Source organism: Streptomyces monomycini, assembly GCF_022271435.1.
GTDB classification, from domain to species: Bacteria; Actinomycetota; Actinomycetes; order Streptomycetales; family Streptomycetaceae; genus Streptomyces; species Streptomyces monomycini.
Map to the genome: position 1 here is coordinate 1 of NZ_JAFIQY010000020.1, position 57,671 is coordinate 57,671.

Annotated in this window: 44 protein-coding genes (1 of these 44 running past the window's edge); 23 read left to right on the top strand and 21 right to left on the bottom strand. The window is 73.5% G+C overall.

Annotation, left to right across the window (positions count from 1 at the left end; genetic code table 11):
- Nucleotides 1–58: 58 nt before the first annotated feature.
- Together JXZ78_RS22130 and JXZ78_RS22135 are read right to left on the bottom strand one after the other, a co-directional pair.
- The gene (locus JXZ78_RS22130; protein WP_030019471.1) at nucleotides 59–1,081 is read right to left on the bottom strand and encodes a phosphatase PAP2 family protein; all 1,023 of its coding nucleotides are present in this window, start codon (nucleotides 1,079–1,081) and stop codon (nucleotides 59–61) included.
- A gap of 265 nt (nucleotides 1,082–1,346) precedes the next feature.
- Nucleotides 1,347–2,594, bottom strand: coding sequence for a putative hexosyltransferase (locus tag JXZ78_RS22135; protein WP_030019472.1), 1,248 nt, complete (start codon nucleotides 2,592–2,594; stop codon nucleotides 1,347–1,349).
- A gap of 212 nt (nucleotides 2,595–2,806) precedes the next feature.
- On the opposite strand from JXZ78_RS22135, the gene JXZ78_RS22140 reads away from it, so the two are divergent.
- Complete coding sequence (locus JXZ78_RS22140) at nucleotides 2,807–4,426, top strand: MFS transporter (protein WP_030019473.1); 1,620 nt, start codon at nucleotides 2,807–2,809, stop codon at nucleotides 4,424–4,426.
- Nucleotides 4,427–4,634: 208 nt separating this feature from the next.
- Nucleotides 4,635–5,831 (top strand): acyl-CoA dehydrogenase family protein, encoded by a 1,197-nt coding sequence (locus JXZ78_RS22145; protein ID WP_030019474.1) that lies wholly within the window; start codon nucleotides 4,635–4,637, stop codon nucleotides 5,829–5,831.
- Between the two features lie 72 nt (nucleotides 5,832–5,903).
- Here JXZ78_RS22145 and JXZ78_RS22150 read toward each other — a convergent pair whose 3' ends face one another.
- Nucleotides 5,904–6,356, bottom strand: a complete 453-nt coding sequence (locus tag JXZ78_RS22150; protein ID WP_030019475.1) for a cell division protein SepF — start codon at nucleotides 6,354–6,356, stop codon at nucleotides 5,904–5,906.
- Nucleotides 6,357–7,208: 852 nt separating this feature from the next.
- On the opposite strand from JXZ78_RS22150, the gene JXZ78_RS22155 reads away from it, so the two are divergent.
- From JXZ78_RS22155 to JXZ78_RS22185, 7 genes are all read left to right on the top strand, one after another.
- Nucleotides 7,209–9,146: an FAD/NAD(P)-binding protein gene (locus JXZ78_RS22155; RefSeq protein WP_078624147.1), complete on the top strand. Its 1,938-nt coding sequence runs from the start codon at nucleotides 7,209–7,211 to the stop codon at nucleotides 9,144–9,146.
- A 52-nt stretch (nucleotides 9,147–9,198) separates the two neighbouring features.
- On the top strand, nucleotides 9,199–10,239 hold the full coding sequence (locus JXZ78_RS22160) for an LLM class flavin-dependent oxidoreductase (RefSeq protein WP_030019477.1): 1,041 nt from the start codon (nucleotides 9,199–9,201) through the stop codon (nucleotides 10,237–10,239).
- Between the two features lie 77 nt (nucleotides 10,240–10,316).
- Entirely contained in the window at nucleotides 10,317–11,648 is a 1,332-nt protein-coding gene (locus JXZ78_RS22165) for an NtaA/DmoA family FMN-dependent monooxygenase (RefSeq protein WP_030019478.1), read from the top strand.
- A gap of 4 nt (nucleotides 11,649–11,652) precedes the next feature.
- Entirely contained in the window at nucleotides 11,653–12,456 is an 804-nt protein-coding gene (locus JXZ78_RS22170) for a DUF1684 domain-containing protein (RefSeq protein WP_030019479.1), read from the top strand.
- A 287-nt stretch (nucleotides 12,457–12,743) separates the two neighbouring features.
- Nucleotides 12,744–13,652: a S1 family peptidase gene (locus tag JXZ78_RS22175; protein WP_030019480.1), complete on the top strand. Its 909-nt coding sequence runs from the start codon at nucleotides 12,744–12,746 to the stop codon at nucleotides 13,650–13,652.
- 226 nt (nucleotides 13,653–13,878) lie between these two features.
- A complete protein-coding gene (locus tag JXZ78_RS22180) occupies nucleotides 13,879–14,850 on the top strand; it encodes a slipin family protein (RefSeq protein ID WP_030019481.1) in 972 nt (323 codons plus the stop codon).
- Nucleotides 14,851–15,297: 447 nt separating this feature from the next.
- On the top strand, nucleotides 15,298–16,362 hold the full coding sequence (locus JXZ78_RS22185) for a S1 family peptidase (RefSeq protein WP_030019482.1): 1,065 nt from the start codon (nucleotides 15,298–15,300) through the stop codon (nucleotides 16,360–16,362).
- A gap of 791 nt (nucleotides 16,363–17,153) precedes the next feature.
- Here the strand turns inward: JXZ78_RS22185 and JXZ78_RS22190 are convergent.
- A complete protein-coding gene (locus tag JXZ78_RS22190; RefSeq protein ID WP_030019483.1) occupies nucleotides 17,154–17,579 on the bottom strand; it encodes a subtilase-type protease inhibitor in 426 nt (141 codons plus the stop codon).
- 521 nt (nucleotides 17,580–18,100) lie between these two features.
- Between JXZ78_RS22190 and htpG the strand changes: the two genes are divergently transcribed.
- Nucleotides 18,101–20,035, top strand: a complete 1,935-nt coding sequence (gene htpG / locus JXZ78_RS22195) for a molecular chaperone HtpG (protein ID WP_030019484.1) — start codon at nucleotides 18,101–18,103, stop codon at nucleotides 20,033–20,035.
- 113 nt (nucleotides 20,036–20,148) lie between these two features.
- Here htpG and JXZ78_RS22200 read toward each other — a convergent pair whose 3' ends face one another.
- The gene (locus JXZ78_RS22200) at nucleotides 20,149–20,841 is read right to left on the bottom strand and encodes a TetR family transcriptional regulator (RefSeq protein ID WP_030019485.1); all 693 of its coding nucleotides are present in this window, start codon (nucleotides 20,839–20,841) and stop codon (nucleotides 20,149–20,151) included.
- Between the two features lie 128 nt (nucleotides 20,842–20,969).
- Between JXZ78_RS22200 and JXZ78_RS22205 the strand changes: the two genes are divergently transcribed.
- Nucleotides 20,970–21,734, top strand: a complete 765-nt coding sequence (locus JXZ78_RS22205; protein ID WP_030019486.1) for an SDR family NAD(P)-dependent oxidoreductase — start codon at nucleotides 20,970–20,972, stop codon at nucleotides 21,732–21,734.
- A 114-nt stretch (nucleotides 21,735–21,848) separates the two neighbouring features.
- Nucleotides 21,849–22,298, top strand: coding sequence for a hypothetical protein (locus JXZ78_RS22210; RefSeq protein WP_030019487.1), 450 nt, complete (start codon nucleotides 21,849–21,851; stop codon nucleotides 22,296–22,298).
- A gap of 36 nt (nucleotides 22,299–22,334) precedes the next feature.
- Here the strand turns inward: JXZ78_RS22210 and JXZ78_RS22215 are convergent, their stop codons facing one another.
- On the bottom strand, nucleotides 22,335–23,429 hold the full coding sequence (locus JXZ78_RS22215) for an ABC transporter permease (RefSeq protein WP_030019488.1): 1,095 nt from the start codon (nucleotides 23,427–23,429) through the stop codon (nucleotides 22,335–22,337).
- 263 nt (nucleotides 23,430–23,692) lie between these two features.
- Between JXZ78_RS22215 and JXZ78_RS22220 the strand changes: the two genes are divergently transcribed.
- On the top strand, nucleotides 23,693–27,493 hold the full coding sequence (locus tag JXZ78_RS22220) for a DNA polymerase III subunit alpha (protein WP_030019489.1): 3,801 nt from the start codon (nucleotides 23,693–23,695) through the stop codon (nucleotides 27,491–27,493).
- Entirely contained in the window at nucleotides 27,490–28,572 is a 1,083-nt protein-coding gene (locus JXZ78_RS22225) for a DNA polymerase Y family protein (protein ID WP_078624151.1), read from the top strand. Before JXZ78_RS22220 ends, JXZ78_RS22225 begins: the two co-directional genes overlap by 4 nt.
- On the opposite strand, the gene JXZ78_RS22230 is transcribed toward JXZ78_RS22225, so the two are convergent.
- Entirely contained in the window at nucleotides 28,536–29,201 is a 666-nt protein-coding gene (locus JXZ78_RS22230) for an MSMEG_1061 family FMN-dependent PPOX-type flavoprotein (protein WP_030019491.1), read from the bottom strand. The two genes, JXZ78_RS22225 and JXZ78_RS22230, sit on opposite strands and share 37 nt — an antisense overlap.
- An 85-nt stretch (nucleotides 29,202–29,286) precedes the next feature.
- On the bottom strand, nucleotides 29,287–29,871 hold the full coding sequence (locus tag JXZ78_RS22235) for a TetR family transcriptional regulator (protein ID WP_030019492.1): 585 nt from the start codon (nucleotides 29,869–29,871) through the stop codon (nucleotides 29,287–29,289).
- 119 nt (nucleotides 29,872–29,990) lie between these two features.
- Between JXZ78_RS22235 and JXZ78_RS22240 the strand changes: the two genes are divergently transcribed.
- Complete coding sequence (locus JXZ78_RS22240; protein ID WP_050502330.1) at nucleotides 29,991–30,533, top strand: hypothetical protein; 543 nt, start codon at nucleotides 29,991–29,993, stop codon at nucleotides 30,531–30,533.
- A gap of 264 nt (nucleotides 30,534–30,797) precedes the next feature.
- Here the strand turns inward: JXZ78_RS22240 and JXZ78_RS22245 are convergent, their stop codons facing one another.
- Nucleotides 30,798–31,820 (bottom strand): lytic polysaccharide monooxygenase, encoded by a 1,023-nt coding sequence (locus JXZ78_RS22245; protein WP_030019494.1) that lies wholly within the window; start codon nucleotides 31,818–31,820, stop codon nucleotides 30,798–30,800.
- A 354-nt stretch (nucleotides 31,821–32,174) separates the two neighbouring features.
- Here JXZ78_RS22245 and JXZ78_RS22250 point away from each other — a divergent pair, with 354 nt between their 5' ends.
- From JXZ78_RS22250 to JXZ78_RS22265, 4 genes are all read left to right on the top strand, one after another.
- Nucleotides 32,175–33,455 carry an ATP-grasp domain-containing protein gene (locus tag JXZ78_RS22250; RefSeq protein WP_208870131.1) on the top strand — a complete coding sequence of 427 codons (1,281 nt, stop codon included), beginning with the start codon at nucleotides 32,175–32,177 and terminating at the stop codon, nucleotides 33,453–33,455.
- 146 nt (nucleotides 33,456–33,601) lie between these two features.
- Entirely contained in the window at nucleotides 33,602–35,512 is a 1,911-nt protein-coding gene (locus tag JXZ78_RS22255; RefSeq protein WP_050502331.1) for an IucA/IucC family protein, read from the top strand.
- Nucleotides 35,513–35,691: 179 nt separating this feature from the next.
- A complete protein-coding gene (locus tag JXZ78_RS22260; protein ID WP_078624149.1) occupies nucleotides 35,692–37,497 on the top strand; it encodes an IucA/IucC family protein in 1,806 nt (601 codons plus the stop codon).
- Nucleotides 37,494–38,786 carry a type III PLP-dependent enzyme gene (locus JXZ78_RS22265; protein WP_030019498.1) on the top strand — a complete coding sequence of 431 codons (1,293 nt, stop codon included), beginning with the start codon at nucleotides 37,494–37,496 and terminating at the stop codon, nucleotides 38,784–38,786. Before JXZ78_RS22260 ends, JXZ78_RS22265 begins: the two co-directional genes overlap by 4 nt.
- Here the strand turns inward: JXZ78_RS22265 and JXZ78_RS22270 are convergent.
- Nucleotides 38,693–39,661, bottom strand: a complete 969-nt coding sequence (locus tag JXZ78_RS22270) for a GNAT family N-acetyltransferase (RefSeq protein WP_050502332.1) — start codon at nucleotides 39,659–39,661, stop codon at nucleotides 38,693–38,695. The two genes, JXZ78_RS22265 and JXZ78_RS22270, sit on opposite strands and share 94 nt — an antisense overlap.
- A gap of 205 nt (nucleotides 39,662–39,866) precedes the next feature.
- Here JXZ78_RS22270 and JXZ78_RS22275 point away from each other — a divergent pair, with 205 nt between their 5' ends.
- Together JXZ78_RS22275 and JXZ78_RS22280 are read left to right on the top strand one after the other, a co-directional pair.
- Nucleotides 39,867–40,265 (top strand): GntR family transcriptional regulator, encoded by a 399-nt coding sequence (locus JXZ78_RS22275; protein ID WP_050502333.1) that lies wholly within the window; start codon nucleotides 39,867–39,869, stop codon nucleotides 40,263–40,265.
- Nucleotides 40,262–40,690: a VOC family protein gene (locus JXZ78_RS22280; RefSeq protein WP_030019501.1), complete on the top strand. Its 429-nt coding sequence runs from the start codon at nucleotides 40,262–40,264 to the stop codon at nucleotides 40,688–40,690. Before JXZ78_RS22275 ends, JXZ78_RS22280 begins: the two co-directional genes overlap by 4 nt.
- A 42-nt stretch (nucleotides 40,691–40,732) precedes the next feature.
- Here the strand turns inward: JXZ78_RS22280 and JXZ78_RS22285 are convergent, their stop codons facing one another.
- Together JXZ78_RS22285 and JXZ78_RS22290 are read right to left on the bottom strand one after the other, a co-directional pair.
- Nucleotides 40,733–41,089: a hypothetical protein gene (locus JXZ78_RS22285; protein WP_063726060.1), complete on the bottom strand. Its 357-nt coding sequence runs from the start codon at nucleotides 41,087–41,089 to the stop codon at nucleotides 40,733–40,735.
- 196 nt (nucleotides 41,090–41,285) lie between these two features.
- Nucleotides 41,286–42,398 carry a DUF5925 domain-containing protein gene (locus tag JXZ78_RS22290; protein WP_033037454.1) on the bottom strand — a complete coding sequence of 371 codons (1,113 nt, stop codon included), beginning with the start codon at nucleotides 42,396–42,398 and terminating at the stop codon, nucleotides 41,286–41,288.
- A gap of 296 nt (nucleotides 42,399–42,694) precedes the next feature.
- On the opposite strand from JXZ78_RS22290, the gene JXZ78_RS22295 reads away from it, so the two are divergent.
- Nucleotides 42,695–43,993 carry a glycoside hydrolase family protein gene (locus JXZ78_RS22295; RefSeq protein ID WP_050502335.1) on the top strand — a complete coding sequence of 433 codons (1,299 nt, stop codon included), beginning with the start codon at nucleotides 42,695–42,697 and terminating at the stop codon, nucleotides 43,991–43,993.
- Between the two features lie 3 nt (nucleotides 43,994–43,996).
- On the opposite strand, the gene JXZ78_RS22300 is transcribed toward JXZ78_RS22295, so the two are convergent.
- From JXZ78_RS22300 to JXZ78_RS22325, 6 genes are all read right to left on the bottom strand, one after another.
- A complete protein-coding gene (locus JXZ78_RS22300; RefSeq protein WP_372498435.1) occupies nucleotides 43,997–47,944 on the bottom strand; it encodes a lipopolysaccharide biosynthesis protein in 3,948 nt (1,315 codons plus the stop codon).
- Nucleotides 47,937–48,749 carry a polysaccharide deacetylase family protein gene (locus JXZ78_RS22305; protein WP_030023770.1) on the bottom strand — a complete coding sequence of 271 codons (813 nt, stop codon included), beginning with the start codon at nucleotides 48,747–48,749 and terminating at the stop codon, nucleotides 47,937–47,939. The genes JXZ78_RS22300 and JXZ78_RS22305 overlap by 8 nt, the downstream gene beginning before the upstream one ends.
- A complete protein-coding gene (locus JXZ78_RS22310; protein ID WP_078624598.1) occupies nucleotides 48,746–49,885 on the bottom strand; it encodes a glycosyltransferase family 2 protein in 1,140 nt (379 codons plus the stop codon). Before JXZ78_RS22310 ends, JXZ78_RS22305 begins: the two co-directional genes overlap by 4 nt.
- Nucleotides 49,882–50,697: a glycosyltransferase family 2 protein gene (locus JXZ78_RS22315; RefSeq protein WP_030023773.1), complete on the bottom strand. Its 816-nt coding sequence runs from the start codon at nucleotides 50,695–50,697 to the stop codon at nucleotides 49,882–49,884. The genes JXZ78_RS22310 and JXZ78_RS22315 overlap by 4 nt, the downstream gene beginning before the upstream one ends.
- Nucleotides 50,698–51,084: 387 nt before the next feature.
- Complete coding sequence (locus tag JXZ78_RS22320) at nucleotides 51,085–52,182, bottom strand: GNAT family N-acetyltransferase (protein WP_030023775.1); 1,098 nt, start codon at nucleotides 52,180–52,182, stop codon at nucleotides 51,085–51,087.
- A gap of 1 nt (nucleotide 52,183) precedes the next feature.
- A complete protein-coding gene (locus tag JXZ78_RS22325; RefSeq protein WP_238783295.1) occupies nucleotides 52,184–52,702 on the bottom strand; it encodes a hypothetical protein in 519 nt (172 codons plus the stop codon).
- A gap of 363 nt (nucleotides 52,703–53,065) precedes the next feature.
- Between JXZ78_RS22325 and JXZ78_RS22330 the strand changes: the two genes are divergently transcribed.
- Complete coding sequence (locus tag JXZ78_RS22330; RefSeq protein ID WP_030023777.1) at nucleotides 53,066–53,869, top strand: SGNH/GDSL hydrolase family protein; 804 nt, start codon at nucleotides 53,066–53,068, stop codon at nucleotides 53,867–53,869.
- Nucleotides 53,870–53,950: 81 nt separating this feature from the next.
- Here JXZ78_RS22330 and JXZ78_RS22335 read toward each other — a convergent pair whose 3' ends face one another.
- The 3 genes in view from JXZ78_RS22335 to JXZ78_RS22345 are tightly spaced (at most 44 nt apart) and all read right to left on the bottom strand, a layout consistent with a single transcriptional unit that may run on beyond the window.
- Nucleotides 53,951–55,459: a serine/threonine-protein kinase gene (locus JXZ78_RS22335; RefSeq protein ID WP_238783296.1), complete on the bottom strand. Its 1,509-nt coding sequence runs from the start codon at nucleotides 55,457–55,459 to the stop codon at nucleotides 53,951–53,953.
- A gap of 44 nt (nucleotides 55,460–55,503) precedes the next feature.
- Nucleotides 55,504–57,021 (bottom strand): nickel transporter, encoded by a 1,518-nt coding sequence (locus tag JXZ78_RS22340; RefSeq protein ID WP_030023780.1) that lies wholly within the window; start codon nucleotides 57,019–57,021, stop codon nucleotides 55,504–55,506.
- A protein-coding gene (locus JXZ78_RS22345) for a tetratricopeptide repeat protein (protein ID WP_238783297.1) crosses the window boundary here: on the bottom strand, nucleotides 57,018–57,671 show its 3' portion. Its footprint extends 666 nt past the window's final position; only the last 654 of its 1,320 coding nucleotides appear in the window; its start codon lies off the right edge, out of view; it ends in the stop codon at nucleotides 57,018–57,020. Before JXZ78_RS22345 ends, JXZ78_RS22340 begins: the two co-directional genes overlap by 4 nt.

Here is a 57,671-nt window from a genome sequence, read left to right on the forward strand (position 1 = left end):
GGCCGTCGGCCACGCGGGGGAGAGGCTGTGCGTACCGTCCCCGCGAGTCCCCTGGCGGTCAGTTGCCGCCGGTGCGGCCGCGGACCGGTGCCGGGGCCAGCGGCGCGGTGCGCGGCGCGCGGTCCGCGTGCGGCGGGCGCCGGCTGCCGGTCGGGGTGACCGGGGTGCGCTCCGAGCGGACCGTGTGCGGCCGCGGCGGGTGGTGCGGGCGGCTGTCCGCGGCACGGGCGGCGGCGCCCGGCCTGGCGGCGCCCGTCGCGTCCCGGACCAGCACCTCTTCCTCGGGCGCCGGCCGCGGCGCGGACAGGCCGGTACGGGCGGGTGCCGGGGTGAGCGGCGCGGGCGCCGGCAGCCAGCGGGTGCGCAGCTGCTGCCACAGGGCCGTCAGCCGGGACTCGGCCCACTCCACCCCGGGCTCGAACCAGGGCAGCGCGAGCAGCACCAGCAGTCCGGCGGCCCAGCCCAGCAGCACATCGCTGACCCAGTGAGTACCGAGGTAGACGGTGGTCATGCCCACGCCCAGGGCGCCGAGCGCGGCGATCACCGAGAGTGCGCGGCGGCGCAGCGGAGTGGTCGCCAGGTAGGCCAGGACGCCCCAGGTGACGACGGCGTTGGCGGTGTGCCCTGAAGGAAATATATCGCCGCCCAGCCACATCTCGTTGGCGCCGATGGTGGTCGCGTAGTGCGGGCCGAGCCGGCCCATGCCGAGCTTGGCGGCGCCCGCGGTGATGTTGAGCAGCAGCAGCGAGGTGCCGAGCACCAGCAGCGGGTGGAGGTTCTTGGTCCGCCAGCAGCGCCAGCCCAGCCAGGCCGCGACGGCGACCGCGGTGGGGCCGCGCTGGCCCAGGACCACGAAGTAGTCCAGGAAGGCGTGGATCTCCGGCCACTGCTTGTACGGCCGGAAGAGCATGGCCTGCCAGTCGAAGGTGACCAGCCATGAGGTGGCGAGCACACCGGCCACGATCGCCACGTACACCGCGAGCGTGCCCCCGAACAGCCACCAGCGGGTCCGGGTCATGCGTGACGGCGGGCGGTCGGGCGGGTGCTCCTCCATCTGGTCGAGCTTGTCATCGGTACGCACTCAATCGACGTTACCGCGTGTGATGTCGGCGCTTGGTCAAACTGTGAGCTTTGTAATGACGATGTGATGTGCAATCTGTCTCAAACGCGACTTTGGCCAGGGGATTTCGGAAGGAATTCAACGGCCGTCGGATTGCATCCGGCGGGGGCGTCGAAGGGGGCCGCGAGAGGCTTCTTTCCAATTCACCGGCGAAGTTTATCGCCGATTCGCGCGGGTGTCGCGGTCCGTTTCCCCGGAGCGGCGCGCACGGAAGGGAATCCTCCGTTCACGGCGGACCCGAACCGTTCAGCCAGAACGCCCCGTACACCGCCGACCCCGCGCTGACCAGGGCCGTCACCGTCCAGGCCGCCGCCGGACGCCGCCGCGCCAGTCCGGCGGCGAGCGGCAGCAGCAGCGGATAGGCGGGCATCATCAGGCGCGGCTTGGAGCCGAAGTACCCCTTGGCCGTCAGCGCCAGCAGCAGGACGGCGCCGCCGTAGACGAGCAGTGGCAGCGGCTGCCCCCGGCGCGCGCCCAGTACATACAGCCAGACCACCAGGGCGACACCGGCCAGCAGCCCGAGGCCCGCCGGAAGGCCGAGATCCCACAGGAACGAGGCGAAGGCCACGCCGCCGTCGAAACCGTTGCCCCAGCCGCCCTGGACGTCCAGATAGGCGGTGAGTCCGCCTTCCCGGACGCCCACCCAGAGGAAATAGCCGCACCAGCCGAGCGGCGCCAGCAGCACGCCCAGCAGCATCCGCCGGTGCCGGCGCAGACGCGGCCCGCCGCCCGGCCGGGTAACCGGCCCGCCGCCCGCCGGACCGTCACCTACCGGCTCGCCACCCGCCGGACCGCCGCCCGGCGCGCGGTCCCGCCACAGCGTCACCGCCGCGGTGATCCACACCGCCGCGACCACCGCGGCCCCCACCGGCCGGGTCAGCCCCGCCAGTGAGGCCAGCACCCCCGCGGCCACCCACCGCCCGGTCAGTACGCAGTACACCCCCCACGCGGCGAGCGCCGTGAACAGTGACTCCGAGTACGCCATCGACTGCACGATCCCCACCGGCAGCGCCGCCCACAGCGCAGCCAGCGCGACACCGGCCCGCGGCCCGTGCAGTCGCTCGCCGGTCAGGTACAGCGCCCAGGCGGCGGCGAGCGACGCGAGCCAGGACACCGCCAGTCCGGCGTCGGCGGCGGACAGCGACGTCACCGCTGACAGCCCCCGCTCCAGCCACGGCAGCAGCGGGAAGAACGCCAGGTTCGAGTGCACGTCCCCGTTGGCCAGCTGGACGCTGTAGCCGTACCCCTGCTCGGCGACCCGGGTGTACCAGAGCGAGTCCCAGCGGGCGGTGAGCAGCGTGTGCCAGCTCTTGCCGTGCGCGGCGGACCAGGCCGCCAGCACGACGAGCCCCAGCGCCCGGATCGCGGCGTACACCAGCAGGGCGGGGGCGGCCCGGCGCAGCGCGGAGCGCAGCCGGCCCGCTCGGCCGGGGCCGCTCCGCTCCGGGGCGCGAAAGGGGGCAAGATCGTTCATCCGGCCGATTATCCCGTGGCCGGAGTCCGCCGCCCGTCAACGGGTATGGGAACCGCCGGGCCCTGCGACGAGCGTCTCATCATGGGGTGAGCCACGCGTCACGTCATGCGACTCGCGTAGTCTGACGTCTCAACTCGCCCGTCCGCCGGTTCCGCCGGAGCGCCTCCCGCGCCCCGGCTCGCGGCCGCGAGAGCATGACAGGAGGTACGCGAATGTCCGGGACGACCACGTCCGGCAGCGAGCGGACGGCGGGTGTTCCCCGGCATGGAGGTGGCGGCGCCAACCGCTGGACCGTTCTGGTCGTACTCTGCGTCAGCCTGCTGTTCGTCGCGCTGGACACCACCATCCTGTACGTGGCGGTGCCGTCGGTCACCGAGGACCTGCGTCCCGGGCCGGTGGAACTGCTGTGGATCGTGGACATCTATCCGCTGATCGCGGCGTCCCTGCTCATCCTCTTCGGCACGCTCGGCGACAGAGTGGGCCGCCGCCGCATCCTGCTCATGGGATACGGCCTGTTCGGCGCGGCCTCGGCTGCCGCCGCGCTGGCCCCCAACCCGCAGACGCTGATGATCGCCCGGGCCCTGCTCGGCATCGGCGGCGCGATGATCATGCCGGCCACGCTGTCGATCCTGCGCCAGGTCTTCCCCGACCGGCGCGAGCGGGCGGTCGCCATCGGGGTGTGGAGCGCGGTGGCCGCCGTCGGCGCCGCCGTCGGACCGGTCCTCGGCGGTTTCCTCGTCGAGAACTTCTGGTGGGGCTCGGTCTTCCTCATCAACATCCCGATGATGGCGGTCATGGCCCTGATAGGACGCTGGCTGCTGCCGGAGTCCCGGGGGGAGCGCAACGGGCCCTGGGACACCCTCGGCGCCGTCGTCGCGGCGCTCGGCGTGCTCGGTGTCGTCCTCGGCGTCAAGCGCATCGGCAGCGGCGAGACCCTGCTCGGCCCGACCACGCTGGGCTCCATGCTCGTCGGTGTCCTGCTGCTGATCGTCTTCGTACGGCGCCAGCGCAAGCGCGAGCATCCGCTCATCGACATGCGGCTGTTCGCCCGCCCGGCCTTCGGCACCTCGGTGGGCTGCATCGTGCTGGCGATGCTCGCCCTCGTCGGGCTCCAGCTGATAGCCGTGCAGTACCTCCAGCTGGTCCTCGGTCTGAGCCCGCTGGAGACCGGGCTGCGGATGCTGCCGCTGGTCTTCGCCGCGATGGCCGCCGGACTGACCGGTTCGAAGGTCTTGCAGGCCGTCGGGCCGCGGGTGATGGTCTCGCTGGGCTTCGTACTCACCGCGGCGGCCGTCCTCTGCTTGACCGCGATGGACGAGACGGACCGGCCCTGGCTGCTCGTCCTCGGCTTCGTGCTGCTCGGCTTCGGCTTCCAGAGCACGCTCTTCGGCGCCTACGAGTCGATGCTCAGCGAGGCCCCCGCCGACCAGGCGGGCGGCGCGGCGGCCATCGGCGAGACCTCCTACCAGCTCGGCGCCGGCATCGGCGTGGCCCTGCTCGGCAGCGTCATGAACGCCGCCTACGCACCGGGACTCGCCCACGTGGACGGCGTTCCGGAGCGGGCGTCCGCCTCGGCCGCGCACTCGCTGGGCGAGGCGTACAAGGTCGCCTCCTCGCTCGGGGGCAAGGCCCAGGGGGTGCTGCGTGACGTCGCGCAGGGCGCCTTCGTGCACGGACTGCACGTCACACTCGTCACCAGCGCCGTGCTGCTGCTGGTCGGCGCTGCGATCGCGCTGCGGCTGCCGCGGCGGGCCGCGGACTCGGGGGACCGGACCGACAGCGACGGGACGCACTGCGGCCCGGAGCCGGCGCGCGCGAACACCGGACGGTAGCGGGGACCAACCAAGGGGGGAGCGGGGACTGCGGCGGCGCGGGGAGTACGGCGCTGAGCGGGGGTTTCGCGTACGGGGCGGGACGGCCGGGCGGGAGTGACGTCCATGGCGGGGGCTCTTGCCGCCGTGCTGTGGCCGCCCGTAACGTCGGATCCGGATAACTAACACCGCTAGTTTTTGTGCGCGCGCAGCTACCGGAGGCCCCGCCATGTCCGCATCCCCGTCCCCGAAGCTCCCGCCCTTCGACGCGGAAGACCCGCTGGGCCTCGACGACCTGCTCTCCGACGAGGACCGGGCGGTACGCGCCACCGTCCGCCAGTGGGCCGGCGACCGGGTCCTGCCGCACATCGCCGAGTGGTACGAGCGGGGCGAACTGCCCGGCATCCGCGAACTGGCCCGCGAACTGGGCTCCCTCGGCGCCCTCGGCATGGCGCTGACCGGCTACGGCTGCGCGGGCGCCTCGCACGTCCAGTACGGCCTGGCCTGCCTGGAACTGGAGGCGGCCGACTCGGGCATCCGCTCGCTGGTCTCCGTCCAGGGCTCGCTCGCCATGTACGCGATCTGGCGCTTCGGCTCCGAGGAGCAGAAGCAGCGCTGGCTGCCGGACATGGCGTCCGGCGCGACCATCGGCTGCTTCGGCCTGACCGAGCCGGACCACGGCTCCGACCCCGGCGACATGCGCACGTACGCCAAGCGGGACGGCGGCGACTGGGTGCTCACCGGCCGCAAGATGTGGATCACCAACGGGTCGGTGGCCGGCGTCGCGGTGGTCTGGGCACAGACCGACGACGGCATCCGCGGCTTCCTCGTCCCGGCCGGCACCCCCGGCTTCAGCGCGCCCGAGATCCGGCACAAGTGGTCGCTGCGCGCCTCGGTCACCAGCGAACTGATCCTGGACGAGGTACGGCTGCCGGCCGACGCGGTGCTCCCCGACGCCAAGGGACTGGGCGGTCCGCTGCGCTGCCTGGGCCACGCCCGGTACGGCATCGTGTGGGGCGCGATGGGTGCCGCGCGCGCCAGTTTCGAGTCCGCGCTGGAGTACTCCCGTACCCGCGAGCAGTTCGGCAGGCCCATCGGCGGCTTCCAGCTCACCCAGGCCAAGCTGGCCGACATGGCCGTGGAGCTGCACAAGGGCATCCTGCTCGCCCACCACCTGGGGCGGCGCTTCGACGCGGGGCGGCTGCGGCCGGAACAGATCAGCTTCGGCAAGCTCAACAACGTACGGGAGGCGATCGAGATCTGCCGTACGGCCCGGACGATCCTCGGCGCGAACGGGATCTCGCTGGAGTATCCCGTCATGCGGCATGCGACGAACCTGGAATCGGTGCTCACCTACGAGGGCACCGTCGAGATGCACCAGCTCGTGCTGGGCAAGGCGCTCACCGGCCTCGACGCGTTCCGCTGAGCGGAGCCGGCCGGTGGCCGGGGGCGTCGGCCGCCCCGGCCACCGGCCGGAACGACGGACCCGCCCCCGCTCTCAGCTCTGGTTGAAGAAGCCGCCCTCGGGGCGGCGCCGGCCGGGCTCACCGCTGAGGATGCGGTAGTCGGCCGGGGTGAGCAGGAAGACGCGCGTGGCGACCCGCTCGATGGAACCGCGCAGCCCGAAGGTCAGCCCGGCCGCGAAGTCCACCACGCGCTTGGCGTCGGAGGAGTCCATCGCGGTCAGGTTGACGATGACGGGGATGCCGTCCCGGAACAGCTCCCCGATGCCGCGGGCGTCCCCGAAGCCCTCCGGGGTGACGGTGGCGATGCGGGTGCCCTGGTCCTGGGCGCTCTCGTCGGCGACCTGGACGCGCGGGTCGGTCACCCAGGGGCTGTTCCCGGTGCTGCCGGGCTCGGACCCCTCGGCGTAGTCGTCGTCGTAGTAGCGCTCGTCATCGTTGTCGTCGACGAGGCCCAGCCAGGCGCTTGCCTTGCGTACCGATCCCATTGACGCCTCCTCTCACCCGCGGTCTGTGTGTCCGCACCTCTATCGTCGTCCATGATGCGGATGCTCTGCCAAGTGGATAGCCGCCGCACGGGGGGTTCGTGACACATCTGGTGCAAAGAGGGTGGCATGGCGTCAGAACAGGGAAGAGTCGCGGGAACTGACCGTGTGAAGGCTGTCACATCGAGTGTCGGAACGTCCAGTGGCCGACCGGTACCCGATCGTTCTTGCATCCAAACCGGACGGAATACGAACCGCCCCTGTGCGGGCGGTGTCCCGTTCCACCCCGTACGGGGGGCCAGGTGAACCCGGCCGGCCGCAGGTGCGAGGCGCGGCGTTGACCCGGGGCCGTGCCGGCGGCCCGGCAGCGCGGCCGCCGAACTTTGTCGACAATGCGTTACCGGGACCGGACGGGGCAGGCGGGGAGCGAGGGTGAAGCGTGGAACGGCAGGCAAGGGCGGAGCTACGAGGGGAGGGGTGCGCCGGCGGGGCGCGGAGGTGTGAAGGCGCGGCGGACGGGAGGAGAAGCCGCGAAGGGCCCGGCCGGAACGGCGTCGGGCGGGCAGCGGGTCAGCTCAACAGGACGCCGACCACACACGACCGAAGTCGATGTGGTCGCGGGTGACCAGCCACTGCCGTGAGTCCATGCGGCCAAGTGGAACAGGCATCCGGTTTCCCGTCAACCATGACGTGCCCCGCTGCCCACAGTCCGGACAGCCTTGACAGCGGGGCGTCCCGGGCACATAGCCTCAAGGACCGGCCGTGCTGAGGGGCGCGGTCCGGTGCGGCCTCCGGGCCCGTGTGTGAAGACGCTCAACTCCCAGTGGGATCACTGCGTCCACGGAGCCTTCACGCATGTCTGCGACCGACAACGCGCCGCACCCCGCGCCGCCCCCGCGGCCCCTCCATCCTCCGTCCCGTACCCCGCCCCGTGCCCCGGACCGCCCCGCCGTCGTCCTCGTCGGCGCGGGCCCGCGCGGCACCGGGCTGATCGAGCGCATCGCCGCCAACGCCCCCGAGCTGTACGGCGACGCGCCCCTGGACCTGCATCTGGTCGACCCGTACCCGCCGGGTGGCGGGCGCGTCTGGCGCCGCGACCAGTCCCCGCTGCTGTGGATGAACTCGACGGCCGAGGACGTCACCATGTTCACCGACGCGTCCGTCGAGCTGCGGGGACCGGTACGCCCCGGGCCTTCGCTCGCCGAGTGGGCCGCCCGGGTGCGCGCGGGCGAACTCTCCGTACCCGGCGAACTGGCGGCGCCGGCCGGCGGGTTAGGGCCGCAGGACTTCGCCGGACGGCAGGTGCAAAGCGCTTACCTGGAGTGGGTGTACGAGCAGGCAGTGGCCGCGCTGCCACCGGGCGTCGCGGTGCACGAGCACCGTTGCCGCGCGGTGCGGGTCACGGGCCCGCGCGGCGGCCGGCAGCAGGTGTGGCTGGAGGACAGCCCCGCCCCGCTCGTCGCCGACCTCGTCGTCCTCGCCCTCGGCCACCTCGACAGCCGGCCGCCGCCGGACCAGCGGGACCTGGCGGCCTTCGCCGCGCGCCACCACCTGACCTACCTGCCGTCCGGCTTCACCGCCGACGCGGGCCTGGACGCCCTGGTCCCCGGCGAGCCGGTGCTCGTGCGCGGTCTCGGACTCGCCTTCGTCGATCTGATGGCGCTGCTCACCGAAGGACGCGGCGGCGCGTACGAGGCCGGGCCGGACGGGGAGCCGGTGTACCGGCCGTCGGGGAAGGAGCCGGTCCTGTACGTCGGGTCGCGGCGCGGCGTCCCGTACCACTCCAAGATCGGCTACACCTGGCAGGGCGAACGACCGCCGCTGCCGCGCTTCTTCGGGCCCGCGCAGGTGGACGACCTGCTCGCCCGGCCCGGCGGCTACGACTTCCGGCGCGACGTCTGGCCGCTCATCGCCAAGGAGCTGGGCCACGCCCACTACCACCGGCTGTTCACCGCGCACCCGGAGCGGGTCCGCGGCGACCGGGCCGCCTTCGAGGAGAAGTACGCGGCCGCCGGACCGCTCGGCCCGGAACTGCGGGCGCTGGTCGCCGCCGCCGTCCCCGACCCCGCCGACCACCTCGACCTGGACGCTCTCGACCGGCCGCTGGAAGGCGTCCGCTTCCCCGGCGCGGACGCCTTCCAGGACGGCCTGCGCGGCTATATCGAGGCCGACCTCGCCCGGCGGCACGACCCCGCCCACAGCCCTGACCTGGCCGTCTTCCTCGCCCTGCTGTCGGTGTACGGGCAGCTCGTACGGCTCGGCGACCACGGCCCGTGGTGGCACGGCTTCTTCAGCCACCTCGCCTCCGGGCCGCCCGGCCCCCGCCTGCGGCAGTTGCTCGCGCTGTCCCGCGCCGGAGTGGTGCGCTTCCTCGGCGCCGGCACCACCGTCACCGCCGACCCGGAGCGCGGTGTGTTCTCGGCCGCGAGCGAGAGCGTGCCGGGCGTACGGGTCGAGGCCCGGGCGCTGGTGGAGGCGCGGCTCCCGCAGCCCACCGTGACGGACACGAAGGACGCCCTGCTGCGGGGCCTGTACGACGACGGGGCCGCCGCCACCGGCAGCGGCCTGCTCGCCGTCGACCCGGGCGACGGCCGGGTGCTGGACCGCGCCGGGCAGCCGCACCCGCGCCGCTTCGCCCTCAGCCCGCACACCGACGCCCGTGCCTCCGGTGCCTTCGCCCGGCCCCGTACCAACGCGCCCGCCTTCCGGCAGAACGACGCCACCGCCCGCGCCCTGCTGCGGTTCCTGCGCGCGCACGCCGTACCGGAGCCGGCCCGGTGCCCGCCCGGCTGAGCAGCACCACGGCGCCCGCCACCCCACGTGCACAGCGACGAAAGGCCGCCCCATGCCCCAGCCCCCCTGCTCCCTGCGCCCCCTGCACCTCGCCTTCGCGCTCGACGGGCCGCCCCGCCGGGCCCGCCGCGCCACCGAGGTCTACGACCCCGAGCACTACGTCCGCCTGGCCCGGCTCGCCGAGCGCGGCACCCTGGACTTCGTCACCCTCGGCGACTCCTTCGCCCGGCCGGGCCCGGACGCGCTCGCCGTCCTCGCCCGGGTCGCGCCGCGCACCGGCCGCGTCGGCCTGGTCCCGGCCGTCACCACCACCCACACCGAGCCGTTCCACGTCTCGACCGCCGTGAACACCCTGGACTGGGTCAGCCGCGGCCGGGCGGGCTGGACCGTGGAGGTGTCCGGCACCCCCGCCGAGGCCCGCCTCTTCGGCCGCCGGGAGGCCGCGCCCGCCGACGCGCTGTGGCGGGAGGCCGGCGAGGTCGCCGACGTGGCCGCCCGGCTGTGGGACAGCTGGGAGGACGACGCGGAGATCCGCGACACCGCGACGGGCCGGTTCGTCGACCGCGACAAGCTCCACCACGTCGACTTCCGCGGGACCTCCTTCTCCGTACGCGGGCCGTCCATCACCCCCAGACCGCCGCAGGGCCGTCCAGTCGTCGCCGTCGACGCCACCGCCCGGCCCGCGCGGCAGGTGGCCGCGGCGCACGCGGACGTCGCGTTCGTCCGGGTGGAGGACCCCGCCACGGCGGCCGCCGCCCGCGCCGACCTGCGCGAGCGCGCCCGCGCGCTGGGCCGCGACCCGGACCGGCTGCTGGTCCTCGCTTCGCTGCCGGTCGAGCTGTACTGCTCCGGTGACGCCGTCGGGCTCGCCGACCTGCTCGGCGACTGGCACGCGGACGGCGCGGGCGACGGCTTCCACCTGCGGCCCGCCGACCCCGCGCGCGACCTCGCGCTGCTCGTCGACGGCACCGTACCGGTGCTCCAGCACCGCTGCCTGCTCCGCCGCTTCTACCCGGGCGCGACGCTGCGCGAACACCTCGGCCTGCCGCGCCCGGCGAACCGTTACGCCCCGGCCCGGAAGGTCTCCTCGTGACCAGGTCCAGCACATCGACGCGTACGGCGCCCGCACCCGCGGCGCCCGTTCCGACTGCCGCGCCCGGCCTCCGGCGCCTGCACCTGGCGGCCCACTTCCCCGGCGTCAACAACACCACGGTCTGGACCGACCCGGGGGCCGGATCGCAGATCGACTTCGCCTCCTTCGAACACCTCGCCCGTACCGCCGAGCGCGGCCGCTTCGACTTCTTCTTCCTCGCCGAGGGGCTGCGGCTGCGCGAGCACAAGGGCCGCATCCACGACCTGGACGTGCTGGGCCGCCCGGAGTCGATCACCGTACTGAACGCGCTGGCGGCCGTCACCGACCGGCTGGGCCTGGCCGCCACCGTCAACACCACCTTCAACGAGCCCTACGAACTCGCCCGGCGGCTGGCCACCCTGGACCACCTCAGCGCGGGCCGCGCCGCCTGGAACGTGGTCACCACCTCCGACGCGTTCACCGGCGAGAACTTCCGCCGCGGCGGCTACCTCGACCACGCGGACCGCTACACCCGGGCCGCCGAGTTCGTCGCCACCGCCCGCGCGCTGTGGGACTCCTGGACGGCGGGCGGTGTGCCGCGGCCGGTCAGCCACCAGGGCCCGCACTTCCGCGTCCGGGGCGCCTTCACCCTGCCGCGCAGTCCGCAGGGCCACCCCGTCGTCATCCAGGCGGGCGACTCCGCCGAGGGCCGCGCCTTCGCCGCCGCCACCGCCGACATCGTCTTCACCGGCTGGGGCTCCGGGGGTCGTACCCCGGGTAAACGCAGCACCTGGCACAGCACGCTCGCGGCAGGCCAGGAGTTCTACGCCGACGTCAAAGGCCGGCTGGCCGCCCACGGCCGGACCGCCGATTCCCTGAAGATCATGCCCGGCGTCACCTTCGTCCTCGGCGACACCGCGGCCGACGCCCAGGAACGGGCCGCCGTGATCCGCCGGCAACAGGTCTCCCCGCAGAACGCGCTGCTGGCCCTCGAACAGGTCTGGGGCGTGGACCTGTCCGGGTACGACCCGGACGGACCACTGCCGGACATCGACCCGGACCCCGGCTCCCAGCTCGCCCAGGGCCGGGTCAGGATCGCCGACCCGAAGGCGGTCGCCGACCGCTGGCGGGCACTGTCCGAGGCCAAGGGCCTGTCCATCCGGGAGACCGTGATCGAGACGACCGGACGGCAGTCCTTCGTCGGCACGCCCGCTGCCGTCGCCGAGGAGATGACCGCCTGCGTGGCGGCCCGCGCCGCGGACGGCTTCATCCTCGTACCGCACCTGACCCCCGGCGGCCTGGACGACTTCGTCGACCGGGTGGTGCCGCTGCTCCAGGAGCGCGGCGTCCTGCGGACGGAATACGCGGGCACGACCCTGCGCTCTCACTTGGGGCTGCCGGATCCGGTACGTCCCGTAGGGAAGGACTGACCGTATGAACACCACGAGCAGTACCGGCACCCAGGCCGAGCAGCACTGGCAGGCCTGGCACGAGCGGCGCGCCGCCGAGATCGCCCTCCCGTACGGCCCGCTCGCCCTGACCGCCACACACTGGCTCGCCGGCTTCCCCGACGGCCACCTCGACGGCGTACCGGGCCACTGGAGCGCGGACGGCGACGCGGTGCTCCTGCGCGCGGCCGCCGCCGACGGACTGACTGTCGACGGGGCGCCGCTGGACGGCACCGTACGGCTCGGCGCGGACGGCGCCCCCGCGACCGCCCGGGTGGCGCACGACGGCCGGCGGCTGCCGGTGCTGCGCCGCGACGGGGAGTGGGCCGTACGGATCTTCGACCCTGATTCCGCGGCCCGGCGCACCTTCGGCGGCATCGACGTCTTTCCCTACGACGAGCGCTGGGCACGGCCCGGACTGTTCCGGCCGTACGGCGCGGCACGCACGGTCCAGGTGCCCAACGCCGACGGGCGGGAGCGGGGCCTGGGCCTCGCCGGTGAACTGGCCTTCACCCTCGACGGCGACGAGCACACCCTCCAGGTCGCGGTCGAGGCCGACGGCACCCTGTGGGCCGTCCTCGCCGACGCCACCAGCGGCACGGACAGCTACCGCTTCCGCTTCCTGCGGACGCCGCCCCCCGCGGCCGACGGTACCGTGCCGGTGGACCTCAACCGCACCCTGCTGCCGCCCTGCGCCTTCGCCGACCACTTCGTCTGCCCCTTCCCGCCGCCCGGCAACACCCTGCCCTTCGCCCTGCGTGCGGGGGAGCGGAACCGCGTCGTGCGCTGAACCGTCGAACCTCCGACCGAGGGGGTCAACCACCGTCCCGGCAGTGAGAGTTGATGCTGCCGGGACGTGTGTGCGTACGGGCTCGATGCTGCTGTGGCGTGTGTGCGTACGGGCTTCGGGCGGGCGTCCGAAAGGCACCCTTGCGCGGGCGGTCCCGGCCCTCGAAACTCCCGAGCAGCGCTGTCCGGGGCACGCACCACAGGGACGTGCGGAGTCCCGCGGGCCCACCGGGCAGCGTCATGCGGACCTGCCCACCGGCAGGTCTTCCGATCCCCTCGGAGGTAGCAGTGAGGTTCGAGCGCACTACCCCCCGGAGCGGCATCGCGAGACGCGGACGGCTGATCGCCCTCGCGTCCGGGCTGGCCGCGATCGGCGCCATGACCCTGCCGACCGCCCACGCGGGCGAACCCGCCCCGCCCACCACGTTCAGCGCGTCCCAGCTCGCCGCCGTGAGCGACTCCGTACGCTCCGCGGACGTCGCGGGCACCGCCTGGGTCGTCGACCCGAAGACCGACAAGGTCGTCGTCCAGGCCGACAGCCGGGTCACCGAGGCCCAGCTCGACAAGATCAAGCAGGCCGCGGGCGCCAACGCCGGCGCGCTGAAGGTGGAGCGCATACCCGGCGTGCTGCGCAAGCTGATCTCCGGCGGCGACGCCATCTACGCGACCAGCTGGCGCTGCTCCCTCGGCTTCAACGTCAAGAAGGGCAGCACGTACTACCTGCTGACCGCCGGCCACTGCACCGACGGCAACCCGCCCTGGTACACCAACTCCTCGCACAGCACGAGCATCGGCCCGACCGCCGGTTCCAGCTTCCCGGTCAACGACTACGGCCTGGTCCGGTACAGCAACACCAGTGTTCCGCACGAGGGCACGGTCGGCGGCCAGGACATCACCAAGGCCGGCAACGCGACCGTCGGCCAGAACGTCACCCGCCGCGGCTCCACCACCGGCACCCACACCGGCAAGGTCACCGGTCTGAACGCCACCGTCAACTACGGCAACGGCGACGTCGTCTACGGCATGATCAAGACCACCGTGTGCGCCGAGCCCGGCGACAGCGGCGGCCCCCTGTACGCCGGGAGCACCGCGCTCGGCCTGACCTCCGGCGGCAGCGGCAACTGTTCCTCCGGCGGCACCACGTACTTCCAGCCGGTCACCGAAGCGATCAGCGCGTACGGGGTCAGCATCTACTGACGCCCAAGGCCGCCCGGACCTGGCGTACCGCGCCCGGACGGCCTCGCACACCGCACCGCCCACGCAGCCGGCAGCACCCGGGCCCCCGTCCGCACCCGCGGGCGGGGGCCCGTCGTCGGCGGCGCGCGGGCAAGGCCGACGCGCACCCTCGACCGTTCCCGGGGCCGGTCATACCGTGGTGAGGACGCACGAACTCGGACATGGGCGCATACGGCAGGGGGCCGTGATGGTCGAGGAACTGGTGACGGCCGGGATCGCGCTGGCCTCGGCGGGCGCGGTGTACGTGGCGGCGGCGGCGCGCGTGGTCAAACAGTACGAACGGGGCGTCGTCCTGCGGCTGGGCAGGCTGACGTCGGTCCCGCGCGAGCCGGGCTTCACCATGATCGTTCCGGGTGTCGACCGGATGCGCAAGGTCAACATGCAGATCGTCACGATGCCGGTGCCCGCCCAGGAGGGCATCACCCACGACAACGTGACGGTCCGGGTGGACGCGGTGGTCTACTTCAAGGTCGTGGACGCCGCCGACGCGGTGGTCAAGGTCGAGGACTACCGCTTCGCGGTCTCCCAGGTCGCCCAGACCTCGCTGCGCTCCATCATCGGCAAGAGCGACCTCGACGACCTGCTCTCCAACCGGGAGAAGCTCAACCAGGGGCTGGAAGTGATGATCGACAGCCCGGCGCTGGGCTGGGGCGTGCAGATCGACCGGGTGGAGATCAAGGACGTGTCGCTGCCGGAGACCATGAAGCGGTCGATGGCCCGCCAGGCGGAGGCCACCCGCGACCGGCGGGCCCGGGTCATCAACGCGGACGCCGAACTCCAGGCGTCCAAGAAGCTGGCCGAGGCGGCCCAGGCGATGTCCGACCAGCCCGCCGCGCTGCAACTGCGGCTCCTGCAGACGGTGGTGGCGGTCGCCGCCGAGAAGAACTCCACGCTCGTGCTGCCGTTCCCGGTGGAGCTGCTGCGCTTCCTGGAGCGCTCCGGGCTCCAGGCGCAGGCCCAGACGGAGGCGTACGAGCGGAGGGGGGCAGCGGCCGCGCCGCCGTCCGCGCCGCCGTCCGTGCCCCGATCGGCCCCGCCGTCCGCGCCTCAACCCGCTCCGCCGTCCGCTCCGCCGTCCGTCCCGCTGTCCGGAACCGCGCCGGATGCCGAAGCGGCTGTCGCGCTGGAGGAGTTGCCGGAGGCGGAGCAGCTCCCCTGACGCGGGAGCGGCGGTTCCCGGGGGTGGAAATACTGTCCTGGTGTGCGAAGGAAGTCCCTCGCCGGGCTGAATCTCCCGTGCGGCGTTCCGGCGCCGGTGGGTGAAGTCCGGCCTGGAACATCGGTTTTCGGACAGGTGTAGACCGCGCCGGAGGCCCGTTCCCGGCCACTCCAAAGTGTCCGTTTGGTGTCCGCACAGGGAAACGACGTGCGCGGATATCGGAACGCGGGACGAACGACCGGTCGGGTGCGTTCCGTTCTCCAGACCGGATCTCGTTCTTGTGCGCGAGACCCGTTAATCGGAATACTTGAAACCGCGCATTGGCATGGACGCGACTTCCTGCGGCAGGCTGCGCAGGCAACTCCCGTTCCGTGTCCGTATCTCAACACCCTCCGGGCCCGCGGCCCCCCACACACCGCGGCCCATCCCCCCACGGAAGGCTTTGAGTTGAAGCACCGACGGAATACTCAGCGGCGCGCAGTCCTGGCCGGCGCGGGCGCGCTGGCCCTCGCGGCCACCGCGACGCTCACCCTGGCCAACGCCAACGCGGCGGACGGACCGGCCCTCAAGCAGCTGACACCCGCCGCGGCCACCACGCTCGCGTCCCAGCTCAGCGGCCACGCGGCCGGTTCGTACTACGACGCGGCGGCGAAGAAGCTGGTCGTCAACGTCACCGACCGGGCGGCGGCCGGCGCCGTACGGGCCAAGGGCGCCGAGGCCAGAATGGTCCGGCACAGCCTCGCCCAGCTCGACGCGGCCCGGCAGACGCTCAAGCAGCGGGCCACCATCCCCGGCACGGCCTGGGCGATGGACCCGCGGACCAACAAGGTCGTCGTCACCGCCGACCGCACGGTCTCGGGCGCGAAGCTCGACAAACTGAACCAGGTCGTCAAGAGCCTGGGCAGCAAGGCCACGCTCCAGCGCAGCAAGAGCGAGTTCACCCCGTTCATCGCCGGCGGTGACGCGATCTGGGGGAGCAGCTCCCGTTGCTCGCTCGGTTTCAACGTCACCAAGGGCGGCCAGCCCTACTTCCTGACCGCCGGGCACTGCGGCAACGCCGTCAAGTCGTGGTCGGACAAGCAGGGTGGCCAGGAGATCGCGAGCACCGAGGAGTCCAAGTTCCCGGGCAGTGACTACGCCATCGCCAAGTACACCGCGGACATCGCGCACCCGAGCGAGGTGAACACCTACGGCGGCAGCCCGCAGAAGATCACCAAGGCCGCCGAGGCGACCGTCGGCCAGAAGGTCACGCGCAGCGGCAGCACCACCCAGGTGCACGACGGCACGGTCAAGGCGCTGAACGCGAGCGTCAACTACCAGGAGGGGACGGTCGAAGGGCTGATCCAGACCGACGTCTGCGCCGAGCCGGGCGACAGCGGCGGCGCGCTGTACGACGGCGAGTCCGCGGTGGGCCTGACCTCGGGCGGCAGCGGCAACTGCTCCTCGGGCGGCGAGACCTACTTCCAGCCGGTCCCGGCGGCCCTGAAGGCGGTCGGCGCGGAGATCGGCTGACACGGGCCGGCCGTGCGGCCGATGTGCTGAGCACAGCCATTCCGTAGTGGAACGTCCCCCGGCGGCAATTGCCGCCGGGGGACGTTTGCCGTTTTCCGGCGTTGCGTACGGACGGCGTGCCGCGGCGTCGGAGTCGGCAGCCCGGCGGTCGGCAAATGAATAGGAAAGGAGGCTGTGTAAATACTGCCGGGCCGGTGGATGCCGGCCGGGCGGTGTACGGCGCCCGGCGGCATACTTCCGGCGGCGACGAGCAACCACGCTGCCAGGGAATCGTTTCCATGACGTTATACGAGCCGTTGAAATGTTGACGGGAATGTCATGTGACCCGCCCTTTCGAAGGAGTGTGAGGCACCTCTCAAGAGAGTCGCTTTCTGGGAAAGCGGCCGCCAAATGTCCGGTATGGGGGTGTTTCGCTGGCGCGGTGCGCGACGACTTCCGGAAGTCGGGAGTCCTTTGCCGAATTGCCCTTCCGGCTTTTCCCGTTCGGCGGTCGGAACGGATTTGCCAAGCCCGTCGCGGCTGGCTCTAATGATGCATCAGCCCCGTGGCCGAAATGAATCCGGCGAGCAGCCGGAGAGCCGCACGCCGTGCCGTTCCGGCGGGCGGTGCGAGGGCTTCCGCGCTGCCGTCCCGTGGAGGGGGCGGGGCGGCAGCGCGGTGCGCGGGCCGCGCGCGGAGCAACGGGGGCGGCCGGCCCCCGGGCATCCGTGAAGACGCCCGGGGGCCGGCCGGTGGTGCGGCGGCGAGGAGGCGGCCGCACCGTTCAGCGGGTCACCACCCGGCTGGAGTCGTCAGAACTCGAAGACCAGGCCCTTGCCGCCCTCCATCGCGCAGGGGTTGGCGAAGGTGTGCTCGTAGGCCACGCGGCGGCCCTGCCAGACACCGTTCGCGGTGACCGTGACGGGGTTCCACTCCTTGGTGCACATACGGTCCGTCGCGGACTTGGTGATCGCGTCGAAGTCGCCGTTCGCGGTGCGCAGCTGGGCACAGGCGGCACGCGCCATCGGGTGCGTGCCGGTTCCGGACGAGCTACAGCTCAGCGACACCGCGCGCTGGATGGAGGCCGTAGCGGCGTTGTCCCCGTACCCCACGGTGAGGACCAACTCCGAGGGTGCGTACAGGCTCTTCGGCGTCGCGGGCTGCGCCTGGGCCGTGGTGGCCAGGCCGCCGAGCACGAGCGCCGCGCCGAGCGCGATCCCCCCAGTGATGTACCGCATTTTCGAACTCTCCTTCGGTTGTCGTCTCGAATGCCGGACGGTGAGGAGTCTGGCCGAGGCGCATCAGGAAAGCACATCCGTCGGTGACTTTCAGTCGTTGGTTGAAAGCGCTGTGTGCTGGCGTGAAGTGGCGCGACGGGCGTTTCGGTACGTGATGTGTGCTATGCCGCGCGGGCAGCGGGAACATCGGGGGCGCGGGGTTCCGGCCGGGTCGGGTGTGCGGCGAAAAGCAGCCAACTCCCGTTGTTCGTGGGGGTGCAGGGGGCTCGTGGGGGTTCGCCGCTAATGGCCGAACTGCGGCTGCCGACGGAGCGTGCCGGGGGAGTGGCGGGGTGTGAGAGGGCGTCGGCCCGGCGCGCGAGGGTGCGCCCGCGCCCCCCGGGGTGCACCACCGCTCGCACGGCCGTTCACGAGGCTGTCCGTACGGCTGGGCCGCGGAAGCGCGCGTACCGCCTGACCGGCTCATCTACAGTTTCTCGGGACGGTCCGCCACCTGGTGACACAAGAAGGAATTGACACATATGCCGACCGAGACGTTCGAGTTCCAGGTAGAAGCACGCCAGCTCCTGCAGATGATGATCCACTCGATCTACTCGAACAAGGACGTTTTTCTGCGCGAGCTGATCTCCAACGCCTCCGACGCGCTGGACAAGCTGCGCCTCGAAGCGCTGCGCGACGAGTCGCTCGACGCCGATGTCTCCGACCTGCACATCGCCATCGAGACCGATGGTGAGGCCCGGACGCTGACCGTCCGCGACAACGGCATCGGCATGTCGCACGACGAGGTGGTCCAGCTCATCGGGACGATCGCCAACTCCGGCACCGCGAAGTTCCTCCAGGAGCTGAAGCAGGCCAAGGACGCGGCCACCGCGGAGGGGCTGATCGGCCAGTTCGGCGTCGGCTTCTACGCCGCGTTCATGGTGGCCGACGAGGTCACGCTGGTCACCCGCCGCGCCGGACAGAGCGAGGGCACCCGCTGGTCGTCGACCGGCGAGGGCACGTACACCGTCGAGCCGGTCCAGGACGCGCCGCAGGGCACCGCGGTCACCCTGCGGCTCAAGCCGGTCGACCAGGAGGACCAGCTCTTCGACTACACCTCCCGCTGGAAGATCAGGGAGATCGTCAAGCGGTACTCCGACTTCATCACCTGGCCGGTCCGGATGGCCCCCGAGGCCCCGGCGGACGGGGAGCAGGAGGGCGGCACCGAGGACGCCGGGGACGCCGAGGCCGCCGAGCCCGAGACGCTCAACTCGATGAAGGCGCTGTGGGCGCGCTCCCGGGACGAGGTGAGCGACGAGGAGTACCACGAGCTGTACAAGCACATCAGCCACGACTGGTCCGACCCGCTCGAAACGCTCCGGATGCAGGCGGAGGGCACGTTCGAGTACCAGGCGCTGCTGTTCCTGCCGTCCCGCGCGCCGCAGGACCTCTTCGCGCGCGAACACCGGCGCGGGGTGCAGCTCTACGTCAAGCGCGTCTTCATCATGGACCACTGCGAAGCGCTGCTGCCCGAGTACCTGCGCTTCGTCAAGGGTGTCGTCGACGCCCAGGACCTCTCGCTCAACGTCTCCCGCGAGATCCTCCAGCAGGACCGCCAGATCCAGCTCATGCACCGCCGGCTGGTGAAGAAGGTGCTGTCCACCGTCAAGGAGATGATGGCGCAGCGCCCGGAGAACTACGCCACGTTCTGGGGCGAGTTCGGCCGGGTCGTCAAGGAGGGCCTGCTCAGCGACCACGAGAACCGCGACGCCATCCTGCGTATCGCCTCGTTCCCCACCACCCACGACCAGGAGAAGCCGGCCACCCTCCAGCAGTACGTCGAGCGCATGAAGGAGGGCCAGGAGCACATCTACTTCATGACCGGCGAGTCCCGTACCGCCATCGAGAACTCGCCGCACATGGAGGCCTTCCGGGACAAGGGCTACGAGGTGCTGCTGCTGACCGACCCGGTCGACGAGGTGTGGGTCGAGACCGTCCCCGAGTTCGACGGCAAGGAGCTGCGGTCGATCGCCAAGGGCGAGGCGGACCTCGCGAAGGAGGAGTCCGAGGAGGACAAGGCCGAGCGCGAGAAGCGGCAGGAGGACTTCGCCGGGCTGCTGTCCTGGATGACGGAGCGGCTCGGCGAGGAGGTCAAGGAGGTACGGCTGTCCTCCCGGCTGACCGTCTCCCCGGCCTGCGTCGTCTCGGACACCGACGACGTGACCCCGGCGCTGCGGAACATGTACCGCGCCATGGGCCAGGAACTGCCCGAGGCCAAGCGCATCCTGGAGCTCAACCCGGGCCACCCGCTGGTCGAGGGGCTGCGCAAGGCCCACGCCGAGCGTCCCGACGACGCGGACCTCGCCGGGACGGCCGAGCTGCTGCACGGCATGGCGCTGCTCGCCGAGGGCGGGGAGCTGAGCGACCCGGCGCGCTTCACCAAGCTGGTGGCGGAGCGGCTGGAGCGCGCGCTGTAGGCGCTGGGGCGGGGCTCGTTCCGTAAGAGCCCGTGGCCAAGGCTGCCGCCGGGTCCTTCAAGGGCCCGGCGGCAGTGTCATGTCCGGCGTCAGTGTCACGTCCGGTTCCGGTGTCAGGTCCGGCGCCGGTCCAGCCCGGACAGGCCGGCCGTCAGCGCGCGCATCCCCCGCACCACCAGCTCGGCAGGATCGGCCGCCTGCCCTTCCGGGGTTTCGTCCGCCGCCCATGTCTCCACCGCGACCCGCATCGCGGTGTTCGCGGCCGCCGCCGCGAGCCGTACCTCCGCCGGGCCGCCGTCCGTCAGCCCGGCGAGGACGGGGATCAGCGCCTCCTCGGAGTCGTGGTGCACCCGGTGCCAGACCGAGCGCAGCGCCGGATCGTCCCGCATCACCCGCAGCAGCCCGCGCGTCCACCGCAGCGCCTCGGCGGCCCGCTCGTCGGACGGCGTCAGCGCCTGCCGCGCCGCCCGCTCCAGCACGTCCCGTACGGACCGGCCGTCTGCCTCCGCCTCTGTCTCCGCCGCGAGCTGGCGCAGGTCGGCGAGCCACTGCCGTACGCCGACGGCCAGCAGCGGTGCGACCGCGTCCTCCTTGGCGCGGAAGTACCGGTAGAAGGTGCGCAGGGCGACGCCCGCGGACCGGGCGATGTCGTCGGCGGTGACGGCGCTGCCGCGCTCGGCGAACAGGGCCGCCGCGGCGCGGGCGATCTCCAGCTGGGTCTCCGCCTTGCGCCGCTCGGTCAGGGAGGGGGCGGCGGACGGCAGAGGAGCGGGGGCCGGTGCGGTGGGGCGCGGTGCGGTGGGCATGGGGCGAGCTTACGTCGTCCGTACGTCGAACTGACACGTCACGCTGATGTGGCACATCGTGCCACCTAGGCGTACGGTGCCGGTGTCGTCCGCGGCGGACGCGGACACCGAAGGCAGGAGAGAGCCATATGGAACGCTTCGACGGACGCCGCGTCCTGATCACCGGAGCCGGGTCGGGCATCGGACAGGCCACCGTCCACCGGGTCCTGGCCGAAGGCGGCCGGGTGGTGGCCGCCGACATCAGCGAGGCGGGGCTGAAGGCCACCGCGGAGCGGGCCGCGGCCGACGGCCACGCCGACCGGCTGGGCACCGCGGTCCTGGACATCGCGGACGAGGCCGCGGCGCGCGCGGGCGTCGCCGCCGCCGTCGAGGAACTGGGCGGACTGGACGTGCTGGTCAACGCGGCGGGCATCCTGCGCGCCTCGCACACCCACGAGACCAGCCTGGACGCCTTCAACCGGATCATCGCGGTCAACCTGACCGGCACCTTCCTGATGATCCGCGAGGCACTGCCCGCGCTGCTGCGCGGCCGGGCGCCGGTGGTGGTCAACTTCAGCTCCACCTCCGCCGCGTTCGCGCACCCCTACATGGCGGCGTACGCGGCCAGCAAGGGCGGCATCCAGTCCATGACACACGCCATCGCGAGCGAGTACGCCAAGCAGGGGCTGCGCGCGGTGTGTGTGGCGCCGGGTTCGGTGCGGTCCGGCATGACCGACGACCCGGGCCTGCCGGCGGACGCCGACATGAGCCTGTTCGGAAAGCTGCTGCCGGCCATCGGCGAGGGCTTCGCGCCCCCGGAGACGGTCGCGGGCGTCATCGCGATGCTGGCCTCCGAGGACGGCGCGTTCATCACCGGTACGGAGATACGTATCGACGGCGGTACGCACATGTGAGACGCGCCTGAGACCGGCAGCCCGCCGCAGACCACTCGCCTGCTGGAATTGCTTCGCCCCGGCTCAACCGGGCCGGGGCGAAGGAAGAAAGGAGGGTATTGAGATCATCAGGGGATGACCAGCAATGAGATCCAATTCGACTGTCAGCGCCGCGAGGATTACGGCGACGGGCTTGAGGTCGTCCCCCGCATCGACGGAACACCGTTCACCGACCTAATCGACACGTTCGAGACCGGAGCCGGGATGCAGCCCGCAGGCGACGCCTACGGCGGTATTTTTCCGCAGCTTTCCCGGCTGGGTCCGGTGGAGGACTACTTCCATGGCCGGTCCGCCGACGTACTGGGGATGACAGTCCTGCTCGGCTGTCAATGCGGCGAGCAGGGTTGCTGGCCGCTCATGGCCCGTATCGCCGTGACGGGCGAGTTCGTGATCTGGGACTCTTTCGAGCAGCCCTACCGCCCGGAACGCGACTACACGGCGTTCGGCCCCTTTCAGTTCGACCGGAAGCAATACGGTGACGCCGTACAGGCTCTGAGCGCGAAAATCAGATCCGACGACGCATGAGCACACCCCGTCCGCCCCTCCGGCAGTGTTTCGCCCTCACTGCCGCACCTCGCTGCGGTTGATCACCGTCCGGCCCTTGGTGAGGGCGGAGAAGGCCAGTGTCAGGACGGTGCCGGCGACGGCCCACGCGGAGAGCACCAGCAGGGGGCCGGTCACCGCGTTGCCGTGGAAGTACGCGATGGAGCGGGCCACCCAGGTGCCCGCGCCCGGCGGCAGTGCGGGGCCGATCGCCCGCCAGAAGTCCGGCAGCAGAGGGTACGGGTAGGCGCCGCCCGCGCTGGGGTTGCCGGCGATCACCACCACGAGGATGGTCAGGCCGATGCCGATGATCCCGGCGATCGCCTGGAAGGCGAAGGTGGTGGCGCCCACCGCGAACACGATCAGCGCGCCCAGGCCCCACAGTCCGTACAGGCTGCCGGGCATGGCTCCCAGGACGGGGCCGATGACGACGGCGCCGGCCAGGCCGGTGAGGATCGAGTAGACGGCGAGCGCGCCCAGCCGGATGACCGCCCGCTTGAGGTTGACGGGGCGGGCGCCGAAGCTGATCGCGAGGATCGCGGCGCACAGGTAGCCGCCCACGCACCAGCCGACCACCAGGTAGAACGAGGACAGGCCGCGGGTGTCGTCCTTGTCGGCGGGGGCGATGTCCTGGACCTGGACGGTGCGCTTCTGGGCCTTCTCGGCCTGGGTGACGACCTGTTCGACGGCCTGGGAGAGCGAGGCGCCGGAGCCGCCCGCCACCAGCAGCTTGTCGGTGGTGCCGCGCGGGTCGACGATCAGCGCGCCGTCGATGTCCCGTTCCTTGATCTGCCGCGCCGCGTCCGCCTCGGAGGAGGCCGCACGGGGGTCGAGCGGGGAGCCCGGCAGCTTGTCGAGCCGTTCGACGAGCTGTCCGCTCATCTGCTGGGGCGCGACGACCGCGAGTGGTACGTCCTTGGGCTTGGGGGAGTGGAAGGCGCCCGCGTACGACGCGATGAACAGGGCCGTCAGGGCCAGTACGCCGATCATCAGCAGGGCGGCCCGCCCGGAGATCGCGTCCTTCACCTCCCCGAGGAAACTCCTGTCCCGGGTGTCTTGGTCCCGGGTGTCCTGGTCCCGGATCCCGCGGGTGCCGTCGTCCGCCGTGGCCATGCGCCGCTCCCTCGCCCTGTCGTGCCGAGCAGGTCTTTCGTGCTCAGGCAGGTCTTTCGTCCTCAGGCCTTTTGCCCCATATCTTCCGTCCCATTGCGGATCTTCGCAGGCCGGGCGGGCTGATCGGGGCGGCGGAGCGTCCGGGATGGGCGGAGGCAGGTGCTGTTCGAATTTCGTACGGTTGTTCGAGAAAAGAGTTATGGTGGAACCGCGACGGGGGACGCAGCAACGGTCAGGGGGTGTACGAGCGGCAGGAGGCGCGGATGCCACGGTTCACGCATCTGCACACCGCCTCGGGGTTCTCCCTGCGATACGGCGCCGCCCACCCGGAGCGGCTCGCCGAGCGCGCCGCCGAACGCGGCATGGACGCCCTCGCGCTGACCGACCGGGACGGCCTCGCCGGAGCCGTCCGCTTCGCCAAGGCCGCGGCCTCGGCCGGTGTCCGCCCGCTGTTCGGCACCGAACTGGCGGTGGCCGCGCCCGAGGGCGACCGTACGGTGCCGGGCGCCGCCCCGGGGACGGCCCGGCGGCGCGGCCCGGTGCGCGGCGGCGCCTTCGTCGACGAGTCGGCGGCCCGCGCCGTCTTCCTCGCCCGGGACGGCGCGGCCGGCTGGGCCATGCTCTGCCGCCTGGTCTCGGCCGCGCACGCCGCCACCTTGCCGGGCGACTCCACCCGGCCCGTACTGACCTGGGCCGCCCTCACCGAAGCGGTGCGCGCCGGAGCGCCGGACGCGGTCACCGTCCTGCTCGGGCCCGACTCCGAGCCCGGCCGCGCTCTGGCCGCCGGACGCCCCGACCGCGCCGCCCGGCTCCTCGCCCCCTGGCGCGAGCTGTTCGGTGACGCGCTGCGCCTGGAGGTCGTCGACCACGGCCGTACCGGCACCGGCCCCGGCTCGCTGCGTCTGGCCGCCCGCACCCTCGGCTTCGCCGTCGAACACGGTGTCCGGGCCGTCCTGACCAACGCCGTCCGCTACGCCGACCCCGGCCAGGGCCCGGTCGCCGACGTCCTGGATTCCGCCCGCCGTCTGGTGCCCGTGGACCGGCACCGCCCGGAGGCCCGGGACAGCGGCGAGCGGTGGCTCAAGGACGCGAACGCGATGGCCCGTACCGCCGAGCGGATCGCCGAGGCGGCCGGACTCGGGCGCGGCACCGCGCAGCGGCTGCTGGAGATGACCGAGGAGACGGCCGCGCGGTGCCGGGTCGACCCGGAGGACGACATCGGGCTGGGCACCGTGCACTTCCCCGAACCCCGCCTGGTCGGCGCCGCGCGCCGCACCGCCGGACGGGTGCTGCGCTCGCGCTGCGCCGCCGGGATGGTGCTGCGCGGCTACGACCGGCGCCGCGCGTACTGGGAGCGGATGGACCACGAACTGGACATCATCGAACACCACGGCTTCGCCTCGTACTTCCTGACCGTCGCCCAGGTCGTCGAGGACACCCGGGACCTGGGCATCCGGGTCACCGCGCGCGGGTCCGGCGCGGGCTCGCTGGTCAACCACCTGCTGGGCATCGCGCACGCCGACCCGGTCGAACAGCGGCTGCTGATGGAGCGCTTCCTGTCCAAGCGCCGCGCGGTGCTGCCCGACATCGACATCGACGTGGAGTCCGCGCGCCGCCTGGAGGTCTACCGCGCGATCTTCGACCGGTTCGGCACCGAGCGGGTCGCCACCGTCGCCATGCCCGAGACCTACCGGGTCCGGCACGCCGTACGGGACGTCGGCGCCGCCCTGGGCATGGACCCGGCCGAGGTGGACCGGCTGGCCAAGGCCTTCCCGCACATCCGGGCCCGCGACGCCCGCGCGGCCCTCGCCGAGCTGCCGGAGCTGCGCGGCGTGGAAGCGGACCGGTACGGGCCGATGTGGGACCTGGTCGAGGCGCTGGACGCGCTGCCGCGCGGTATCGCCATGCACCCGTGCGGGGTGCTGCTCTCGGACGCCTCGCTGCTGGACCGCACCCCCGTCGTACCGACCCGCAGCGAGATCCCGCACCGCGACGGCGTGGGCGGCTCCCCGCTGCCGATGTCGCAGTTCGACAAGGAGGACGTGGAGGAGATGGGGCTGCTCAAGCTGGACGTGCTGGGCGTACGGATGCAGTCCGCGATGGCGCACGCGACCGCCGAGATCGGGCGGGTCACGGGCCGCGGCGTCGACCTCGACGACCCGGCGCAGGTACCGCCCGGCGACCCCGCCACGTACGGCCTCATCCGCTCCACCGAGACGCTCGGCTGCTTCCAGATCGAGTCGCCGGGCCAGCGCGACCTGGTCGGCCGGCTCCAGCCCGCCACCTTCCACGACCTGGTGGTCGACATCTCGCTGTTCCGCCCCGGGCCGGTCTCGGCCGACATGGTGCGGCCCTTCATCGAGGCCCGGCACGGCCGCCGGCCCGCCCGCTACCCGCACCCGGACCTGGAGGAGCCGCTGCGTGAGACCTACGGCGTGGTCGTCTTCCACGAGCAGATCATCGAGATCCTGCGGATCATGACCGGCTGCGACCGGGGCGAGGCGGACGAGAAGCGGCGCGCGCTGTCCAAGCCGGAGATTCAGGGGCAGGTGCGCGCCTGGTTCGTGGAGCGGACCGGGCGGCGGGGCTACACCCCCGAGGTGATCGAACGTACCTGGGAGATCGTCGAGGCGTTCGGTTCGTACGGCTTCTGCAAGGCGCACGCGGTCGCCTTCGCGGTGCCGACGTACCAGTCCGCCTGGCTCAAGGCGCACCACCCGGCGGCCTTCTACGCCGGGCTGCTCACCCACGACCCGGGGATGTACCCGAAGCGGCTGCTGCTGGCGGACGCGCGGCGGCGCGGGGTGCCGGTGCTGCCGTTGGACGTGAACCGGTCGGCGGCCGCTCATCGAATCGAACTGGTGTCCGGTGGTGCGGGTGCGGGTGCGGGTGCGAGGGACGGGGACGGCCCGGCTGCCAGGACCGGGGACGGGGCCGCCCCCGCGGTCTGGGGCCTGCGGCTCGCCCTCGCCGACGTGCAAGGCATGAGCGAGGCCGAGGCCCGGCGCATCGAGGACGGGCAGCCCTACTCCTCGCTGCCCGACCTGTGGCAGCGCGCCCGCCCCAGCCGTCCGGTGGCCGAACGCCTCGCCCGCGTGGGCGCGCTGGACGCCTTCGGCGCCAACCGGCGCGACCTCCTGCTGCACCTCGCCGAACTGCACGGCCGGCAGCGGGGCGTGGCCGAGGGGCAGTTGCCCCTGGACGCGGGGGACGGCGCCGCCGCGCCCGTCGAGGCGGTCGAACCGGCCGGACTGCCCGACCTGACCGACGTCGAGAAGCTCAGCGCCGAACTGGGCGTCCTCGGCATGGACACCACCCGGCACCTGATGAGCGACCACCGGGAGTTCCTCGCGGAGCTGGGCGCGCTGCCCGCCAAGCGGCTGCGCGACGCGCAGGACGGGGAGACGGTGCTGGTCGCCGGGGCCAAGGCGGCCACCCAGACCCCGCCGATCCGCTCCGGCCGCCGGGTCATCTTCACCACCCTCGACGACAGTACGGGCCTGGTCGACTGCGCCTTCTTCGACGATTCCCACGAGGCCTGCGCGCACACCGTCTTCCACTCCTGGCTGCTGCTCGTGCGGGGCACGGTCCAGCGGCGCGGGCCGCGCAGCTTCAGTGTGGTCGGCGCCGCCGCCTGGAACCTCGCCGAACTGGCCGAACTGCGCCACGAGGGCGGCCTGGAGGCGGTCACCGCGCGCCTCGCGGAAGAGGGTCGGGCGGCGACGGAACCGGCCGGACCGGGCGGGACAGCGGACGGCGGACCGGTGGGCGGTGGGCCGATGGGTGGCGGACCGGTGGGCGGCGGCGGGGTGCCGCGCCGGGTGCACAGCGAACCGGGCCGTGCGGGCTCGGCGGCGGCCGAAGCGACCTGGGCGGCGGACCGGGCTCCGGTACCGGCCGCCGCGTCCGGGGCCGGAGCGGGCCCGGCGGCCGCGCCGGCCGGCCGCACCATCCGGCTGGAGACCGGCTACGAGCTGCACCCCTGGGCCGATCTCCGCCCGGCGGGCGAAGGCGCCGCCACCGGACGCAAGCTGTGGCACGCCAGCCCGGGGAGCGCGGGATGACCGGCGGAAGCGGGACGCCCGCCGGGGCCGGCGCCCCCGCCGAGATGCTGTACGTACGGTTCCGCGCCGCCGGTGCCGGTGACGGGGCCGCGGACGGGGGCCGGGACGCTCCGCTGGACGAGGAGACGTACGGTCATCTCCTGCGGCTGCTCGGCCAGTTCACGCCCGTGATCGAGGCGCTGCCGCCGGATGCCGCGCTGGCCGACGTACGGGGAGCGCTGCGCTACTTCGAACGGGACGCCGCGGGCATCGCCGAGCTGATCCGGCTGCGGGCGCTGGCCTGGTACGGCGTGCGGTGCACCATCGGCGTCGCCGGGAACCCGCTGCTCGCGCGGATGGCGGCGCAGGGCGCCGCGCCCGGCGAGGTGCGCCGGGTCCCCGGGGACGCCGTCGCGGACTTCCTCGACCGCAAACCGGCCGCCGCCCTGCACGGCGTCGGGCCGGCGACCGCGCGCGCCCTGTGCGCGTACGGGCTGGACAGCGTCGGACGGATCGCCGCCGCGCCGCCCGCCACCCTCCAGCGCATCCTCGGCGCGAAGACCGGCCGGGCGGTGTACGACAAGGCCCGCGGCATCGACCCGAGCCCGGTCACCCCGAACGCCGCAGCGCGCTCCATGGGCGCCGAACACCGCTTCGCGCACGACGAACTGGACCCGGACCGGCGGCGGCGCGCGCTGCTCTCGCTCGCGGACGACCTCGGCGCCCGGCTGCGTGGCAGCGCCCGTGCGGCCCGCGCGCTCACCCTCACCGTCCGCTACGCCGACCGCTCCACGACGACGCGCACCCGGCGGCTGCCCGAACCGACCGCGCACGGGCCCGCGCTGACGGACGCGGCGTACGCGCTGCACGCGGCGCTCGGACTGCAACGGGCCCGTGTACGGTCCGTGTCACTGCGGGCGGAGGACCTGTGCCGCGCCGAACACGCCGCCCGGCAGCTGACGTTCGACCCGGCCGAGGACAAGGCGCGCCGCATCGAGGCCGCCGTGGACCGGGCGCGGGAACGCTTCGGCGAGGCGGCGGCCCGGCCCGCGGCGAAGCTCGCTCAGCCGTACAGCCGCTCCGCGTACCGCGGGCCGTAGTGCTCCTCCAGCTGCTCCAGCGGGATGTCGGGGACCTCGACACTCTTGGCCATCCGGGCCCGTGAGGGCAGCGCTTCGGGCTGCCAGCTCTCCGGCTGCCACATCCGGGAGCGCAGGAAGGCCTTGGAGCAGTGGTAGAACACCTCGTCGATCTCGACGAGCAGCACCAGCCGGGGGCGGTTGCCCCGGACGACCATGGCGTCGAAGAACGGGGCGTCGCGCAGGATGCGGGCGCGGCCGTTGATGCGCAGGGTGTCGCCGCGGCCCGGGAGGACGTAGTTCAGTCCGACCTGCGGGTTGGCGAGGATGTTGCGGAAGCCGTCCACGCGCTTGTTGCCGGGGCGGTCCGGTATCGCGATCGTGGTGGCGTCCAGCACCGTCGTGAAACCGGCGGGGTCGCCCTTGGGGGAGACGTCGCACCGGCCCTCGGCGTCCGAGGTGGCGACGTAGCAGAACGGCGAGCGCGCCAGCCACTGCCGGTCGAGGTCGTGCAGCCGGTCGCGGACCTTGTACAGCGCGTGGTCGCTCGGCTCGCCCATCAGCTCCCGCAGCTCGCGCTCGGACGCGACCTCCGTGACCCCCGCGGCCTGCCAGGTCTCCGCGCCTCCGGTCCGCTCGCTCGTCGTCACGGCGTACTCCCCCTCGTCGGCAAGGTCAACTCACCCGCGACTGTACGGGATGCCACTGACATCGCCTGGCGTGGGGCCGCGCGCCTCAGCCGGCCAGCAGCGCGGCCGTGCACGCTTCGGCCAGGTCCTCCGCGTGGCCGGGCAGCGGCGTGCCGCCGCGCAGGTGGCGGCGTACGAGCGACAGGGGCACGTCGATGACCGCGAGGGAGACGCGTTCGGTGTCCTGCGGGGTGCGCGCGCCCAGATCCCGTGCCAGGGCGTTCATCGCGTCCCGTACCCGCCGGTGTCCCCGGTCGGCCCGCTCGGCGTACTCGGCAGGCCAGCCGTCCCGGCCGAAGTCCCGGGCCCCGTACAGGAGAAGCGCCGCTTCCCCGGGGTGGGCGCGGCTCCACGCGACGACGTGCCGGGCCGCGGCCGCGCCCGCGGCGCGCGGGTCCGGCGCCGACCGGAGGGCCGCGAAGTACCCCTCCTGGAAACGTTCGACCGTACGCAGCCACACCTCGGCGAGGAGGGCCGGCCGCCCGGCGAAGCGGTGGTAGACCGAACCGCTCGGCGCGCCGACGGCCGCGGCCACCGCCGACATGGTCACCGCGGCCGGTCCCGCCTCGGCGGCCAGGCGTACGGCGGCGTCCAGGAGCAGGGCGGTGTCGAAGAGCGGTGGTCTGGCCATGTTCTGGAGGGTACCCTCCAGAATGTATTGGAGGGGCTTCTCCAAAACGCTTCCGTCCGCACGGGAGCGGACCGGCACGCAGCCCTGTCCTGACCCGCTGTCCTCGGAGGTGGACGAGTATGGGGATCTTCAACGTGCACGAGCGTGAACTGCCGGTGCCGCGGCACACGGCCGGCGCGCTGATCGACGGCCTGGCGGGCACGCACGACCCGCTGTGGCCGGGCCGCGACTGGCCGCCGATGCGGTTCGACAGCCCCCTCGGTGAGGGCGCGGCGGGCGGCCATGGACCGGTCCGTTACACGGTGACCGGCTATGTCCCCGGCGTCTGGGTGCGTTTCACCTTCAGCGGGCCGCGCGGTTTCGACGGCTTCCACGAGTACACCGCGCGCGCTCTGGGGGAGCAGCGGTCGGTGCTGCGGCACACCCTGGCGATGCGGGTCCACGGCCGGGCCCGGCTGAGCTGGCCGCTGGCCTACCGCCCGCTGCACGACGCGGTACTGGAGGACAGCCTGGACCGCGCCGAACTCGCCTGTACGGGAACGGTTGCGCGCCCCGCGCGCTGGAGCCCGTACGTACGCCTGCTGCGGCGCCTGATGGGAGATTCCCGGGATTCCTCCGCCGGAACGGGAATCTCCGCCCTGCCGCCGGTCGCTGAGACATGACACGACGTGGGAAGCGCCACGACTGTGCGCGCCTGCCGTGCTGCCACGCCGCACCACAGGGGAGTGCGGCGCGGCAGCGGGGCGCGCGCGGAGGCGCCGCCGCCCCCTGAGGTGAAGGAAAGGGGACGGCGGCGCCAGCTGTGGGGGGTGCCCCCGTGAGGCCAGTGGGGGATGACCTCACGGGGGCTGCGGGGCCAGTGGGGGATGACCTCGCAGGGTGGGCCCTGTGTGTGGGGGAAGGGCCCTGGAGAGAAGGCAGAGGGGTCAGCCGCGCTGCCAGGCCGCCTTGCGGCGCGCGCTCGCGAACAGGACCGAAGCGCCCAGCGCCAGGACGGCCGCGCCGCCGACGGCTATTGGCCCGGTCGAGCTGTCACCGCCGGTCTCCGCGAGGTGGCTGCCGGCCGTCTGCTGGGCGCCGGCCTGCTTCGGGTCCACCTCCTTGGCCGCACCGCCGTTGGGGTGCGCCGCGTTCCCCGCGGCGGCGTCCGACGCCTTGCCGGTGTCCCCGGCGGCCTGGGCGCCGCCGTGCGCGCCGTGGCTGCCGTGGTGCATGTGGTCGATGGTCGACTTGTCCGCTTCGGCGGCGATCTGCTGGTCGCTCGGCGCCGACGCGGCCGGCGCCGACGCGGCCGCGCCCTTGCCCGTACCGCCGCCCTTGCCGAAGACCACGTCGGAGCACGTGTAGAACGCCTCGGGGCTGTCCGAGCGCTGCCAGATGCTGTAGATCAGGTGGCGGCCGGACTTGGCGGGCACCTTGCCGCTGAAGACGTAGTCGCCGCTGGTCAGCTTGGGGTTGGTGACCTTGGCGAACGGTTTCGCCTCCAGATCGGACCACTTGAGCGGCTTGGTGGGGTCGTAGCCGTCCTTGGTGATGTAGAGCTCGAAGGAGCCGCGGTGCGGAGCGGTCGCCTTGTACCGGAAGGTGTGGCTGCCGGCCTTGAGCTTCGTGGACGGCCAGTCGGCGCGCGGCAGGTCCAGGCCCTTGTACTCGGGGCCGTTGGCGCTGCACAGTTTGCCGTCCGGGATGCGCTTCTTCGACTGCCCGCCCGCGTTGCCGTCCCGTACGCCGTTCCAGTCGTACAGGGCCTGGGTGCCGCCGGCCGCGACCATCGCCTTGCAGGCCGCGGACTTCGGGTGCTCGGGGCCCTCGGCGAAGCAGGCGGAGATCCGGCTGACCGGGTCGGTCATCGAGCCGTGGGCGACGGCCGGGGTCGCGGTGAGCGCGGTGAGCACCAGCGGGGCGATGCCGGTCAGGGCGATCCCGGCTGCCGTGCGGCGAGCGGTCATCGTGGGGGTCTCCTTCGTCGGATCGGGGGAGCGGCACCGGCCGGGCGCTCGGCCCGGGGCGGTGCGATCAGCACGCTAGCCCCGCTGAGCAGCGCATTTCGGTCCGGAAGCCGGTTCGCGGTGATCTTTATGGCCCTCTTAAGAAAGAGCTGAGGAGGGATTAAGTCCGGGGGTCTCCGGGGCCGGGGCGAGGGGGCGCGAGGGCGCGAAAAGGGGTGGGGAGGGGTGGGGAGGCGTGGAGAAGGGGCGCGAAAAGGGGCGGGGAGGCCTGGGGAAAGGGCGGCGAAAGGGGCGACACGACGGCGGACGGCACGAGTTGACAAAGTTAGGTATGCCTAACCTAATCTTGCGCAGGTGAACGAGGCCGCAACCCCGAACGACGCCTGCGCGGGCCTGATCCTCCTGGCCCGCAACCCCACCGACTCCGTCACCGAAGGCTTCCTGCCGGCCGCGGCCCGGCTCGGCCTCGCCGTGACGCTGCTGACCGACCAGCCGGACGCCCACCATGAGGCGTACGAGCGGTACGCGCGCGAACGGAACGGGGGCGGGCCGTCGGCGGGAGCGCTGCCCGGCAGGCTGGAGATCGTACCGTGCGACGTGCAGGACTTCCGCGCCGTGATCGCGCGAACCGCCGCACGTGCGGCGAGGGTTGGGGCACCCGCCGCGATCTTCACCAACAGTGACCACCTCCAGACCCAGGCCGCCCTGGCCGCCGACTACTTCGGGCTCCCCGGCAAGGACTGGCGGGCAGCGCTCCGCACGAAGAACAAGGCCGAACTGCGGCGCGGCCTGGCCGCCGCCGGACTGGACACCGTCCGATCCGCCGAACTGGCGCCGGGCGATGCCCTGGCCGGGCACGGCATCCCGTACCCCTGCGTGCTCAAACCACGCGAAGGGGTCGCCGGCGAGGACGTCTTCCTGGTGGCGGACGACGCGGAACTGGCCGCGCGGTGCCGCGAGATCCGGGTACGGCGGCCCGGCGCCGCGCTGGTCCTGGAGGAGTACCTGGACGGCCCGCTGCACACCCTGGAAACCCTCGGCGACGGGCACGTACTGCACCCGCTGGCCTCCTTCCGTACGGACATCTCGCCGCCCCCGCACTTCATCGAGGAGCGGCTGACCCTGCTCCCCGAGCCGCCCGGCCCCTGCACCGGGCAGGTACTGGAGCAATTACGCGCGCTCGGCGTCGGATTCGGCGCCTGCCACACCGAGTACGTGGACCAGGGCGGCCGGGCCCGGATCGTCGAGGTCAACTACCGCGCCATCGGCGACCGGTGCGACCTCGCCCTCGCCGACGCCCTGGACCTCCCGCTCTTCGAACTGATCCTCCGTACGCACCTGGGGGAGCCGCTGCCGGACACCCTGACCGTGCGGCGCGGCACACGGGTGCGCATGGAGTACGTGTGCGCCGACCGGGACGGGACGCTGAAGGCCGCGCCGGAGGCGCACGTACAGGAGGCGGACGGCGTCCGCCTCGACTACCGGCCCTTACGTGAGACGGGCGAGCGGCACCCGCTGTACCGCACCAACCGGGACTTCCTCGGGGTGCTGCGGGCGACCGGCCGCGACGAAGGGCGCATCGACGCGGCCGTACGGGAGTTCCTGGCCGCACACTGTTGGGAGATCGTGCCGTGACGGCGGTGGCGGGAGACGGCGTACCGGACACACTGCGGGGGGCGACGGAAAGGGGTGCTCCGGAGGACGAGGGTCCAGAGGACGGGACTCCGGAGGGCGGAACTCCGGAGGGCGGGGCTCCGGACAGCGGAGCGGAAGAGGACCTGATGCGACGCGTGCTGAGCACGCTGCTGCGCGAGGACGCGTACGGGCTGCGCCGCCGCGCCGGCACGGTCCGCCGCCCGGACGGTGACTGGCTGCGGCTGGCCCTCCCGGACGGGCCGGTCCTGGTCCCGGTCGAGGCCGACGGCTTCCAGTGCGAGACCGCCGCCCGCAGGGCGGAGCTGAAGCGCGCCGACGGTACGCGGGCGACCGGGGTGGACGGCATCATGGGCGTACTGCGCACCGCAGTGCCGCCCGAGGACCGGCCGGGCTTCGACGCCTTCACCGGCGAGTGCCACCAGGCGCTGGCTGTCGCCCGGATGCAGGCCGCCGCGCGCGCGGCGGTGATCGCCCGCCTCGGCCCGCACGCGGGCGGCGGCGCGTACGGCGGGAACAACGGGGCGGCGGCTACGGCCGGCCTGGCCGCCGGGGTCCGCGGCGCGGGGGCCCGTGCGTACGGAGCGGAACGCGGCGCGGCGGCCGGCGCGTACGACGGCGACCGCGCCTGGTGCGGCCCCGGCGGCGCCCTCGACTACGACACGCTCGCCGCGTACCGCGACCACCCCGTCTACCCCACCGGCCGGGCCCGCCTCGGCCTGGACGAGGCCCAGATCCGCGGTTACGCACCGGAGTTCGCCCCCGGCTTCGCGCTGCGCTGGCTGGCCCTCCCGCGCGAGGCCGTCAACGGCGACCAGGCGGCGCTGCCCGCCTGGTGGCCCGCCCCGGGTGACCTGGGCCTGCCCCGGCTGGACGGCAGCCACCTCGCCCTGCCCGTCCACCCGCTCACCGCCGCAGGACCGCTGGCCGAAGCGCTGCGCGCCCGCGGCCTCGAAGACGGCGCGCGGCTCGCCGACCGCGCCTGGCTGCGGGTACGGCCCACCCTGTCGATGCGGACCGTCGCCGTCACCGACGACCCGTACACCCACCTCAAACTTCCGCTCGCCACCGCCACCCTGGGCCGCCTCAACCGGCGCGGCATGAAACCCGGCACGCTCGTGGACGGCGCGGTGGGCCAGCGGCTGCTGGAGACCGTCGTCGACCGGCACCCGCGCTTCGCCGAGACCGTGCTGCTCGCCGACGAGACCACCCACCTGGACGCCGGACACGACCTGCTCGCCACTCTGGTGCGCCGCTTCCCGAAGGGCAGCGGCGGCACGGCGGCGGTGTGCGGCAGCGCCGACGGGCTGAAGGGAGCGCGGAGCCTGCGCGGGCTGCGCGGGTCCAGCGGGCTGCGCGGCGCCCGGGTCGTGCCGCTGGCCGCGCTCGCCGCCCGGATGCCGGACGGCTCACTCGTCGCCGACGACCTCGCCCGCCGCTTCTACGGCGGCGACCTGCTCGCCCTCCTCGACGCCTACCTGACGCTCCTGCTGGACTGGCACACCACCCTCTTCGCGTACGGCATCGCGCTGGAGTCGCACCAGCAGAACACCTCCCTCGTCCTGGACGAGGTGGCCGGACGCCCGCGCCTGCGCCTGCTGCTCAAGGACAACGACGGGCCGCGGGTGAACACCGTACGGCTGGCCGCCGTCCTGGGCGGGGACGCCGCCGACCTGTGCGGATTCGACGACCGGCGCATCCTGGTGGGCGGCGACGCCCCGGTGGCCGACGTCTTCGCCACCATCACCGTCCACCTGTGCGCCGGGGCCCTCGCCTTCGAACTGGCCCGGCTCGGCCGCGCGCCGCTGCCGGTCCTGCTCGGGCAGCTCAGAGCGCGGCTCACGGAGGCCGTCGACCGGCTGGAGGCCGCCCCCGGAGCCGCCGCCGCCGTCCTGCGCCACCGCGTCCTGGACGCCGACCGGCTGCCGGTCAAAGCCATGGTCACGGCCGGCAGTCTGCTGTCGAAACGCCGGTCGGGGGCGTCGGACGTCAACAAGTTCTACGTCACCGGGCCGAACTACCTGGCGCCGGGCCGGTGACCGCTTCGCCGGTTCCGTGCCGCCCGGCGTGACGCCCCTCCGGGCCCGCTGACGCGTTCCGGGCCCACAAGGGCCCGAGGGCCCCGGAGCCCCAGCCCCCCCCCACCGTCCCCCCACCGTGGCCGGGCCCACGCCCTCCTCCCAGGTTTCCGCTCACCACCCCTGTTGGAGTCCCCGCAATGCCCCTCGCCCCCTCCCGCACCACCGGCACGGACGACCGCACGGTCCCGCTCACGGCCGACGAACCCGTGGCCCACACCCTCCTGAACTGCCTGCTGCGCGAGATCTGCGGCCCGGAACGGCAGGCCACCGTGGCCGGTACGCACCTGCTGCTCCGGCTGCCGCGCTGCGGCGAACTGCTGCGGGTCCGCCTGCGCCGTGTCTCGCTCACCGGGGCGCACCGCTTCACCGGCCCGGCCGGACGGTGGGGCGACGGCGGCTGGCACGAACTGGGCTGGGAGGAACTGGCCGCGTGCGCACAGCGGGAGCTGGAGCTGCGGACGGGCGTACGGAACGAGGAATTCCGGGCGCAGGTCGCGTCGAGCCACGCGGGCGTCGCCGCCGCCCTGGACCACGCCGCCGCCGGCCGGGCGGACAGCCGGGACACCGGTCCGCACGCCCGCTACCTGCGCTCCGAACAGTCGCTGCTGTTCGGCCACCGCTTCCACCCGACGCCCAAGTCCCGCACCGGCAGCGCCGCCGACTGGGCCCGCTACGCCCCCGAGGCCGGAGCCCGCTTCCCCCTGCGCCACCTGGCCGTACGCGCCGACCGGGTACGCGAGGAAGCCGCCGCCCCCGCGGCCCTGACCGCGCTGGACCGGCAGGGCGAGGTGCCCGACGGCTACCGGCTGCTGCCCGCGCACCCCTGGCAGTACGCCATGCTCCGCGCGCACCCCGCCCTGCGGGACGCCGTACGGCGCGGTGACGTGCTGGACCTGGGGGAGCGCGGCGACGCCTTCGCGCCCACCGCGTCCGTCCGCACGCTCTACGACGGCCGGAACTTCCTCAAGTTCAGCCTCAACACCCGCATCACCAACTGCGTACGCAAGAACGCCGACTACGAACTGCGCGGCGCCGTCGCCCTCACCCGCCACCTGGAACCCGTCGCCACCGCCCTCACCGTCCGCTTCCCCGGCTGCGGCCTGCTGCGGGAGCCCGGCTACCGCACCGTGGACGTGGGCGACCGGGAACTGGCCGAAGGGCTCGGCGTGATCGTCCGGGAGGGGCTGGACGCGCGGCTGCGGCCCGGCGTCACCCCGCTGCTGGCCGCCGCCGTCGCCGACGAACACCCGTCGAGCGACGCCCAGTTCGGCGAGCTGCTGCGCGGCGCCGACCCGGTGGCGGCGCTGGGCTGGTGGGACGCGTACCTCTCGCTGCTCGTACCGCCCGTGCTGGCCGCCTACTTCGACCACGGCGTGGTCCTCGAACCGCACCTCCAGAACGTCGTCGTCGGCGTCGACGCCCTCGGCATGCCCGTCCAGGCACTCTTCCGCGACCTGGAGGGCACCAAGCTGCTGCCCGGCCGGCACACCGCGTTCCTCGACAGCCTGCCGCAGGACGTGGCCCGCCCCCTCGTCTACACACCGCAGCGCGGCTGGGACCGGGTCGTCTACTGCCTGCTGGTCAACCACCTCGCCGAGATGGCCGCCGCCGTCACCGACCTGCACCCGGGGCTGGAGGGCGAACTGTGGCGCGCCGTACGCGGAGTGCTGCGCGAGCAGAGCGCCGCCCACGGCGAACCGGCCGAACTGCGCGCCCTGCTGGCCGGTGCGCCACTGCCCGCCAAGGCCAACCTGCTGACGCGCTGGGGGCGCGCGGCGGACCGGGAGGCGGAATACGTGCACATCACCTCGCCCGTCGGCCCCGGCAGAGCGCGCGGTACGGCGAGCGGTACGGTGTCCGACGGCCTGGCAGCGCCCCGCACGCGCGCCGCGTCCCGGGCCGCATCCCGCGCCGCCTTCCCCCGCCCCCGGAGCACCTCATGATCACCGAGCTGGCCGCGCGCCAGGTGGACCTCCTCACGGCCGGACACCCGGGCCCCGGCGGCGCCCTCGAAGGACCGCTGCCCGCCTATGTCTACGACCTGGCCGACCTGGACGCCCACGCGGCCTCTGTACGGGCCGCGCTGCCGCCCGCCGTCGAGCTGTACTACGCGGCCAAGGCCAACCCGGACCCGCGTCTGCTGCGGACCCTGGCCCCGTACACCGACGGCTGCGAGGTCTCCTCGGCGGGCGAAGCCGCCCATGTGCGCGCGGCCGTGCCCGCGCTGCCCCTGGCCTTCGGCGGACCGGGGAAGACCGAGGCGGAACTGCGCGCCGCCCTGGACCTGGGCGTCGAACGCTTCCACCTGGAGAGCGAGCACGAACTGCGGATGCTCTCCGCCCTTGCCGGGGAAGCCGGCCGGACCGCCGACGTGCTCCTCCGCGTCAACCTGCCGCTCGGCGCGGGCGTGACGGCAGGCGCCGCGCTCGCGATGGGCGGCCGGGCCACCCCCTTCGGCCTCGACCCGGCGCGCGCGGAACACTGCCTGCCGCTGCTCTGCGACGGACCGCTACGGCTGCGCGGCATCCATGCCCACCTGGCCAGCGGCCTGGAAGCGCCCGCCCAGCTCGCCCTCGCCGCCCGCATCACCGAATGGGCCCGGCACTTCGCCGCCCGGCACGGCCACTCCCTGTGCGAGGTCGGCCTCGGCGGCGGCATGGCCGTCGACTACACGCGCCCGGACACCCGCTTCGACTGGACGGCGTACGGCACCGGACTTGCCGAGCTGGCCGACCGCTACCCCGAGTTCACCCTGCGCATCGAGCCGGGCAGGGCGCTGACCGCCTACTGCGGCTGGTACGTGACCGAAGTCCTGGACGTCAAGCACAGCCACGGCGAAGCCTTCGCCCTACTGCGCGGCGGCACCCACCACCTGCGCACACCGGTCGCCAAGGGACACGACCACCCCTTCGTCGTCCTGCCCGTCGAGGAGTGGACCCGCCCTTGGCCGCGACCGGGCGCCCACGGGCAGGAGGTCACCCTCGCCGGGCAGTTGTGCACTCCCAAGGACGTACTGGCGCGCCGGGTCCCCGTCGCCCACCTGCGCGCCGGCGACCGGATCGCCTTCGCACTGGCCGGCGCGTACGCCTGGAACATCTCGCATCACGACTTCCTCATGCACCCGCCGCCGGCCTTCCACTACACGGGCGGCGGCGAACCGGCGGGCGAGTCCGTGGGGCGCGCGCGGCGCAGTTCGCGGACACAGTGCCACTCGGCGGCGAACGGGCGGTAGCCCAACGCGGCGTTGATGGCGAGCATCGGGGCGTTCTCGGCGTCGTTGGACGTGAACGCCTCCGTACAGCCGGCGTCCCGGGCCCGGCGCAGGGAGTCGGTCTTGGCGAGCCTGGCCAGTCCCCGGCCCCGGTGGGCGCGGCGGGTACCGGTCATCTGCGAGGCGTAGCGGCCCTGTCCGTCCGTGCCGGCCAGGCTGAACGACACGATCTCGCCGCCGACCGTCACCACCGTCGTCAGGTCCAGGTCGATGTCCGGCTGCTCCCAGGTGTGGACGATCCAGTCCTCGTACGTCATCGCGTCGACGGTCAGGTCGTCCGGCTCGTCCGCCGTGACCTCGGCGTCCACCACGAACAGCGGGCGGGGGTCGGCACCGAAGTCGGCGGCGGTGCGCAGCTCCGTACCGGGCGGCAGGCTCGCGGGCCGCGGCGGCAGGGCGGCGTGGGCGAGGCCGAGGCGGAGGTAGCGGGCCAGGCGCAGGCGGCGGTAGCCGCGCCGTTCGGCGAAGGTTAGCGAGCGGAGTTCGTCCTGCGGGTGGGCGTGCAGGTGGGTGACGCCGAGACCGGCCAGGTGGTCCTCCGCCGCGTCGAGCAGGGCGCGGCCCGCGCCCAGCCCGCGGTACCCGGGATCCACCAGCGGCGCGACGACACCCTGCCCGGCCGTGCTGCTGTCGTGCCGGACGCTCGCCTTCACCACGCCGACGACCCGGCCGCCGGCCTCGGCGACGAACACCCGCAGCCGCCGGGCGGCCGGCGCCTCGGCGACCTCCCAGGCGACGGACTGCGGGGTCGAGATCCCGTAGGGCAGCACCCGGCGCCGCACCTCGCTCACGTACCGGGCATCGGAGCGGTGGAAAGGCCGCACGGTGACAGTCATCCGCGGAACGGTACGCCCACCGCCCGGACGCCGCCTCCGAATTTCGCGGGGCGGCACCACCGCACGGCCGGGCCGGAACGGCCCTTGCCGGCGCGCGTTCACGGCACGACATGTGCGGCCCTGCGGACAGGGCGGGCGCCGCTGGCGCACAATGGGGGCGACCCACCCCTGCGTCTGTCGCAACCCCCGTACCAGGAGCGCCACCGTGGCCGTCCAGCAAGCGCCGCCCCTGCGGCTGACCATCGACCCGGACGCGGCGGACGCGCCGTTCGAGCAGGTCCGGGCCCAGATCGCCGGTCAGGCCCGGGCCGGCGGGCTGCCGGTCGGCCGCAAACTGCCCACCGTACGCGGCCTCGCCGAACAGCTCGGCCTGGCCGCCAACACCGTCGCCAAGGCCTACCGCGCCCTGGAGACGGACGGCGTGATCGAGACGCGCGGGCGCAACGGCACCTTCATCGCGGCGGCCGGCGAGGCGGCCGACAAGGAAGCGGCGGCGGCCGCCGCCTCCTACGCCCGGCGCGCCCGCCGCCTCGGCCTGGACCACGAGGCCGCCCGCACCGCCGTGACGGACGCCCTGCGCGCGACCTACGGAGACGACGCATGACCGCCTTCGCCCGCGTCCAGTGCACCGCCCTGGACTGCCCCGACCCGATGCGGCTCGCCCGCTTCTACGCGGAACTGCTCGGCGGTGAGATCAACCGCCGGACCCCTCTGTGGACCACCGACGACGACTGGGTCACCCTGCACACCGAAGGCGGCACGGTCCTCGCCTTCCAGCGCGCCCCCGAGCACCGCCCGCCCCGCTGGCCGGACCCGGAGCATCCCCAGCAGTCCCACCTGGACCTCGGCGTGGAGGACAGGGAAGCCGCGCACCGGCAGGTGCTCGACGCGGGCGGCACCCTGCTCGACGCCACCCACGGCGGCGGCCCGCACGGCTTCCAGGTCTACGCCGACCCGGCCGGGCACCCCTTCTGCCTCGTGTGGGAACGGCCCGGGGACCAGCAGTCGTACGAGCAGAGCACCGCATGACCGGACGGTAGGCGCTCGCCGTCGTCCCGTCCCCGCGTCGTTTCAGCGCAGCCAGGCGGGGTGGCCCTTGGGCCGGGGAAGGCCGGGGTACGGCGCCGGGTAGGCGACGCGCGTGACGATGTGGCAGTGGTTGCACCACCACAGGCAGCCGTCCGCGTCCACGTCGTCCCCTTCGCACGCCATGCAGGTGTCGCCCGCGATGCCGGCCGCCACGCCGCGATGGTTGCCGTTGGCCATCCGCCGCTCGTACGCCGTGCGTTCCGAGGTGTAGCAGTGCAGGCACAGCGCCTCGTCGAGGCCCGGCAGCTTCACCGTCTCCTGGCCGCACCGGCACATCAGCACGCCCACATGGCGCGGGTCCAGACCGACCGGTCCGCCGCGCGGCCTTCCTTGACTCATGCCGGAACCTTTCCCGTACCGGCGCATCCACCGCACCGCGTCGTCACCGGGCCACCGCCCCGCGTCCCCCATCGTCCTCTCCGCCGCGGGGCGCCGCTGGGCTTTGGGCAGATCGGCCGACGGCAGCGCAGCCGACGCCGGCGACCCCGCCGCCACAGACGCCCCACCGAAACAGACGCTCCGCCGCTACAGACCGCTACAGATAGAGCCCCGCGTCCGCACCCGGGTCCTGCGCCGGGACCGCGGCGGGACCGGTGCCGCGGCGCAGCGCGTACAGCTCCGCCAGGGTCGCCCCGTCCCGGCCGACGCCGTCCTCCTTGCCGAGCCAGCGCACCGCCTCGGCGCGGTTCAGCGGGCCCACCTCGATACGGGCCATGCAGCGGCCGGGCCGTACCACCGCGGGGTGCATCCGCTCCAGGTCCTCGTTGGTCGTCACCCCGACCAGGACGTTGCGGCCCTGGCCCAGCAGCCCGTCCGTCAGGTTCAGCAGCCGGGACAGCGCCTGCCCCGCCGTGTGCTTGGCCTCGCCGCGGATCAGTTCGTCGCAGTCCTCCAGCAGGAGCAGCCGCCAGCGCCCCTTGCCCGCCGCGTCGTCCTCGCCGATGGCGATGTCCATCAGGTAGCCGATGTCGTTGAAGAGGCGTTCCGGGTCCAGGACGCAGTCGACCTGGCACCAGTCGCGCCAGGAGCGGGCCAGGGTGCGCAGCGCGGAGGTCTTGCCCGTACCGGGCGGTCCGTGCAGCAACAGCAGCCGCCCGGAGATCTCCTCCGGTGCCACCTTCATCAGCCGGTCCAGCGCGTCGGCCACCGGCGCGGTGTAGTTGGGGCGGATCTCGTCCCACGTCCCGGCGGAGATCTGCCGGGACGTGCGGTGCGGGCCGCGCCGGGGGGAGAGGTACCAGAACCCCATCGAGACGTTCTCCGGCTGCGGCTCCGGCTCGTCCTCCGCGCCGTCGGCGGACTGGCCCAGCACCTTCTGGGCCAGCTCGTCGGTGGTGGCCGTGACGGTCACGTCCGCGCCGCGGTTCCACCGCGACACCAGCAGGGTGAAACCGTCGCCCTCGGCCAGGGTCGCGCTGCGGTCCTCGTCGCGGGCCGAGCGCAGCACCTTGGCACCGGGCGGCAGCAGCGTCAGGCCGGATTTGACCCGGTCCACCGAGCGGCTGCGCGCGTACGGCTGCTCGCCGTTGGCGAACCGCCCCAGGAACAGGGCGTCGACGACATCGGACGGCGAATCGCTGTCGTCCATGGTCAGACGGATCGGGAGGGACTCCTCGGCGGGGGACGGCTGGACGCGGTCGGCACACATGACCACCATGATCCGGCAACAGCGCCCGCCGCGTACACGGAATTTCCCCTGCCAACGGGTCTTTCTTCGAGAAGTCCGGCCGCAGGCGGACCGGCCCCCCGCACTTCCCGGGAAACCGGCCGTCCGGCCCGTGAAGCTGGCTAGGCTGGCCCGTTGTGGGACGTCATGGGGAACGTCACGGTGGGGGCCGGCACGGCGGTACGGGGGCGGCGCGGCCGCCGCACCCGGCGGGCGGGCCGGGCGACGGGCGGGGCCGCAGGTTTCGCAACCGGTCCCGGGCCACCGCCCTGCTCGCGATGGGCGTGGCGGTGCTGGCCATGGCGCTGGCGATGTGCGGTTTCCCGCCGGAGAACGGCAGCGGCGGCGGACGGGCCGCCGGGTCGCCCGGCGCGCAGGTCGGCTGGGGCTTCACGCACACCGAGTACAGCGCGGACCGCGGTGAGGAGCCGGCCACCGCCAGCGCCGACCGGCTGCTGTCCGCCGACCCGATGCCGCAGAACCAGCACGTCATGGGCTGGGGCGCGCAGAACCCCGAACCGAGCCCGGGGACGTACGACTTCAAGGAGCTGGACAGCCGCGTCGACCTGATCCGCCGGACCGGCGGCACGCCCGTACTGACGCTGTGCTGCGCCCCGGACTGGATGAAGGGCGGCACGGCGGGCGAGACGGACTGGAGCGAGCTGGAGAAGGCGCCGAGCCCGGAGCACTACGCGGACTTCGCCGCGCTGGCCGGCACGATCGCCCGCCGCTACCCGGACATCCGGCACTTCATCGTCTGGAACGAGCTGAAGGGCTTCTTCGACGAGGGCCGCAACCGCTGGGACCACGAGGGCTACACCCGTCTGTACAACATGGTCTACCGGGAGCTGAAGAAGGCCGACAAGGACAATTTGGTGGGCGGCCCGTACGCGGTCATGGACAGCTACGCGCCCGGCGACGACACCTACGCCTCCGACGTCAAGGGCCCGTGGGGCAGCCTGGACCGGCGCACCGTCGACGCCGTCGAGTACTGGAACGAGCACAAGGCGGGCGCGGACTTCGTCGTCGTGGACGGCTCCAGCTACACCAAGGACGACCGGTACGTGCCCGACGCGTTCACCGCCACCCGCAAGTTCGCCGACGTCGGGCGCTGGCTGCGGGAGACGACCGGCCTGCCGCTGTGGTGGGCGGAGTGGTACGTCGAGGTGGCCGACCGCAACGACGACCGCCGCGGCTGGAGCGAGCCGCGCCGTACCGCCACCCAGGCGAGCGCGCTGATCTCCATGGCCGAGGGCGGCGCCACCAGCGGCTTCTACTGGAACCCGCAGAACGAGGGCGCCGACTGCCCCGGCTGTCTGTGGCGCAGCACCGAACTCCGGGACGGCGGCAGCCGGCTGCCCATGATGGACCTGCTGTCCCGCTTCTCCCGCGCGTTCCCGCCCGGTACGTCCTACGAGCGGGTCGCCGTGGGCGGGGCCGGCCGCGCGGACGTCCGTGTGCTCGGCGACGACGAGGACGTCCTGGCCGTCAACACCCGCGACCGCCCCGTACGGGTGACGGTGGGTGGCAGACCCGTCACCCTGGACGCGTACGGGATCCAGTGGCTGAAGCGCTGACGCTCACGACATCGTCACGAACCGCTGGACGAGAGCGACCAGGAACACCAGCAGCAGCGGCAGGGTGAACCAGAAGGAACTCTGCATCCACCGCAGCTTGCGCACGCTCGGCGGCAGCGCCACCCGCACCACCTCGCGGGCCCCGAGCAGCAGGATCAGCGCGCCGGCGGCCAGCGCGCCGACGACCGACCACGACGTCCACGTGACGCGCGGTCCGGCCGGGCCGGGGTCCGGCTCGTCCACCGGGCCCGGCTGCTGCTGCTTGAGTTCGTACAGCGCCGCGTGCTCGTTGCTCAGCACGCGGCGCAGTTCCGGGCGCTGGTCCAGGGCGGTACGCAGCCGCTGCTCCCAGGTGGCGGCGTAGCCCGAGCCCAGGCGCAGCGACTCCGCCTGCGCGCGGTTGACCATGAAGTAGGAGTGCGGCCCGGCGTCGCGCAGCGCGTCGACGACCGAGTCGGTGAGCACCGGGTCCCGCGGGGCGAGGACGGGGACGTACCGCACCCGTTCCATGTCCTTGGCGCCCCACGGTATGGCCGGGGTGACGTCGTTGACCGTGTCGTTGGACGGCCAGAGCAGCCGTGCCGTGGGCCGGTCGTGCGCGTAGACGTAGTCCATCGCGGCGACCTCGCCCGGCCGGACGCGCTCGAACGGCTCGTTGCCCCAGCGCGCCACCAGGAAGCCGGTCATCAGCACCACGCCGGTCAGCAGGGCGGCGAGCGGGCCCAGGCCGCGGCGGGTGCCGGCGGCGCGCGGGAACAGCGCGAGCGCGCCGAGGACGCAGGCGCCGGGCAGCGCGAACATGAACACCCGCAGCGCCATCTCGCCGCCGTAGGACTGCATCCCGAAGGCGAGGAACGGTACGAAGGTCAGCACCAGCAGCGACCGTTCGGAGAATCCGGCGGCGCGCCGCCGCAGCACGCCCCAGCAGGCCAGCGCCAGCACCCCGCCGGCCAGCGCCACCCGTGCGTACAGCACCAGTTTGTGGGTGGTGTCGCCGGTGCCGATCCGGCCGGTGACGGACGAGGAGACATTTCCGCCGATGCCGCCCACACCGCCGAACAGCTCGTCGAAGTGCCCGGACCAGTACGGCTCGGCGAGGAAGCCGATCCAGACCACGACCACCACGCCGAACAGCAGCGGCAGCCCGTACAGGGACGTCCGGCGCACCAGCACCAGGAAGGTCAGCACACCCAGCATCACGAACGGCGTGAGCTGGTGGCCCGCCACGGACGCCGTGAACAGCAGGGCCAGCACGGCCAGCAGCGCGACCCGCTGTCCCCGCCCGGCGGGCGCGACCTCCGCCTCGCCGGGCCAGCGCTTGCCGCGCAGCACCCGCGGATCGCGGAACCACACCAGTAGGACCGCCGCGAAGACCAGATACAGCAGATACGTGAAGCCCTGCGGGGAGAAGTAGTCCTGGCCGACCCAGCCGCACAGCGCGAACAGCCACGCCGCGCTCCACTTCGCGCGCCAACCCGCCCGTACGGACTTCAGCAGCAGGAACACCGGAGCCAGATAGAGCAGTTGGATGGTCAGCGGCCACCAGCGCAGCACCTGGGTGAAGTCCGTGACGCCGCACGCCTCGGCGAGGAACTGGGCTGCCGCGAAGAAGCCGGGCCAGCTCCAGCGCGCGTCCAGGTCCGGTACGGCGGTGCCGGTCCGGTCGATGTAGTCCAGGAAGCCCAGGTGCTGCCAGGCCGTCGGGAAGCGCGGCTCGGCCTCCAGGACGGCGGGCAGCGCGTGCAGGGCCACCACGGTCAGGATCAGCACGGCCGCCAGCAGGGCACGCCGCGGCCGGGACAGCCACAGGGCCGAGGCGAAGGCCAGCACGAGCAGGACGGCGCCCAGCAGGGTCGCCGTGGGCAGCACGCTGATCAGACCGAGCCCGCCCATCCGGTCCAGGTCCGCGTCGTTCATGCCGCGCAGCGGCAGCCAGAACAGCGCGAGGGCGGCGCTCAGCAGCGCCCAGACGCCGAGGTCGGGGCGGTCGGACAGCCGGGCCGTGAGGCGGGTGCCGAGCGGGCCGGGGGCTGTGAGCCTGGCCTTCAGGAGGGCGGGCGCGGTGCGCCGGGGGCCGGAGGGTGCGGCGGGGGCCGGGGGGGCGGGGACGCCCGGGGCCGGGCCGGAGCGGTCCGGCGGCGCGTCGTCCGCCGTAGGCGCCGCGGCGGGTTCCGCCCGGAACATCTTCGTGGGCGCGGCGGGCACGACAGGCCCGGTGGCCACCGGCCGCTCCGTACCGCCGCCCCGACCGGCACCACTGTCCCCGCCTAGCCCACTGTCCCCGCCGACCCCGCCGTTCCCACCGTCCTGCGCCCAGGACGGTGCCGGCGGCCGGACGTCCGGCCGGCGTTCCATGTGGTCGAAGTCCACGTGCAGCCCCAGCGGCACCGTGTCCACGTCCCGCAGCGCCCGCTGCGCCCAGCTGGGCCGGTGCGGCACCGCGCCGTCCGTGCCGTCCGCCGCCTCCCGCGCGCGGTCCGGCCCCGGCGGTACGGCGGTGTCCGGGCCGGGCGCCCGCGCGTCCCCGAGGTCGCCGTTGACCGCCAGGTCCGCCAGGTCCCCGTCCGGCGCCAGCCCTTCGGCGGGCGCCCGTGTCAGCGGCGCGGAGGGGTGCCCCTTGAGGATGCGGTACAGCTTGACGGACGCGATCGAGACGATCACCGCCAGGCTGGAGATCTCCGCGACACCCGCGCCGGTCAGCCCCATCCGCGGCAGCAGCAGCACCGTCAGGCCGAGCACCAGGAGGCACAGCAGGCCCTGCATGTACGCCAGTCCGGACGTACGGCTCTGGGCGCGCAGCACCGCGAAGTAGACCTCCATCACCACGCGCAGCGCGGCGCCCACCGCGAACCAGCGCAGCAGCGGGGTGGCGGCGTCCGCGTACCCCTGGCCGAAGACGGCGAGGATGTACGGCGCGCACACGAAGAGGAAGAGACAGACCGGGATCATGATCCGGGCCATCCGGCGCAGCGCGGCCCGGGTGTTCTCGGCCAGCCGCGCCGGGTCGTGCGAGCCCTCCACGGTCAGCGAGGCGCCCATGTTGATGGCGAGCAGGTTGACCGTGCCGCCGATGGTGGTCGTGATGTAGAAGTACGCGTTGTCGGCGGAGCTGACCTGGGAGGCGACCAGCACCGGCACCAGGTAGACGACGGCCAGCGAGAAGAGCGAGCCCGTGTAGTCGCCGGCCAGGAAGCGGCCCATCTCGCGCAGGGACGGTGGCCGGGCGGTGCGTGCGGTGGCCTTCACGTGCCGGGGCACCAGCCGCCGGAACACCAGCCAGCCCAGCGGCAGCACGGACACCCCGATGGCGGCGACCCACGAGACGAAGACGCCCGCCGTCGGGATCGCCACGGCGAACGCGATCAGCAGCCCCAGCTTGACCGTCGAGAAGACCAGGTTGCCGACCGGCACCCACAGCGCGCTGCGCAGCCCGGTCAGCACCCCGTCCTGGAGGGTCAGCACCGACCAGGCGATCACCGCGACGACGAACCCGAGCCCGTGGATCGGCCCGTGCAGGAAGCGGTACGAGGGCCCCCACAGGTTCAGGGTGAGCAGGAAGACGGTGGCGGCGAGCGCGACGACCACCGAACTGCCCAGGTACGTACGGAGGACCAGCCGCCCGGTGGCCCGGCCCGCGATCGGGATGTAGCGGGCCAGCGCGCCGGTCAGCGTCAGCGAGGTCAGCCCCGCCAGCAGCTTCATCGCGGCGATGGCCGCCGAGCCCTGGCCGACCGCGGACTCCGTGTAGTACCGGGCCGCGACCAGCCAGAATCCCAGACCGAGCAGCCCGGAGATGCCGGTGTTCAGCATCAGCGCGTAGGCGTTGCGGAACAGCTGGCTGCCCCCGCCGCCCTTCCCGCCGGGCCCCAGGCCGCCGAACAGGCGTCGCCGCCCGCCCCCGGCCGGTTCCCGTTCCGTGTGCCGCTCGGTCCGGGTGGTCGTGTCAGACACGGCTTCCGTGCACCTTCCCCACTGCCTTGGCCGCCTGACGGGCCCTGCGGACCACGGCGTATCCCTTGGTGAGCGCCCGCTCCCGGGCGAAGTACCGGCCGACGGCCCGGCCCTCCACCAGCCGCGCGAACTCCTCGGCGGCGGTGTCGCGCCGTACCGTGAGCCGGGTCAGCGCGTACGGGCCCTGACAGCGGCCCGCCAGGGCGTTGTTCACCGCCAGCGACTGCCGGAAGCCCGCGCCGCGCACCGCCCGCCGCACCCGCCGGCTGGAATGGCCGTAGGGGTAGGCGAACGACACCGGGGGAGTGCCCAGTTCGTCCGCGACGAGGTGCTTGCAGCGGGTGACCTCGAACCACAGGCGGTCGTCGGACATCTGGTCCAGCTGCGGGTGGGTGTGGCTGTGGCCGCCGATCTCCACCCCGGCGGCGGCCAGTTCGCGCGTCTGGTCCCAGTCCAGCATGGTGTCCAGGGCGCCCCCGGTGTCGTACGGGCCGCGCAGCCAGCCGGTCGAGACGAACAGGGTGGCCGCGAACCCGTACCGGGACAGCGCGGGCAGGGCGTGCCGGTGCACGCCCTCGTAGCCGTCGTCGAAGGTGATGAGCACCGGCCGCTCGGGCAGCGGCCGGCCGCCCCGCCACGCCGCCCCCAGCTGTGCCGTGGTCAGCGGGGTGAAGCCGCGGTCGTCCAGTACGGCCATCTGCTCGGCGAACGCCCGCGGCGTCACGGACAGGTCCAGCGCGGCGGGCGAGGGCGCGTGCGCGATCGCGTGGTACATCAGGATCGGTACCGTGCACGGTGTGGTCATGCCACCGCCCCCTCGTCGCCCGGGGCCGCGGACCCGCCGCCCGCCCGGGAGGCCGCGGGGGCCGTCGCCCCGTCCGGTTCGTGCGGGCCCGCGGGTTCCCGGGCCGTACCTCCCGTCCGGTCGTCCGGCACGGGTACCACCACGAAGCCGCTGTCACCCACCGTCCGCCGGTCGCGCCGCGCCCGCAGGCTGCCGAGCGCGTAGCCGAACGCGGTGGCGGACACCCCCGCGACGATCGCGCCCGCCCGGCCGGCCCCGCCGGGCCGCCGCAGCAGCGCGTCGCGCACACCGCGCGCGACGCCCGCCGGGAGCACCCGGGTCGCGTAGCGCCGTTCCGTCGACAGCCCTTCCCTGGCGCCCACGCTGCGCGTCACCAGCGCCTTGGACAGGCCCTCCGCGTACGTACGGGAACGGAAGTACGCGAAGCGCTCCCGGCCCGCCGGCACCCGGTGGTGGATCACCGACCGGTCGTCGACCAGCAGCACCGCGTCCGGCACGGCGCGGGCCAGCCGGATGCACAGCTCGGTCTCCTCGCAGCCCAGCGGCCGCTTCCCGGCGTCCCGGCCGATGCCGGTGGCGAACCCGCCGGCGGTCTCGAACGCCTCCCGCCGGAAAGAGGCGTTGCCGCCCAGGACGTTGCGGACGCGGACGGTGTGCGGGCCGCCGGCGCCGGTGGGGAACAGCCCCCGGTACGCGCAGCCCACCACCCAGTCGAACTCCTCGGGGAACCAGGCCGGCCGGCGCCCGGAGGCCCACACCGGCTCGGTCCGGCCGCCGACGGCCAGCACCCGCGGATCGGCGTACCCCTCGGCGAAGTGCAGCAGCCAGTCGCGTTCGGCCACCGCGTCGTCGTCCAGGAAGGCGATCACCTCGCCGGTGGACTCCGCGACGCCGGTGTTGCGCCCGGCGGACAGGCCGCGCGGCCCGGCGTTGGCCAGTACGCGTACCGGGCCGCCCGGCCCGGGTGACGCGAAACGTTCCCTCAGCCGGTCCAGCAGGGCCGGATTGTGGTCGACCACGAGCAGCAGCTCATGGGCCGGGTGGGACTGCTCGTGCACCGAGGCCACCGCGGCGAGGATGTCGTCCCAGCGGTCCTCGGTGTACGCGCAGACGACCACGGAGACGCGGACGCTCAAGACGCCTCTCCCGTGATCATGGCCGGGCGGGCGGGGCGCTTGCGGCGGGTGCTGCGCTCGCGCAGTATCACCTTCAGCACCCGGAAACCGTCCCGCACGGCCCGCAGGTTGCTCACGCCGTGGATGCGGTTGTACTCGTGGCTGGGGATCTCCTGCACCTTCAGCCCGGCCTTGACCACGCGGATGTTCATCAGCGTCTCGACCTCGAACCCGTTGCAGTCCAGGGCGATCCGGTCCAGGCAGTGGCGCCAGAAGGCGTTGTAGCCGTAGCACAGGTCGGTGTAGCGGGCGCCGAACTTGGCGTTGACCACGGTGGTCAGCACCCGGTTGCCCAGCTTGCGCACCGGCGTCATGTCGTCGGTGCCGCCGCCGTTGGCGAACCGCGAGCCCTTGGCGAAGTCCGCGCCCCCCACCAGCGCGGAGACATAGCTGACGATCTCGGCGCCGTCCGCCGAGCCGTCCGCGTCGACCATCACGATGATGTCGCCGGTGCACGCGGCGAACCCGCTGATCAGGGCGTCCCCCTTGCCCTTGCCGCGCTGTTCGACGACCGTGACGTCGGGCCGCAGTTCGCGCGCGACCGCCACCGTGTCGTCGGTGGAATTCCCGTCCACCAGGACGACTTCGTGTATCCACTCCGGAAGTGTCTTGAAGACGTACGGGAGATTCTCCGCCTCGTTCATCGCGGGTATCACGACACTGACCGGCGGAGCTATGGCCAGGTGCGAGGAAACGGGGCGGTATTGCCCCTCCGTGCGCACCGGCGTCAACGGCTTCGGATCCGTTTCCGCGGAGTGGAGAAATGAACTCATGAGTCTTTTTCCCTCTCGTCCGGTGGACCGCCCACCCCCGGGCGGCCCGGATGGGTATCCGGTTCGAAAGGGGGGTTCACACCCCGTTCACGACGGCAAAGATCTTTTCGCCGGATGAACAGGGTGAGCTGGCATGTGTGTTTCCGGCCGCGCGGCACGTGTCCCGATGATCGGCGTGGTTCTCGGCATGTGAAGATCGGACACGGCACCCCCCTACCGCGCCCCGCCCCGGGCCCTGTCGCGGCGCCTGAGCCCTCCCCTGGTGCCGCCTTGCACGACGTGCCGGTGCGGGTGGTGTACGACGGTATTGATGACTGGGACTCTATGGCAATACCTTCACCTCGTATCCCGTTCCGGGTCATTGGCGGATATGGAGCGGTCCATTGATCAGCCGCGCGACCGGATTCGGCCCATCCGTTTGAGGAGACGATCAGCCGGCTCGAACAATTCCGGCCGGGACACCACCGTGTTGCGCAAAGCCCGCACCGGGACGCGGTGTGCGCGATGGCACAGCGCGACCGGATGGCGGTGCCGTGACACCCATCCTTCGGAAACGGTCAGTTCACGCGTCTTGAGACAGTCCTTGTACTGTTTTTCACCGCGCCCCAGATCGACGTAGGAGATCCCTTCGGCGGCGGCCCCCTCGGCCATGCGCAGATGCAGCACCAGGCCGGGCGAGAACTTCGCGTACGCCGGGTCGTACGCGGGGAACCAGCAGGACAGCACCCGCTCGGAACGGATGCCGAAGTGCGCGGCGACCGGCGTGTCGCCCGCGTAGAGCACCGACAGCAGGCCGGCGAAGGATGCGGTACGGGTGTGGAAGAGCTGGTCGACGAGCTGGACGATCCAGGGGTGGGCGAAGCGGTCGCTCCGTCCCGTCCTGCGGTACTGCGCCGACTTCCAGTCGAGCAGCCGGCGCAGCACGGCCGGGTCCCGTTCGTCGTGCACGTACCGCACCGGGCCGAACTCCCGGCCCAGTTTGCGCTCCTTGGTCCGGGTCCGGCGGGTGAACTTGGGGGAGTTCTCCAGCAGCCATGCCAGGTACGCCTCGTACCCCCGGTCCAGGTCGATGACGGGGGAGGCGAAGCTGTGCACCGGCACCGTCTCGAACGGCTTCTGGCCCTCCACCAGGTGGTCGAACTCCAGCACCGACAGCCCGCAGGCCTGGAGCAGTTCGCGGGCGTCCCACTGGAAGCCGGGCCGGTGCACCAGGCCCTGGGCGTCGGAGACGCCCAGCCCGATCGCCCGCCCGACACCCAGCGCCGAGCGCTGGAAGGGCAGGAACGCGGCCGGTTCGCCGTCCTCCCGGATCACCGCGATGCGCACCCCGCGCCGGCAGCGGCCGACGGCGAGGGCGAACTCGGGTGCGAGGAAAGGATTGGCCAGCTGGGGGGTGCCCAGCAGATGGGCCTGCGACTGCACCGTGCTCCACGCCGCCCGGTCGGTGCCGTTGAGTTCACCGGGGCGGTACACGCTGATGTCCACGTCAGTTCGTCCGACTTCCCCGTCCACGGGCGCCGCTGTGCCGGCGCCGCACGCTGACCCCTAGGAACACGATGCCGCTGAGCACGGCGACGGCCACCACCCCGCCCCGCGCCGACCAGATGTGCAGCGCGAGCATGGCCTGGGCCACCAGCAGGTCCACCGCGACGGCCGCCGCCCCCGCGACGACGGACCTGCTCAGCGGGTCGAGGCGCCCCAGTGTGGTGGCGACGGCCGCGGCGGGCGCCAGCACCAGGAAGAAGAGGGTGCAGGGCGCGCGCAACGGCGAGGCGATGTCGGCGAGCGCCAGGAAGGCGCCCACGCCTCCCACCGCCACGGCCGCCCCGGCCAGTACGGGTGCCGAGTCGGCGCGCAGCCGCCCGCCGCCCCGGCCGTCCGCGCCCGGCTCCGGACCGCCCGGCTCCGGGCCTCCCGGACCGTCGTCTCCCGGACCGCCGTACGCGGGCCCGTCGGCGGCTCTGCCGCCGTCCGGTGTGTTGCCGTTGATGGTCTTGATGTGCATGGGCAGCTTTGCCCCCCAGAACCGCCTGATGCCGGGCTTCAATGTCGCGCAGCGGGCGCGCGGGCGTCAAGACGCGAAGAAGGTGTGAACGGGCCATGTCCTGCGCGTGGTCGGGCACTTGACGCCACGTGGCGGAGAAGGGGCGCCGGGCGCCGGAGGCGGAACCGGCCCGATCGCCGCGGTGACGGGTTCCGGCGCACCGGTGCGCCTGTCGGAATGTGGGTATGTCATATACGCGTCATTCCGATGCCGTGACACGTCCACCGGGATCACCCGTGATCGTGAGAATGCGTGTCAACACTTCCCGTACCGGACGGGCCCTGCTACATCAGGGATGGCAGAGATCCTGCTCAGGGAGGTTCCATGAGACTGTCCCGACGCGCGGCGACGGCGTCCGCGTTCCTCGTCACCACGGCGCTCGCGCTCTCCGGCGCGAGCGCCGCCGTGTCCGCACCCCGCCCCAAGGCCGTCGACTACGTGGCCCTCGGCGACTCCTACTCCTCGGGCGTGGGGGCGGGCGGCTACGACAGCGGCAGCGGCTCCTGCAAGCGCAGCACCAAGGCGTACCCGGCCCTGTGGGCCGCCGCCCACCGACCCGCTTCCTACCACTTCACGGCCTGTTCCGGCGCCCGCACGGGAGATGTGCTGGCCAAGCAGCTGGCCCCGCTCACCTCCGGCACGGACCTGGTGAGCATCACCATCGGCGGCAACGACGCGGGCTTCGCCGACACCATGACCACCTGCGCCCTCCAGGGCGAGACCGCCTGCCTGAACCGCGTCGCCACGGCACGCGCCTACGTCAAACAGACGCTGCCCGGAAAGCTGGACCAGGTCTACGACGCCATCGACGGCAAGGCGCCCGCCGCCCGGGTCGTCGTCCTCGGCTACCCCCGCTTCTACAAACTCGGCGGCTGCTCCGTCGGCCTCTCGGAAAAGTCCCGCGCGGCGATCAACGCCGCCGCCGACGACATCAACGCCGTCACCGCCAAGCGCGCCGCCGACCACGGCTTCACCTTCGCGGACGTCAACAAGACCTTCGCCGGGCACGAGATCTGCTCCTCGGCCCCCTGGCTGCACAGCGTGACCCTGCCCGTGGAGAACTCCTACCACCCCACCGCCAATGGCCAGTCCAAGGGCTACCTGCCCGTCTTCGGCTCCGCCGCCTGACCCCGTCCCACCCCCCTCAGGAGAAGTCCCGCCCGCCGGGTGGGGCTTCTTCCCTGTCCGGGGAGCCAGGACCCGTTTTCGCTAGGTCTGCGGGCCGCTGCCGTCGCCCGTGCCGGTCGCTCCGCCGTACGGCCCGCCGTCCGTGGTCCCGCCCGTGGCCGAGCTTGAGGAGGTCGTGGGAGCCGACGTGGTCGGCGCGGTGGTGGTGGGGTGCCCGGTCGACGGCGGCCGCCCGGTCGTACGGGGAGGGGTGGTGGGGTAGGTGTGGCCGGGCGAAGCGGTGCCGGGGCCCGTACGGCCGGGAGTGGTGGCGGCCGGGGGAGTCGTGGCGGACGACGTGCCGCCGGAAGCCGACTGCCCCGGAGAAGCCCCGCCGCCCGTGCCACCGCCTCCGCCGCCGCCGGTGCTCCCTCCGGAGCCGCCGCCCGTCGTACTGCCCGGTGTACGGGCCGGCGTGCCGCCGTCGTCCAGCAGCGCGTACGCCACTCCGCCCGCCGCCAGCAGGGCGAGCAGCGCCCCCGCCACCAGCACCCGGACCGAGCGCCGCCGGCGCCGCTCGGCCTCCTGGCCGACCGCGGTCGTCGTCGTGGTGTCCCCGCCCGGCGTTCCGGTCGGCGGGCCCGGCACCGGCGTCGGCGTCGCGGGCCCGTACCCGTACCCGGCGGCCGCGTGATCGGAAGTGACCGTCGGCGGCTGACCGGGCGGCACCACGACCGTGGGCGTCGCGCCGCCGGCCGCCACCGCCTCCAGCATCCCCTGCGCCTCGGCCGCGTCCAGGCGCTCCCGCGGCTCCTTGCGCAGCAGCCCTTCCAGTACGGGCGCCAGCGGACCCGCACGGCGGGGCGGCGGCAACTCCTCGTCGACCACCGCGCGCAGGGTGGTCAGCGGGGTGTCCTGGCGGAACGGCGAATGCCCCTCCACCGCCGCGTACAGCGTCACACCCAGCGACCACAGGTCCGATTCCGGGCCCGCCTGCCGGCCCAGCGCCCGCTCCGGCGCCAGGAACTCCGGTGACCCCACCAGCTCGCCGGTCAGCGTCAGCGCGGCGGAGCCCGCCACGCGCGCGATGCCGAAGTCGGTCAGTACCACCCGGCCGTCGTTGGACAGCAGGACGTTGCCCGGCTTCACGTCCCGGTGCAGCACGCCCGCCGTGTGCGCGACCCGCAGCGCGGCCAGTACCTGAGCCCCGATGCCCGCGGCCCGGGCGGGCGTCATCGGGCCCTCCGCGTCCAGGGCCTCGGCCAGCGACAGCCCGCGCACCAGCTCCATGACGATCCACGGCCGCCCGCCCTCGGACACCACGTCGAAGACGGTCACCACGTTGCGGTGCGCGATGCGGGCCGCGGCCCGGCCCTCCCGCTCCAGCCGCGTGTACAGCAACTCCTCCTCGCGGCCCGTCAGGTCGCGCGGCGCCCGTACCTCCTTGACGGCCACCTCGCGGGCCAGCACCTCGTCCCGGGCCCGCCACACCACACCCATACCGCCCCGGCCCAACTGGTCGACCAGCCGGTAGCGCCCCGCCAGCAGCCGTCCGCCGTCCCCGCCGCCCAGCGGGCCGCCGGTTCCCGCACTGCCAGGACCCTCGCTCATGGACGAGCCCCCCTCGCGAAAGAGCGATGCGGTGGAAACGTACCTCAACCCAGCGTGGTTGCCGCCCCCTTGAGCAACAATCCGCAGCCGAGCAGCAGGACGATGCCGGCGGTACCGACGGGAGCCAGCCGGTGCGCGGCGGACAGCAGCCGCGCACCGGCCCCCCGCCCGGCGGCCCGCCGGCCGCCGAGCCGCAGCGTCAGCCGGACGGCGAACAGCCCGGCCGCGGCCAGCGTCGCGGCCAGCCCCGCACCGTACGCGACGACCAGCAGGAACCCGAACCACGCCTGGCCGAGCGCCGCGGCGCCGACCAGGACCACCACGGCGGAGGGACTCGGCACCAGCCCGCCGGCGAGCCCCAGCAGGACGATGCCGCGCAGGCCGGGGCGGGTGGGGTGGTGGTGGCCGTGAGTGTGCTGATGGCCGTGTTCGTGCCCGTGCCCGTGGTGTTGCCCGTGCTCCTGTTCATGGCTGTGGTCGTGGAAGTGCGGGCCCCCGTACCGCCGCAGCCGCAGGGCCCGGCGCAGCAGTACGGCCCCCGCCCCCGCCACCAGCGCCCCGCTGGCCACCCCGAGCCACGCCACCACGGAGGGCGCGGCGGCCGACCCCGCCGCGATCAGCGCCCCCAGCGCGAAGACCCCGAGGGTGTGCGTCACGGTCACCGACAGGCCCAGCGCCAGCACGTCCCGCCGCGAACTCCGCCCGCCCGCCGCCGCTGCCGCGGCCATCATGGTCTTGCCGTGCCCCGGCGCGAGCGCGTGCAGCGCGCCGAGTGCCAGGGCCGCGCCGAGCGCCAGGGCCGCGAAGGCGGGGGTCAGTTCGTGACGGGCGACGAGTCCGGTCAGCGCCTGCGCCCAGCGGTCCGCGCCCCGCGGCAGGACGGACGCGGCGGGCGGGGCGGCGGTCGGTGCGCCGTCCGCCTCGGACAGCGCCGGTCCGCCCGGTACGGCTCGTACGGATGCCGAGCGGCGGTCGGGCGGCGACACCAGTACCTCCTGCGGGTACGCGGTCAGCCGTCGGGAGGCCGACGCCGTGGGCACGTCGGACGCGGTGAGCCGGGCCCGGTCGCCCCGGGCCGTGATCTCCCGCCAGCCGGGCGCGCCGTCGCCCTCCGCCGCGCGGAACCACAGCGCGGCCCGCCCGTCGGCTGGCAGCCGGGCCGCCAGCCGGCACTCCAGGCGCAGCGTCGGCAGGCCCGCCTGGCCGGGCCGGGTCACTGCCCTGGCATCCGTGGACCGCAGCGGCTCCCGGCGGCCGTCCACGGTCAGCCCGCTGCCGCGCGCCGCCGTCGCGCACCGCTCCCGGGCCCAGCCCGCCCGTTCGGCGCGGCTCAGCGTCCCGTTCCCGTCCTTGTCGATACGAGGCTTCTGCTGGGCGGCCGGGACCTCCGCAAGGTCCTCGACATGGTCCACGCGCAGCGCGCCGGGCCGGACGACCAGCCCGTCGTACTGGCTGACGGTGAAGTTGCCCAGCGGATGCGCATGCGCGGACCCGGCCGGTACGAGCAGCAGCAGGACGGCCGCGAGCGCCACGGCCAGCAGGGCGCCTGCCCGCCGGGTCACCGTCCGGTCCCCAGAGCGGCGAGTGCGGACCGGGCCGCGGTCGCGCCGGTGGGCGAGAAGCCGGGGTCCAGGCGCAGGGCGGCGGACAGGTCGCGGCGGGCGTCGGCGGCCCGGCCGAGCGCGCGCTCGATCATGCCGCGGTGGTAGAGGAACGCCGCGTCCCGGAAGCCTGGCGCGGCGGCGTGCTCGGCGTAGGGGAGGGCTGCCCGGTCCTGACCGGTCCGGTGCAGGGCCCAGGCCAGGCTGTCGGCGGTGTGCACGGTCTGGCGGCGGGCCCACTCGGCGCGTGCCGCGCGCAGGGCGGCGTGCCGGTCACCGTGGTCGGCTTCGATCAGGGCGGTTTCCAGGTCGACGGCCACACCGTTGGCGTGCGCGAGGTCCACCCAGGTCCCGGCCAGGGTGTACTGGCGCTGAGCGGCGGCCCGTTCGCCGCGCGCTTCGTAGACCTCGCCGAGCGCGGCCAGGGGGGCCGGCAACGGGTAGCGGCGTACCACTTTGCGCAGTTCGCGGGCCGCCGTGCCCAGTTGGCCGCGCGCTGCGTAGGTGCGCGCCCGGCCTTCCAAGGCGGGCAGATGCCCCGGGACGGCGCGCAGCGCAGCCCCGTAATGCCGCAGAGCTTGCGCGTACTGGCCCTGCCCACGCGCCAGGTT

Excerpts from the sequence above, each read along its gene's own strand:
- JXZ78_RS22295 (WP_050502335.1), top strand. The coding sequence starts at position 42,695 with ATGGGCGTGGCGGTGCTGGCCATGGCGCTGGCGATGTGCGGTTTCCCG.
- JXZ78_RS22140 (WP_030019473.1), top strand. The coding sequence starts at position 2,807 with ATGTCCGGGACGACCACGTCCGGCAGCGAGCGGACGGCGGGTGTTCCC.
- JXZ78_RS22240 (WP_050502330.1), top strand. The coding sequence starts at position 29,991 with ATGGGGATCTTCAACGTGCACGAGCGTGAACTGCCGGTGCCGCGGCAC.
- JXZ78_RS22325 (WP_238783295.1), bottom strand. The coding sequence starts at position 52,702 with ATGCACATCAAGACCATCAACGGCAACACACCGGACGGCGGCAGAGCC.
- JXZ78_RS22335 (WP_238783296.1), bottom strand. The coding sequence starts at position 55,459 with ATGAGCGAGGGTCCTGGCAGTGCGGGAACCGGCGGCCCGCTGGGCGGC.
- JXZ78_RS22170 (WP_030019479.1), top strand. The coding sequence starts at position 11,653 with ATGAACACCACGAGCAGTACCGGCACCCAGGCCGAGCAGCACTGGCAG.
- JXZ78_RS22220 (WP_030019489.1), top strand. The coding sequence starts at position 23,693 with ATGCCACGGTTCACGCATCTGCACACCGCCTCGGGGTTCTCCCTGCGA.
- JXZ78_RS22210 (WP_030019487.1), top strand. The coding sequence starts at position 21,849 with ATGACCAGCAATGAGATCCAATTCGACTGTCAGCGCCGCGAGGATTAC.
- JXZ78_RS22200 (WP_030019485.1), bottom strand. The coding sequence starts at position 20,841 with ATGCCCACCGCACCGCGCCCCACCGCACCGGCCCCCGCTCCTCTGCCG.
- JXZ78_RS22205 (WP_030019486.1), top strand. The coding sequence starts at position 20,970 with ATGGAACGCTTCGACGGACGCCGCGTCCTGATCACCGGAGCCGGGTCG.
- JXZ78_RS22245 (WP_030019494.1), bottom strand. The coding sequence starts at position 31,820 with ATGACCGCTCGCCGCACGGCAGCCGGGATCGCCCTGACCGGCATCGCC.
- JXZ78_RS22285 (WP_063726060.1), bottom strand. The coding sequence starts at position 41,089 with ATGAGTCAAGGAAGGCCGCGCGGCGGACCGGTCGGTCTGGACCCGCGC.
- JXZ78_RS22305 (WP_030023770.1), bottom strand. The coding sequence starts at position 48,749 with ATGACCACACCGTGCACGGTACCGATCCTGATGTACCACGCGATCGCG.
- htpG (WP_030019484.1), top strand. The coding sequence starts at position 18,101 with ATGCCGACCGAGACGTTCGAGTTCCAGGTAGAAGCACGCCAGCTCCTG.
- JXZ78_RS22180 (WP_030019481.1), top strand. The coding sequence starts at position 13,879 with ATGGTCGAGGAACTGGTGACGGCCGGGATCGCGCTGGCCTCGGCGGGC.
- JXZ78_RS22225 (WP_078624151.1), top strand. The coding sequence starts at position 27,490 with ATGACCGGCGGAAGCGGGACGCCCGCCGGGGCCGGCGCCCCCGCCGAG.
- JXZ78_RS22290 (WP_033037454.1), bottom strand. The coding sequence starts at position 42,398 with ATGTGTGCCGACCGCGTCCAGCCGTCCCCCGCCGAGGAGTCCCTCCCG.
- JXZ78_RS22135 (WP_030019472.1), bottom strand. The coding sequence starts at position 2,594 with ATGAACGATCTTGCCCCCTTTCGCGCCCCGGAGCGGAGCGGCCCCGGC.
- JXZ78_RS22330 (WP_030023777.1), top strand. The coding sequence starts at position 53,066 with ATGAGACTGTCCCGACGCGCGGCGACGGCGTCCGCGTTCCTCGTCACC.
- JXZ78_RS22215 (WP_030019488.1), bottom strand. The coding sequence starts at position 23,429 with ATGGCCACGGCGGACGACGGCACCCGCGGGATCCGGGACCAGGACACC.
- JXZ78_RS22145 (WP_030019474.1), top strand. The coding sequence starts at position 4,635 with ATGTCCGCATCCCCGTCCCCGAAGCTCCCGCCCTTCGACGCGGAAGAC.
- JXZ78_RS22280 (WP_030019501.1), top strand. The coding sequence starts at position 40,262 with ATGACCGCCTTCGCCCGCGTCCAGTGCACCGCCCTGGACTGCCCCGAC.
- JXZ78_RS22150 (WP_030019475.1), bottom strand. The coding sequence starts at position 6,356 with ATGGGATCGGTACGCAAGGCAAGCGCCTGGCTGGGCCTCGTCGACGAC.
- JXZ78_RS22270 (WP_050502332.1), bottom strand. The coding sequence starts at position 39,661 with ATGACTGTCACCGTGCGGCCTTTCCACCGCTCCGATGCCCGGTACGTG.
- JXZ78_RS22235 (WP_030019492.1), bottom strand. The coding sequence starts at position 29,871 with ATGGCCAGACCACCGCTCTTCGACACCGCCCTGCTCCTGGACGCCGCC.
- JXZ78_RS22265 (WP_030019498.1), top strand. The coding sequence starts at position 37,494 with ATGATCACCGAGCTGGCCGCGCGCCAGGTGGACCTCCTCACGGCCGGA.
- JXZ78_RS22260 (WP_078624149.1), top strand. The coding sequence starts at position 35,692 with ATGCCCCTCGCCCCCTCCCGCACCACCGGCACGGACGACCGCACGGTC.
- JXZ78_RS22160 (WP_030019477.1), top strand. The coding sequence starts at position 9,199 with ATGCCCCAGCCCCCCTGCTCCCTGCGCCCCCTGCACCTCGCCTTCGCG.
- JXZ78_RS22255 (WP_050502331.1), top strand. The coding sequence starts at position 33,602 with ATGCGACGCGTGCTGAGCACGCTGCTGCGCGAGGACGCGTACGGGCTG.
- JXZ78_RS22155 (WP_078624147.1), top strand. The coding sequence starts at position 7,209 with ATGTCTGCGACCGACAACGCGCCGCACCCCGCGCCGCCCCCGCGGCCC.
- JXZ78_RS22315 (WP_030023773.1), bottom strand. The coding sequence starts at position 50,697 with ATGAGTTCATTTCTCCACTCCGCGGAAACGGATCCGAAGCCGTTGACG.
- JXZ78_RS22190 (WP_030019483.1), bottom strand. The coding sequence starts at position 17,579 with ATGCGGTACATCACTGGGGGGATCGCGCTCGGCGCGGCGCTCGTGCTC.